We start from the raw sequence: 56,637 nt of genomic DNA on the forward strand, positions 1-56,637 counted from the left end.
GGGTCGTCCGCGGTCGCCGGAGCACCCAGTCGAGCGGGGCGCGGTAGAGATGCGTCAGCCACCGGTTGACGGGGTTGGACTGTTCCGCGGGGATGCGTCCCCGGATCAGATAGCCCATCAGGACCGGCACCAGGGTCACCGAAAGAATGGCCGCCGCCGCCATGGCGTAGCTCTTGGTGAAGGCCAGCGGCGCGAACAGCCGGCCCTCCTGGGCCTGCAGGCTGAACACCGGGATGAAGGACAGGGTGATGATCACCAGGCTGAGGAAGAGGGCCGGACCGACTTCCGCCGCAGCGTCCGTGATCACCTTCCAGCGGGTCTCTCCCGCGAGTGGTTCGTCGGGGTGCTCATGCTCCCATCGCTCGATATGCTTGTGGGCGTTCTCGATCATGACNNGACAGGGTGATGATCACCAGGCTGAGGAAGAGGGCCGGACCGACTTCCGCCGCAGCGTCCGTGATCACCTTCCAGCGGGTCTCTCCCGCGAGTGGTTCGTCGGGGTGCTCATGCTCCCATCGCTCGATATGCTTGTGGGCGTTCTCGATCATGACCACGGCCGCATCGACCATGGCTCCGATGGCGATGGCGATGCCGCCCAGCGACATGATGTTGGCGTTCACCCCCTGCAGGTTCATGACCAGGAAGGCGGCGAGCACGCCAAGCGGCAAGGTCAGGATGGCGACCAGGGCGGAGCGGGCGTGCCACAGGAACAGACCGCAGACGAGGGCGACGACGATGAACTCCTCGATCAGCTTGGTGCTGAGGTTGGCGATGGCGCGGTCGATGAGCTGCGAGCGATCATAGGTCGTCACCACCTCGACCCCGGGAGGCAATCCGGCCTTGAGGGTCTCGAGCCGCTCGGCGACGGCGGCGATGGTGGCCCGGGCGTCGCCGCCCGAGCGCAGGATGACCACCCCCCCGGCCACCTCGCCCTCGCCGTTCAGCTCGGCGATCCCGCGCCGCATCTCGGGCCCGACCTGAACCGAGGCGACGTCGCCCACGGTGACGGGCACGCCTCCAGCCGCCGTGCGGACCGGCACGGCGCGGAAGTCGTCGAGATTGGTCAGATAGCCGTTGGCCCTGACCATATATTCAGCTTCGGCCAGCTCGAGCACCGAACCGCCGGTCTCCGAGTTGGCGCGTCCGATGGCCTCGACCACGGCCTGGTGGGTGACGCCATAGGCGGCCAGTCGGACCGGGTCGAGCACCACCTGGTACTGGCGCACCATGCCGCCGATGCTGGCCACCTCGGCCACGCCCGGGACGGTTTTCAGCTCGTAGCGAAGGAACCAGTCCTGCAGGCTCCTCAACTGGGACAGGTCGTGGCGGCCGGAACGATCGACGAGGGCGTATTCATAGACCCAGCCGACGCCTGTGGCGTCCGGGCCCAGGGCGGGACGGGCGCTCTCCGGAAGGCGCGCCTGCACCTGGTTCAGATACTCCAGCACTCGCGACCGCGCCCAGTAGAGGTCGGTCCCTTCATCGAACAGGACGTAGACGAAGCTGTCGCCGAAGAAGGAGTAGCCGCGCACCGTGCGCGCCCCGGGCACCGACAGCATGGTGGTGGCGAGCGGATAGGTGACCTGGTTTTCGACGATCTGCGGGGCCTGCCCGGGATAGCTGGTCCGGATGATGACCTGAACGTCGGACAGATCCGGCAGGGCGTCGACCGGGGTCGTCCGCACCGCCCAGAGGCCCGCCGCCGCCAGGGCGACGGCGGCCATGAGCACAAGAAAGCGAGCGCGAACGGAGGCGCGAATGAGGGCGGCGATCATTGCGCGGCTCCCCCGTGGCCGGCGTGCCCGTTCGCCGCGGCCGGCGCAGGGGGCGTGGCGGATGAAGCCGGAGGCACAGCCGGGCGCTCGCCCGAGATCGGGCGGGCCGCCATCCCGGACAGGCTGGCTTCGGAATCGATCAGGAACTGACCGGAGGCCACGAGGCGTTCGCCCTCCGCCAGCCCGGCTACGATCTCGGTCATCCCGCCGGATTCCCGTCCGGTCCGAACCTCGGCCGGCTGGTAGCGCCCCTCGGGCAGGGCCAGCATGACGAGGGTTCTTTCGCCCGTTCGGATCACGGCCTCGGACGGAACCACCAGCACCTCTCCGCCGCCGCCGCCGAAGGTGATCTGCCCGTACATGCCGGGCCGCAGGCGTCCCGCGCGATTGGCCATCTCGATGCGCGCCGTGAGCGTGCGGCTGTCCCCGGAAACCTCGGGCAGCAGCGCCGTCAGACGTCCGCTGAACCGCTCGCCGGGGAAGGCCGACAGCGCCACCTCGACGGATTGGCCCAGGCGCAGCCGGCCCGCCTGGAGCTCGGGTATGGCGGCATTGAGCCAGACCGTCGACAGTCCGCTGATCTCGGCCAGGGTCATGCCCGGGGTGACGCTCATCCCGGCCCGAACGCCCAGGGTGCGGATGGCGCCGGCGGACGGGCTGGCGACGGTCACCGTGGTCCTCGGCCGTCCGGTCCGTTCGATCTGGACGATCAACGCCTCGGACATCCCGAGCAACAGGAGCCGCCGCCGGGCCGCCTCGATCAGGGCCGCGTCGCCCGTCCGCCGGACAGCCAGATACTCGCCCTGGGCCCCGGCCCACTCCGGGATGAGCAGGTCGACCAGGGGCGCGCCGGCGGCGATCACGTCGCCGGGCGCACGGCCGTAGACCCGCTGGACGAAGCCCCCGGCGCGGGCCTGGACGATGGCCACGTCGCGCTGGTTGTAGTCGATGACAGCGGAGGCGTTGAGATCGCCATCCAGCGACGCCCGGCGCGCCGTCGCCAGACGCATGCCGAGATTCTGGGCCAGGGAGGGATCGATGCGCACGCCGGGCGCGCCGTCCGCCTCGTCGGCGTATTTCGGGATCAGCTCCATGTTCATCGAGGAGCGGCCCGGACCCGGGTAGCGTTCATTGGGCAGCATCGGATCGTACCAGTAGAGAATCTCGCGCTCCGCGGATGCGGTCTGGCCGGCGGCGGCCCCATTCGCGCGCTCCAGCATGGGGCGGCCGATCAGGCCGGCCGCGAGGCCGACGCCGAGGACCAGGACAGCGCCCGCGACGAGCGCGACGCGAGGGTTGGAACCGGTCATTGGTCGTCGCTCCTGTAGGCGAGGGTGATGCGGACGGTGTCGCGAGCGACGGCGGCTTCGCGGTCGAGGGCTTCCAGACGCGCGTCGGCCAGGGCGGTGAAGGCGTTCAGGACATCCGCCAGGCCCGCCCGCCCGGCGGCGTAGCTGGCGGTTTCCAGATCGGCCTGCTGGCGGGCGGCCGGGACGATGACATCGCGCGACCGGACCCACTGGTCGCGGCGGGCGGCGAGATCGGCGAGGTCGGCGTCGAGGGAGGCGCGCAGTTCGCGCGCCGCGGCCTCGCGCTCCAGCCGGACGCCCAGGGCGTCGGCCGAGCGGGCGGCGATCAGCGGCTCCTGGCGCTGATTGGCGAAGAGCGGCAAACGGACGCTGGCGCCCACCGACAGCATGTCTCCGAACATCGGATCGCGGCGACCGTAGCTGACCTCGAAGGCCCAATCGGGCCGTCGCCCCGATCGGGCGAGGGCGACCTCGGCATCGGCGCGGCTTCCAGCCGCCCGCCAAGCCTGCAGGGTCGGAAGGCGCTCAAGACCCGCCCTCAGACCGGCCGGGTCGATCTCGAGGTCGGGAGCCGGCCCGCTCGCCGCCGGGTCCGCGTCGCCCGTCCAGCGCGTCAGTTCGGCGCGCGCCCTCGCCACATCGGCCATGAGCCTGCTGTGCCTGTCCTGCAGGGCGGCCTGCAGCAGGACGGGGGTCAGGGCGCCGGCCGGCCGGTCCGTTCCGGCGGCCACGCCCGTGGGGGCGGCCTCCCAGAGCGGCTCCAGCGCCGACAGCACCTCCTCGAGCGTCGCGAGCCGGCGCCCGGCGTAGTGCAGATCGAGCCAGGCCACGCCGGCGGCCACCCGCGCCTCGCGGCGCGCGATCGCGTCGGCGGCGGCGGCCACGTCGATGTCGGCCTCCGCCATGGCGCGTTCCGCCCGTCGCCGGGCGCGGCTGGGGACCTCCTGCATGAGGCCGATGCGGGCCATGGTCATTTCGTCGTCGCCGAACCGCCCGGCCATGGGGCCCGAGACCGGCAGGTTGTCGATTCCGAACCGGAGCTGTGGATCCGGGAGACGACCCGCGGCCGCCGAGGCCGCCGAGGCCGCCTCCACGCCGAGGGCGCTGGCCCGCAGCTGCGGAGCGGTGGTTGCGGCGAGCGCGAGGGCCTCGTCGAAAGTCATCGGCTCCGCCGCAGCGGGCATGCCAATGGCGGCGAACAAGCCGATGGCGGCCGCGGCGGCGGCCACCGTTCCCCTGGGGGCGATCCTGGCCAGCCGGAGTGATTTTCCGCGATCGGGATCGACCGCGGCGCTCGACATGTGACGGCCTGGAGCCGTCCGATAGCCGGAGTTCATGGGAATGTCCTCGAGCCCCGCGTCGATCACCTTGGTGCGACGCGGGATGCTAGTCGTTCGATCACCGCCCACGCGAGCGCGGGCCATGGTCAGCGAAGTCGGGCTATGCCGGAGTCTTGGGAGGGTCGCCCAGGGGCGTCGGCCGCTCCCCTGCACGGGTGTCGTCGGCGCTCAATGCGACCTGCTGGCGATGCGGCGCCGACGGCCGGGCCGTGACGCCCGCGTCGGACGGAAGAGGAACCGCGACTGCCGCGCAGGCAGCGAGGCCCAGGCAGTGGGGCCCGGAGTCATCGCAGGGCGCCGGACCTTCGGCTCCCGCCCGCATCATCATTTCGGCGCAATCCGGCATCCCGGCCATGGCGTCTGCGGTCACGCCCGGCCGCTGGGGCGCGGCGAACGCCGACGCCTGGCCGATGGAGCCGGCCAGGGCGAGGGCGAACAAAAGCGTGCGAACGATGCGCCACATGCCATCGACGTTCCGCTTCGCTCTCCGGCGTGTCAAGACGGCGACCGCTCCGCTCAAACCCCGGCTTGACATTCCGAACGAGAGGGGTCTGCGGCCGTGCCGCAAGCTCGCCGGGGCGAGCCTCCGGGCGCCGATGAAGTGGGAACGAACCAGGTTCCACTGTCCGCGTCTCATTCGCCTCTCCCTTGCGAGATGTTCATCCCGGACCCTCGGTGGTCCCGGCGCCGGAATCGGACCGGCGGCGGCGGGCCGGCCCCGCTGCGTCAGGTTCACGCAGCGCCGACGCCAGCAGCGGCGCCAGGGAGATGGCGTTGCTCGGATGCGGCACGCTGTCGGTGGACACCACCTGATCGGATATCCGGGCCAGTTCCTCGAAGGCGTTATCGGCGAACACAGCATGCACGACCACGCAGACCGGGGGCTTCAGGCCCTGCGCCTGCAGCCGTCGCGCAGCCTCGATCAGGGTCCGACCCGAGGAGGCGATGTCGTCGATCAGCACAGGCCGTCTGCCGGTCCAGGCGCCGAGATCGGGCAGAACGATCTCGACCTCGCGATCGCCCCGGCGGATCTTGCGCAACACGATGTGCGGGGCTCCCACCCTGGCGGCGACGGCCGCGACCCATTGTTCGCTCTCCTCATCCGGACCTATGATCAGGGCATCCGGAACCTCGGCCGCGATCCAGTCCGCCAGCACGGGCGCCGCATGCAGCGTCGCGGTCGGAATGGCGTACAGCGCCGCCAGATCCGGATAGCGGTGGAGATGAGGGTCCACCGTGATCAGTCGGTCGAACGCCCCGGAGAGCAGACGCGCGAACGGACGGGAGGTGATCGCTTCCCCGGGCTTGAACCGCCGGTCCTGGCGCATATAGGCGAGGTAGGGCGCGACCAGGCTCACCCGCGCCGCGCCGAGATCGCGCGCCGCCTCGGCGGCGAACAGCAGGCTCAGAAAGCCCGGGTCCGGGCGGGCCAGGCTGCAGACCAGATCAACCGTCCGCCCCGCCATATTCGAGAGGTGACGGACGTAGCTCTCCCCGTCCGGAAAGCGCCGGGTTTCGAGACGGCCCAATTCGAACCCGCCGGCCGTGGCGAGCCGTTCGGCGAAGGCCTCATTTCCAGGCAGCGGCACGATCAGTCGCACGAGAACCTCCGATGGACCGGCGGACGGCCGGCAGGCTCTCCGACAGACGCAGGCGCGCGTGAAATCTTACGGCGGCGCCGGACTGATCGCGAAAGCGGGTGTCGGCGAGCGCGGAAGGATGCGGCTCCGGCGGTCGGAACCGCATGTCCGACGACGCTCAGGTCGGCCCCCCCGGCGATGGTGAGGCCGGCGTGACCGCCGTCACCACGTTCCGGGCCGCGCCCGCGGCATAGGCTTCGATGTTGCCAAGGGTGGTCTCGATGATCCTGTCGACCGCCTCCTGGGTATTGTAGGCGATGTGGGGCGTGACCAGGACATTGGGCAGCCGAACCAGGGCGTGATCCGCCAGCAAGGCGCGCAGCCGGGCGGGGTCGACCTGGGCGTCCTGCCGGAAGATCTCCGCCTCATCGCCAAACGCCTGCTCCTCGGCGATGACGTCGAGGCCGGCGCCCGCGAGCCGGCCCGACGAGAGCGCGCGAAGAAGGGCGGCGGGATCGACGGCTCCGCCGCGCGCCGTGTTGATGAGCAGGGCGCCGGTCTTCATGAGTGCAAACTCCGGATCCGACAGGCGCAGGCCGGAGCCGCCCGGGGCGTGCAGCGAAATCACGTCCGAGGCGGCGAGAAGCTCCGGCAATGAAACAGCGTGGAAGTCGGGATCTTTTCGCGCTGCGGCGTCCGGAGACGGGTCGGACGCGAGCGTCCGCATGCCGAAGCCGCGCGCGATCTGGAGCACGCGGCGACCGATCCGGCCGGCGCCGATCACGCCGAGGGTCTTTCCCGTAAGCTCCACCCCGCGGAGGTCCCGCGCCCGGACATCGCCCCGGCGCACCCGCTCCGTCGCCTCCGGAATATGTCGGCACAAGGCCAGCAGCAGGGCGAAGGCGTGCTCGGCGACGGTATGATCGCCGTAGTCCGGCACATTGCAAACGGTGATCGCGGCCTCTCGGCAATAGGCGAGATCGACATGGTCGTATCCGGTCGATCGGGTGGCGATCAGCCGCAGCCGGGGCATGCGGGCCAGAACGGCGGCGCCGAGGTTCGAATGGACGAAGGGACTGATCACCTCCGCATCGGCGAAGCGGGCGACGTTGTCCGGGCGGAGTGGTTCCGGAGTGCAGGCCAGGGCATGGGGCCCGGCGAGGCGGGCGCAGGCGGCCGCCTCCCACTGCTCGGTTTCGAAAATCACGATCTTCATTTCGGACCCTCCCGGTCCTACCAGCGGCGCCTGAAGGCCAGCCAGGCGCTGAGGAACATAGCGCCGCTGATGGCGGCCAGGGCCAGCGCCTGGCGCCACAGTTCGGCCAGTCCCGCGCCCTTCAGGAACAGCCCTGATACAATCTCGACATAGTGGCGTTGGGGACTGGCCAGCGAGGCGGTTTGCAGCCACGGCGGCATGCTCTCGATGGGGGCGATGCTCCCGGACAGGAAGAGAAGCGGAAACAGGCCGAAGAAGCCCACGAGCATCGCCTGCTGCAGCGTCTGGGTGATGGCGCCCACAAAGGTGCCGAGCGAGACGGCGCTCAGCAGGTAGACGACCGTGAGACCGAGCAGGATGAACACGTCGCCCCGCATCGGCACGCCCATCAGCGTCATGATGACCAGGGCGGGAAACACCGCGCCGGTGCAGATCACCAGGGTCGGCGTGATCTTGGCGATGAACAATTCGTGGGCGCGGATCGGAGTAACCCGAAGTTGCTCGATCGTGCCTTCCTGCTTTTCCCGAACGATCGCGGCCGCCGGCAGGACCACGCCGAGCATCAGACCGGCCTGGGCCAGCATCGACAGGGCCATGAACCGGGTATTGGTCAGGTCCGGATTGTACCAGACCCGCACTTCCGGCCGGACGGCGGCCCGCCGATCCCCGGCCGGACGCCGGCTCTCCACGAAGCGGGCGCTCTGTTCGATCACATAGGCGCGCGCGCGCGCCGCGACATTGCCGTTGGATCCGTCGACCACGACCCCGAACGACGCCGGGCGTCCGGCGGCCAGCCGGGCGCCCATGCGCGGCGGTATTTCGACGACCACGTCGAGCGCGCCGCGCCGCAGCCGGTCTTCCGCCTCGCGCAGGCTGGTGAACTGATCGGCGAGCACGAAATTGTCGCCCGTGGTCAATTCCTCGATCAGGGCGCGGCTGACGGCGGAGCGGTCGTGATCGACCACGGCCAGCTTGAGATGCTGGACGTCGAAACCCAGGGCCATGGTGCACATGACCAGTTCGGCCGTGTAGAGAAAGATCACCACGAACAGCATCACCGGGTCGCGCAGAAACTGGGCGAATTCCTTGGTGATCAATCCCGCGAGACGGCCGGACAGCATCAGGCGATCCTCTTGCGGAACCGCCAGGTGGCGAGCGCGAACACCGTCGCGGTATAGGCTGCCAGCACGAGGACGTTGGGCCAGAGGTCCCCGAGCCCCGCGCCCCGCAGCACGACCCCGCGTGAGAACTCGAGAAAATACCGCGTGGGCAGGGCTGAGGCGTAGGCCTGAAACGCCGGCGGCATGGTGAAGAGCGGATAGACGAAGCCGGAAAACAGGAAGGCCGGCATCAGGGTCACGATCAGGGCCGTCAACATGGCGGCCAGCTGGGTGCGCACGAGGGTGGAGACGAGCAGTCCGATGGAAACCGTGCAAAGAACGTAGAGAAGCCCCACGGCGAGAAGCAGCCCCACGCTTCCCCGTACGGGCACCTCGAACCAGACTACCCCGCCAAAGACGACGAGGAGAAGTTCCGCATAGGCGATCACGGCGTAGGGCAGCAGTTTGCCGGCGATGAACTCGCTCCCGGTCAGGGGCGAGGCGTAGATCTGGGCGATGGTGCCCAGCTCCTTTTCGCGCGCCACGGCCAGCGCCGTGAGCAACGGCGGAAAGGCCATGAGGATCACCGCGAACAGGCCCGGTACGATGAAGTTGCGGCTGCGCAGTTGCGGATTGTACCAGACGCGCACCTCGGGCCTGAGAGGAAGGCGCACCTCCTCCGGATAGGCGTGGAGGATGGCCCGGCCATAGGCCGACAGGATCGCCGCCGTGCTGGCGTAGGTGCCGTCGACCACGAACTGCACGGGCGCGTCCTCGCCGCGTCCAAGGCGGCCGGAGAAGCCCGGCGGGATGAACAGGGCCGCCCGGGCCGTCCCGCGCATCAGGGCGTGTTCGGCCGATCGTTCGTCCTCCGGCGCCGCCTGGAGGATGAAATATCCCGAGTTGAGAAACCGGGCCTGCAGCTCCCGGCTGGCGGCGGTCCGGTCATGGTCCACCACGATCAGCGGCGCCCGGTCGACATCCAGCGATATGCCGTAGACGAACAGGAACAGCATCATCAGGGGCATGAGCAGCGCCACCCCCATGGTGAAGCGGTCGCGCGAGATCTCCAGCACCTCCTTGCGGGCGAAGGCCAGAACGCGCCGCGCCTTCACGCCGCCCTCCCCTGCCCGGTGCGTTCGCGCTCGATGAAGCCGAGAAAGACCGCCTCGACATCGGGCGTCACGAGTCCAAGCTCGTCGGCCAGCCTCGTCAGCGGGCCCAGGGCGATGAGCCGGCCGTCCATCATCAGCCCCAGACGATCGCAGAACGCGGCCTCCTCCATGTAGTGGGTGGTGACGACGATCCCCACGCCGTCGGCGGCCAGGGCCGCGATCAGGCGCCAGAACCGGAATCTGGACAGGGGGTCGACCCCGGAGGTCGGCTCGTCGAGGAAGAGCACCCTGGGCCGGTGAACGATGGCGCAGGCCAGCGCCAGCCGCTGGCGCGTGGCCCCGGACAGGTCCCGCACCGCGCCCTCCCCCGCGTCCTCGAGACTGGCGCGCGCACTGGCCCAGGCGATTCGGCCGCGCAGTTCGGATCGGGGCACGCCATAGGCGCGCGCGAAGAATGTCAGGTTCTCGCGCGCGCTCAGGTCGGGGTAGAGGGAGAACCGCTGGGACATGTAGCCGATGCGCGCGCGCACCGCCTCGCTCTGGCGCGCCACGTCGAACCCCGCCACCTCGGCGGTCCCCTCCCCGGGCGAGAGCAGCCCGCACAGGATGCGGATCAGGGTGGTCTTGCCGGCGCCGTTGGGGCCGAGCAGGCCGAGGATCTCCCCCTCGGCGACCGTGATCGTCACATCGTCCACAGCCTTGAAATCCCCGAACCGAACGCTGACGCCGCGCGAGACGATCACGTCATTCCGGATGCGCGGCGGCGGCGGCTGCGGGGGCGCGGCGGAGGCCGCGCCAGGCGGCGCGGGCGGGGGCGCCGAGGCGAAGGTGAACACGTCCTCCATGGTGGGAACGGCGGCCTCCGCCACGGCCGCCTCGATCGGCGCCAGCCTCGACCCGTCCCGGACCTGCGCTCGCACTTCCCGGCCCGCGCGGCGCTGGAAGCTGATCACGCCGACGTCGGTCTCGAGCGCCGCCTCGATCCGGTCCAGGGCCGGACCGGTGATCCTGTAGACCTGCCCGGCCACGTCGCGTCGCAACTCCTGCGGGGCTCCAAGCGCGAGGGGCTTTCCATCCCGCAGAAGCAGGACGCGGTCGCAGGCGTCGGCCTCGTCCATGTAGGAGGTCGCGAACACGATCGTCCGGCCCTCGGTTCGCGCCCGGTCGAGGATTCGCCACAGCTCCCGTCTCGACAGCGGGTCCACGCCCAGGCTGGGCTCGTCGAGGATGAGCAGCGGGGGCTCGTGCATGAGGTTGGCGCACAGGGCCAGCTTCTTGCGCATGCCCCCCGACAATTGTCCCTCGCGGCGGTGCTGAAAGCGGTCCAGCCCGGCCATGCGGAGCAGCTCGGCGCCGCGCACGGCCCGCTCCGGTCCGGTGACGTCGCGGATGTCCGCCGCGAAGGCCAGGTTTTCGGCGACGGTGAGGCGATCGTACAGGGAAAAGCCCTGCGACATGTAGCCGACCCGCGCCTGCACCCCGGCCGGATCGCGCCGGACGTCGCGCCCCAGAACCTGGCATGTCCCCGCGCTCGGGCGCAGGATGGCGGCCAGCATCTGCAGCAGGGTGGATTTGCCCGCTCCGTCGGGGCCGACCACGCCGAACACCTGCCCGGCGTGGACGTCGAGGTCGATGTTCTCCAGCACGCTACGGGCGCCGTATCGGCGCCCCAGTCCGTGGGCCTCGACGACAGCCTCGGCCATCCCCCTACTCCGGCACGGCGAGACGGTCGGGCCAGCCGGCGGAGGCGTCCCACAGAATCCATGCATCGGCCGGCATGCCGGGCTTGAGCAGCCCGTCCGGATTTTCAGCCTCCAGAGTGACCCCGTAGACGGTCCGGCCCCGTTCGTCCTGCATGTGAATGTCGCGGGGGGTGAACTGGGCCTGGGCGTCGACCCGGGCCACGCGCGCCGGGAAATCCCGGCCGGGAAAGGCGTCAACCCGCAGCCTGGCGGGAGCCCCCAGGCGGACCTTGCCCAGGTCCGGCTCCCGAACGAAGACACGCAGCCTCACCCGCGACAGGTTGGCCAGCACCACCACGGGCTGGCCGGCGACGATCACTTCGCCGGGCTCGGCGAGACGCTCCAGCACCGCCCCCGATATCGGCGAGGCGATATGGGTCCTGACCAGCTGCGAGCGGCCCAGGGCCAGGGTCTGGGACGCCGCCTCGGCCTGGGCGACGGCCTCGCCGCGACGCGCCTCAAGCAGGCTGATCTGATCCACGGCGGCCTGATGGGCGTTGCGGACAACGTCGAGGCGTTGGGCCGTGACATAGCCCTCACGCGCGAGCGCCTCATAGCGCGACAGATCCGCCCGGGTCGAAGCGGCGTGATGGCGGGCCAGATCGATCTGGCTGCTCACCTGGGCCACGGTCTGCCCGGCGGCGGCGCGCTGGGCGGCGGCGCGATTCATGAGCAGACGGGCGTCGGACGGGTCGATGGAGGCCAGCGGGGCTCCGGCCCGAACCGGGGCGCCTTCCAGGGCGTGGTTCTGCAGCAGACGGCCGGACAGCTCAAACGAGACGCGCACCTCGTCGACCTCGATCCGCCCGCTGCCGTAGATGACCTGCGCCGGCGCCGGAGCGGGCTGCAGCCGCCAGAAGGCGACGGCGGAGCCGGCGGCGACCAGAATGAGTCCGACGGCCACCAGCACCGTCAACCGTCGCCCCTGAATCCTCACATCCTGCCTCCGGACGCGCTCGCCTGTTTCGATGCGCTGATCCTGAAGACGCCGGGTGGAAGGATTGCTTACGCCCTCGGAAAGCCGCCCGCGACGGCGGCTGTGCGCAAAGGGCCAGCCGCGCTTCGAGCCGGGAGAGGAGATCCGGCGCCGAAGTCCCCCCAGGCTTCGTCGGACACGATCGCGCCAGCCGGGGGCCCCGCGGCGTGCGTCTCGATCCGGCCGCGCAGACAGGGCGCCAGTCCGCCCGGCCCCTTGGCCAAGACGCCGATTTTGCAGGTCGAGGCCCGCTGTTGAGAGCGAGGATAAACGGCATGCCACGACTGGATCCTTGATCGGACAATGACCTGATGGCCCAGGGTCTGACGCCGGCGACCGGCGGGTCTTACGACCGTCGGCCTTCCGCGTCGGTAATGGTCGGTCGGGTGAGGCGTCAGACGGCGGACGGTGTTCAGAACGGAAGGGGCCTCGCATGACCTCCAATTCCCCCGGGACCGGCCGGGTCTTCAGGCGGCGAGTTCTGGCTCATCTCCGCCTGGCCGGTGCTTCATCGCGCCCAACGCCAGGGCAGGCTGACGACGACCGGTCCCTGCAAATCCATCCGCCACCCGCAGTAGGCCGGCTTCGTGCTGATCATGATCGGCGTTCTGCTTCAGTGGCCGAGGCTGCTCACCCTGGCGATGTTTCCGGCGCTCGTTGTCCTGTACTGGCGCCTGGCCGTGGAGGAGGAGCGCGAAACCGCCGCCCGCTTCGGCCCGGCCTGGGCCGGATACCGGCGGGCGACGCCGGCGTTCCTCTCCCGACTCGGTCCCGTGTCCCGGCCCGCCCGGCCTGAAGTTTGATTTTCACCGGAGTTCTTCTTGATGCGCACCACCACCATCGACGTTTCCGGATTCCGCACCCCGCTGGATCCGCTCGTGATCGAGAAACACCTGCGGGGTCTGAAGGGCGTGCTGGACGCCGCCGCCAACTTCGGCTCGGCCACCGCCACGGTGCGCTACGACGAGGCCCGTCTCAGCCAGGCCGAACTGGAACAGGCGGTGCGGGACTGCGGCTTCCATTGCCGGGGCGTGGTCGTGCCCCGACACGTCTGCGTCCCGCATGAGGATGCCGTGGGCGCCCGCGCCGCGCACCCCCGCCATCCGGCGCCCCCTGCCGCTCCCGACGATCATGCGGCTCGCCCCGGGCACGGCGCCGCAGCCGGTCCCGACGACATGGCCGAGATGGGGCACGGCCCCGGCATGGACATGCAGGCCATGGCCCGGGACATGCGCAACCGCTTCCTGATCGCGCTCGGCTTCACCGTTCCGATCTTCTTCCTCGCCCCGATGGGCATGGACTTCATGCGCGTGGCGCCGCCGTTCGGCCTGCCGCTGAAGCCCCTGCTGTTCGTTCTGGCGAGCGCCGCCATCCTCTACCCCGGCTGGCCCTTCTACATCGCCGCCGTCCGGGCGCTGCGTCGCGGCGTGCTCAATATGGCGGTGCTGGTCCTGCTCAGCGTCGGCACCGGCTATCTGTTCAGCGTCGGAGCGACCTTCCTCTACGACGCGCCGGACTTCTACGAGGCTTCGGCCCTGCTGCTGGTCTTCATTCTCATGGGGCACTGGCTCGAGATGCGGGCGCGGGCCGGCGCCTCGGACGCCATTCGCAGGCTGATGGACCTGGCGCCGCCCACCGCCCGGGTGCTGCGCGACGGCGTCGAGGTCGAGGTCCCGACCTCCGCCGTTCTGGTCGGCGACCGGGTGGTGGTGCGGCCGGGCGGCCGCATCCCCGTGGACGGCGTCATCGAGGACGGCGGATCGGAGGTCGACGAATCCATGCTCACCGGCGAATCCCTGCCGGTGATGAAGGGGGTCGGCGATGCCGTGACCGGCGGCGCCATCAACAAGACCGGGGCCTTCCGCTACCGCGCCACCCGGGTGGGCGCCGACACCGCCCTGGCCCAGATCGTCAAGCTGGTGCAGGAGGCGCAGAACTCCAAGGCCCCCGCCCAACTGCTCGCCGACCGCGCCTCCCAGTGGCTGGTGCTGGCGGCCATCGTCATCGGCCTGCTCACCTTCGGAATCTGGTTCTGGATCCTGGGCCAGACCCTGCTGTTCGCCCTGACCCTGACCATCACCGTCTTCGTCATCGCCTGCCCCGATGCGCTGGGCCTGGCCACGCCCATGGCCATCATGGTGGGCACCGGGCTGGGAGCCCGGCACGGCGTGCTGATCAAAAACGCCGCCGCCCTCGAGGATGCGGTCAAGCTGGATGTGATCGTCTTCGACAAGACCGGCACCCTGACCCTCGGCGCGCCCAAGGTCGTCCAGGTCACCCCGGCCGCCGGGGTGGACGAGACCGACCTGCTGATCACGGCCGCGGCCCTCGAGCGAGGGTCGGAACACCATATCGCCAAGGCCGTGCTGGAACGGGCGAAGGAGCTCCCCGAAGTGGCGGCGACCGGCTTCGAATCCTTCGGCGGCAAGGGGCTGCGGGCGACCGTGGACGGGCGCACCGTGCTGTCCGGCAACCGTATGCTGATGGCCGACAACGGCGTCGAGCTCGGCGAGCTGGCCGCGGAATCCGAACGGCTGCAGGGCGCCGGGCGCACCGTCGTCCACATCGCCCGCGACGGCCGCGTCATCGGCCTGATCGCGGTGGCCGACGCCGTGCGGCCGACCGCCGGGGCCACCATCCGCCGGCTGCAGGGCCTCGGCGTCAAGGTGGCCATGATCACCGGCGACAACCTCGGCACGGCGCGGCGCATCGCGGACGAACTGGGCATCGACATCGTGCTGGCCGAGGTCCTGCCCGGGGACAAGGCGCTCAAGATCAAGGAGCTCCAGGGCCAAGGCCACAGGGTCGGCATGGTCGGCGACGGCGTCAACGACGCCCCGGCCCTGACCCAGGCCGATGTCGGTTTCGCCATCGGGGCCGGGACCGACGTGGCCATCGAGAGCGCCGACGTGGTGCTGATGCGCAGCGACCCCGCCGACGTGGTCAAGGCCATCGAACTGTCACGCGCCACCCTGCGCAAGATGCATCAAAACCTGTGGTGGGCCGTCGGCTACAACGTCATCGCCTTCCCGCTGGCCGCGGGCGTGCTCTATCCCTTCACCCTCAGCCCCGAGATCGCCGCCCTGTCGATGTCCGGCAGTTCGGTGCTGGTGGCGGTCAACGCGCTGATGCTCAAACGGCTGCGGCTCGGCGCCGGCATGGGCGCCCGGCAGCCCGCTACGTCAGGGGCGGCGCCGATCTAGCTTCGCCAGCAGCACGTTGTCCCTGGTGACCGGGGCCCGCTGAGCGCCGCAGCGGACAGAGCGGCTCCTCCAGCCGGAGATGCTCCAGCGGTTCGGCGGCGGACGGTGAGGTCGTCGGGGCGGAGCTGATGCGCCTCACCGCCCGGCGCCGGTTTGGCTTGACGGGGAACCTTCTGCGGAAAGAGCGGGCGGGGCATCCGACGACATCGGCTGGTGGAAACCGGGTGAAGCGGATGTCTATACGCATCGCCGCTCCGTATCCCTCAACAAAACAGGAGTCGAAGGGAATCTTTTTAGGCACTTGATTCAGCACAAATCTAGGCGTTGCTTACTCAGGAATCTTCCCTGACTTCATGCAGGGGACCAACCATGAGTTTACAGAGCCTCGTCACCGCTTCCAGCCGGGGAACACTGTCCACATACCCCCGGCTTACCGCCTCCGCGACGCCGGCGGCTGAAATTCGCCGCCTCGTCGAGCGCCGTCTGCGCGAGGATCGTCCGACGCATTTGCGCTACCTTGTCAAACGGCTGCGCTCGCCCGAAGACGCCGAGGACGTCCTGCAGGAATTCGCTCTCAAGGTGACCCTGGCGGCGGGCCGGCTGACCGACCCGGGCAAGGTGGACGCCTGGCTCGGGATCGCGCTGCGCAACGCCCTGTTCGATCGTTACCGCCGCAACGCGGCTCGAGCCCGGTTGACGAACGCCTTCGACGCCGAGCCCCGATATGACGAGGGGGACGGGCCGGACGACGACGTCCACCGCGCGCTGCACTGTCTCGCGCTGGCCCTCGCGGAGCTTCCGACGGAAACCGCTCGCCTGCTGCGCAAGGCGGAAATGGAAGATGTCCCTTTGGCGGCTATCGCCGGCGAGATGCGCCTCACCGCCAACAACGTCGGCGTGCGGGTGCACCGGGGCCGCGCCGCGCTGCGGCGGCAGATGCTGGCGCACTGCCAGGCCTGCCCGGAGCCGTGCGCCCTGGTGGCCGCGGCCACCGCCCGCGCGACGCGGGCCGGGACTTTGGAGCATCAGACTTCGACCTCGATCCGGTCGCCATGCGACGCCGCATAGTCCAGGGCGTAGTCCAGTTCGCCCGGCGTTTATGAATGAACCGTTGGCCAAGGCGTCGCCGGCCGCCACTTCCATGCCAAGGCGGACGTGCATCGGCCCGTGCTGGCGGGCAAGCTAGTCATCTTCGCGCGCATGCTGATCCTGGCGGCCGCAAATCGCGTCCACCTGGCCCCGGATCTCGCCAGCGCCCATCACACTCCCAAGGACTTCCGGCGCGGTCGGACGTCTGAAGCGCGACCTGTTGATGGAAACCCTGCTCGCTCTGGCGCTCCTCGTCGTGGTCGTGGTCGCGGTCATGGCGCCCTGGCTCCGGTCACGCCCATCACCATGGCGAAGTCGGCATGGCGGCTGGCGCGCGACTCCCTTGCCAGGCGACCAGTGTCGGGACCCTGCGCCCAACCGCCACCCGCCTGGCGCCGGTGGCGCTTCCGCACCAATCTGACTAGGCTGGGACGGCGATGGAATTCTGTGGGGGCGGCGTGCCGGATCGACTTCAAGAGCTTATCGAGCAGTGGCGCGACGATCCTTCGGCCACCTATCGGACGTGGTTCCTGTGGGATGAACGGCTGAAGAATTTCCGGTCCATCCGCCGGGGCATCGCTCAGGTCGTCGAGGAGATCGAGGCGGGCCGGTTCGGCGTCGCCTATCGTGGCTCGTCGCTGGAGACCATCGTCCATTCGGTCGCCGAACAACGCCAGATATTCAAGGGCGCCGACCACGCGTTCCTGTGGAAGCCCAAGCTCCGGATTCCCGACATCTACGAGAACCCACCGAACCAGCGCGCCTTTGGCCGTCTGCTGCATCACTGCAGCTGCTGTTCAACCGGCGCCGAGATCCTGTCCGGCATCCGCACGATCGATCAGCTCAAGATCAAGGGCCTTGGGCCGGCCGTGGCCAACCTGATCTACTTCCTGCATCCCACGCACGCCCCGCCGTTCAACACCGCCATCGTCAATGGCTACAACGCAATCACCGGGTCGAAAGTGAAGCTGGGCAGCTGGGAGCACTATCTGGCCATGCGAGAGGGAATTCTGGAACTCAACGCCCGCTATCGCGACCTGCTGTCAAACGACCTGGGCGCCATCGCGGGCTTCCTCTTCGACATCGGGTCAGGACGATACCCCGCCCCGCCCCTGGAAAGCGAAGATATCTCTGACCGCGACTGGGATCGGCGGCTGGCTGAAGCCCGGGCTGAAGCGGTGAAGTTCGAGAAGACCGCGCTGCAGCAACGCGACACTGATCGCACCCACACCGAAATCCAGGCATGGATCCGGGATCTGGGGCGAGCGCTCGGCTATCGCGTATGGATCGCCGCCAATGACCGCAGCCGGCCTTATGCCGGGGCACGTCTCGGTGACGGCTGTCTGGACCAGCTGCCGGCGGCGCTGGCGAACGGCGCGGGTGCAGAGTCGATCCGCCTCATCGACGTCCTCTGGCTGGAGGCCGGCGCGGATCGCGTGACAGCCGCCTTTGAGGTCGAACACTCCACCACGATTTATTCCGGCGTCGTGCGCATGCTGGACCTCGCCCTGTCTGGCGAGCTCCATACGTCCGCAGGCCTGTTCCTGGTGGCGCCAGACAGCCGCGAGGGCGACGTCCGCGCCCAGCTGCGGCGGCCCGCCTTCAGCCGGATCGCGGACCTTGACGTGCGTTACCTTCCCTATGGGGAGCTGGAACGGCACCGGGCTTCAATCGCCCGCTTCGGGACCGACCTTCGGGCTCTGACAGAAATCTCCCACCGCCTGATCTGATGGCGGGCCGGGCGCCGGGCGGTCAATCGATCCGGGGGCGCGTTACTCACGCCGGACAGCGCGCTGCGATGCCCGAGCCGCCTTCAGATCCCGCGCCAGCCGAATCCAGAGCAGGATGAACCCCGAAACGACGATGCTCAGGGTCAAGGCCGTGGTGATGATGATCAGGGGGTGATTGAAGTCCTCGCCGTCGTTCCAGTCCATGACGTGGAGCCGCCAGAAGAAATCGAAAATCCGCCAGACGCCCGAGCGGCGCGTCACCACCTCGCCGGTGGCGGGCGACAGGTAGAAGGAGGTCTTTTCCCGATCGGCGAAGTCGACGCGCCACAGCGGTCCGGTCCGGCCCGTCTCCTGGGGCGCGGTGTTCAGGAGCACGGCGCCCGAGACCCTCGCCTCGCCTCGATAGGCGCCCTTGGCGAAGGCCGAAGCCTCGGCGGCCGACATCGGCCCGAACGGTCGGCCGGTCGCGGCGGACACGATGACGGGTTCGCCCGTCGCCGGCTTCAGTGTCCAGGCGGGTCCCCGCGGCGTCGCGTGCAGCTCCGCCTGAACGGGGGCGACGCCCGCGCGCCGCGCGATCTCGTCGAGCGCCGGAAGCGCGCCGAGCTCCAGCGGACCCGGCTTGAGTTCGACCGCGCGATGTTCGCCGCGCACCGTCTCGATCGGCATGGCCGTCATCACCAGACCGCCGCCGACCCAGAACAGCACCTGAAGGCCGACGACCAGCGCGATCCATTTGTGCAGTTGGGTGGAGAGCTTGAGAACCTTCATGCCCCGCGCCTCGCCTGGCCGTGACGCGCGAAGACGCGCGTGCTGCCGCCCTTGAGGATCAGCAGGGTCTCATAGGCCTCCCGTTGCCCGTCGGGCGTCTCCATGCCGGGAGACCCCAGCGGCATCCCGGGAACGGCGAGACCTACGGCCTCCGGACGTTCGGCAAGAAGCCGGCGCACATCCTCGGCCGGCACATGGCCCTCAAGGACATATCCGCCAATCAGGGCCGTATGGCAGGACGCCAAGGACTCGGGAACGCCTTGGGTGCGGCGGACCGAGCCGGGGTCGGCCACCTCGGTTATCCGCGCCTGAAACCCCGCCCCTGTCATGTGTTCGACCCATGCGCCGCAGCAGCCGCAGGTGGGCGATTTGTAGACGACGAGGTCGGACGAAGGACGCGGGGTTTGAGCGCAGGCCGCGGCTGCCAAGGCGCTGACGCCGAGGATCAGAAGGGAGCGGCGCGAGAACGACGTCATCATTGGCTCATTACTCTGGTGATCGGGAGGCCGGGCAACCCGTTTCCGCGTCTTCAGGTCGCCCGGCGCAAGGGCCGAGCCGAAGAGTGATAGATGGCGAACCTCCACTCGTCGCCCCGCTTGCGCAGGACGCTTGTGGCGACGCCGCGACGCTCGATCGGTTCGCGCGCCGTGTCCCTGAAGGTGATGTGATAGGTGTAGGTCTCGCTCACGAATGCGGTATCGCCGTCGATCTCCACTGTCATCTGGTGGTTGCGAAACTCGAAACCCGCCAGATCGGTAAACTCGGGTCCAAGATGGTGCTCGAGGTAATAGGCGAACGTCCCCTCGACGCCGCCGTTCTCGAAAATTGCCGAGTCCTCCCAGAACAGAGCCGGGGTCTGTGACACGTCCATCCGGGTAATGGCGTCCCTGTAGGCGGCGACGACGGTTCGGACCTGCGCCTCGTCAGCGGTTTGCGCATGGCCGGGGGCGTGTGCCGAGCCTGGGGTGTGGGCCGAGCCGGGGGTGTGGGCCGAGCCGGGGGTGTGGGCCGAGCCGGGGGTGTGGGCCGAGCCGGGGGCGTGAGAGTGGGGCGCCTGGGTCTGGGCCTGGGCGGAGGTGGCGAGGACGGCGGCGAGCGCCGATCCGGCGAGTGCTGAACGAAACGACATGGATCAAGCTCCTGGTTAGCCGCGGCCGCGAAAGCGTCCTGGTCCGGCAAAAGTGGATGGAAAACTATGTGGCGGGCGACGCGTGTCCTTGAGGCCCTCAGAACATCAGATGTCTCACGCCGTGGGTCAGCATCCCGCCCAGCAGGCCGTTGACGATCACGGCGGCGGCGGTAAGCGTCAACAGGCCGACGTAGATCAGCTCACGCCCGCGTCCCGGTCGGCGGACCCAATGTTCCTTCGCCCACCAGCTCAACAGGCCCAGAACGGCGATCGAGGTGCCGAGCCACCGGTGATAAGCGTGGGTCGCGTCGTCCTTGCCGGGGAGGCCCATGGCGAACCACCCCAGCGCCACCGCGGCGAGCGCAGAGATCGCGGCCAGGGCGATAATGACGCGGGTGCCCTGGGTCAGGACCGGCCGGCGGAGCGTCAGCGCGGCGATCTCGAGAAGGGCGGCGACGAGGAACAGCGCGATGGGGAAATGCACCGCGGCCGGATGCATGGCCCCGAGCCAGCGATACAGGCGCTGGGGCATGGGCTTGGGAGCCTCGTCCGCCATCATGGCTCCGTGGTCCATGTCCTGGGCCATGCCCGGCATGGCCATCACGCCGCCTTCCGGAACGGCGGCCGTCGGCGTGGCGACCTGGGCGCGAGCCGCCGCGGCCTTCTCGTGGGCCTCATGCGCGAACGCCGGCGCGCTGACTGACAGCGCCAGCGCCAGGGCGAGCCCCGGCAGAAATTTGCGCATCGCCATTGTTCTCTCCCATCCTGTGCCTTCTGCTAACTACGCATCCGGGAAGCCGTCCCCTCGTTTGAGGGATTCCGCCCGTTTCGGCGTAGTAGGGATTAGGGGCGCTAGGAGAGTGTTCGATGACGCGTAATCTTGATGATCTTCTGAATCGATCGGCGGCCGTGTCCGCCGGTCGGTCGCTCGACGGGCTCGAGCCGCTCGTCTGGCGCCGGGTCGACGCGCTTCGCGGCGAAAGGCTGACCAAACAACTGCGCCTTGGCGCCGTCGCCATGGCCCTGGTCACCGGCCTGACCGTGGGCGGCGTCGGCGCGGTCGCCGCTCCCCGACCGCGTGGGGATATGGCCATCTTCACGGTCGATGCTGGTCTGTCGCCCCTGGTGCGTCTGGAAGCCGGCCGGTGATGCGCGGCTGGCGGGCGATCGCACTGACCGCCGTGCTGGCGGCTGTCGCCAGCGGCGCGGGCACCTGGATCAGCGCCAGCTGGGTGCTCAGCCGGCGCGAACCGCCGTCCCTGCACGACATCGTCCACCATGACTTGAAGCTCTCGCCTGATCAGCTGACCCGTATCGAGGCCGTCGAAGCCCGGTTCGCCGCCCGCCGGCCCGCGCTCGAAGCCGACATCCGCGCGGCGAATCTGGAACTGGCGCGCGCCATCCAACAGAGTGATGGCGACGGACCCCAGGTCCAGGCCGCGGTGGACCACTTTCACGTCGCGATGGGCGCCCTGCAGAAGGAGACCATCACCCACGTCTTCGAGATGCGGTCCGTGCTGACGCCGGCCCAGGCGGAGGTCTTCGACGACCGCATCGTCGCGGCTCTCGCGCCCAACGAAGACTAGCGGTCCGGGTGGAGAGTTCAGCGGACCTGTCAGCCCGCGCCGCCGGGGGCGACCGGGCGGCCTTCAGCGAGTTGATGCGGCAGACGAAGACGACGCTGTTCCGCTTCATCCGGCGCTATGTCGGCGACGAGCAAGAGGCATGGGATCTGTTGCAGGAGACCTATGCGGCGGCCTGGATCAACATCCGCCGTTACGATCCGACGCGCCCCTTCGAGGCCTGGATCCGGACCATCGCGCTCAACAAATGCCGGGACTGGAGCCGCCGCGGTCTTGTCCGACGGCTCATCCGGGGCGGCGTCGATCTCTCGTCGCCGGAAGCCATGTCCGTGCCGGACGGGGCCGAATCGGCGGATGAACGGATGGAGGCCCACGACCGGCTCGCCCGGCTGAACGAGGCGATGAGCCGTTTGCCCCCTCACCTCAAGGCGCCGCTCCTGCTCACCACGATTGAGGGACGCAGTCAGGCGGAAACGGCCGGACTGCTTGGCGTCTCTACAAAGACGGTAGAGACCCGCGTGGCGCGCGCCCGTCGCAAGCTGTCTGAGGCCCTGGGCGGCACAGCCGCCTTTCGGGCCGTTCCGGACTGAAGGCTTCGGGCCGTTCGTCTATGCTCGCTGATCACTGCATTCCTACGGGAGCCAAGGCCGGTCGATCCACATCGGGCGAGGGCTGCGGCTCGCGCCCGCGTACTCCATTATGAAGGCGTCGCTCACTCTCGCTCGACGGCCGCCCATTTCTTCAGGAGCTTGCCACATGAGACTCTCGATCCTCGCCGCCGCTGCGGCGTTCACCCTGGGCGCCTGTCAGCCGGCCGCCGAACCTCAGCCAGTCGAGGCCCAGCCGGCGCCGGACGCCTCGGCAGCGACGCCGATGGACGCCGCCCCGGTGGTTGCGCCCGAGCCGACACCGCAGCCGCAGGCCGCCGCGCCGGCGCCCGCCACGGCCCCGCGGGCCTCGACACCGCAAGCCCCGGCGGCCCGGCCCGCGCCGGCTCCCGCTCCGACGCCGCCGCCCGCCGATCCGATGGCCGGCCATGACATGTCGAAGATGGACGGCATGACCATGCCGCCCAAACAATAGTTCGCGTAATCATCAGGAGCTTTCTCATGAACCGTTCAATCTTCGCCAGCCTCGCCGCCGTGGCGGCGCTGGCTCCCGTCTCACTCGCCCACGCCCAGAGTCATTCGCACGCCGGCGTGGCAGCCCAGGAACACGCCGCCGTGCAGGCGCCTGCCAACGGCGTCGTCACCGCGCCGGCGGACAACGCCATGCTGGCCGCCGCCCCGACGGCGTTTTCGGCGACATTTCCGCACGCCATGACCTTGACGTCGCTCAGGCTGACGGGCGCCGCGGGCCAGCCGGTCGATGTGGTGGTGTCATCCGAGGCGCCGCCGGCCACAACCGTCACCGCGCCTCTGCCCGCGCTTGCGCCGGGATCCTATTCCGCCGCCTGGGCCGCGAAGGGCGCCGACGGCCATCAGATGAACGGCGTCGTCCGTTTCATGGTTCACTGAGGAGTCGGCCTCCCGCCCCCTTGGGGGGCCGACGCCTGATGTGGAGGAACGCCGCGCAACCTGCTGCGCGGCGTTTTTCGTCGTGGATGGGCTTCCGTCGCCTCCCGGTCCGGGCGCCGGAGGTCACCCTCCGCCGTGAGCATTGTCGGCTCTGGGCGGTCGCAACCCGGCGCGATCACTCGCTCCAAGGCGGCCTCGCCGCTCCGGGGAGATGGGTCGCCAGGCTCGCCAAGGTCCGGACCACGACGTGGGCGTCCCCTGAACCGCGTCCGACAGCTTCGCCAGCCTCCGGATCGTACAGAATTGTGAAACAGCCCAGCGCCATGGCCGGGCGAATGTCCCATACCAGACTGTCGCCGACGACGCAGACCTCTGCCGGTTCGACGGCCAGGGCGGCGAACATTCGCCTGAACGCTGCGGGATCGGGCTTCCCCACGCCGACCTCGCCTTCAATCTGGATATGGTGGAAATGCGAAGCCAGGCCGAAACGCTCGATCTTGGCGCGCTGCAGGGGACCGGCGCCGTTGGTGAGAAGCGCCAGCCGGTATCCGGCATCCCGCAGATGGACCAACACGGCGTCCGCCCCGGGTTCGAGCCGCATCTGCCGGTCGCGATGAAGGCTGAAGGCGTCGGCGAGGCGTTCGGCGATTTCCGGAGAGGGCGTCGCACATCCGTCGCGCCGCAGGGCCTCAAAGGCCTTGGCCGCGATGATGCGCCTGGCCTGCCTCGGGGCTCCGCGGCCGATGGCGTGGCTTTCCGGATCGCTCCAGAAAGCCCGCCCCGCCTCCGTCAGGGCCCGCGCCGCATGGTCCGGAGCCAGGTCGCCAAGCTCGGTCTGGTACAACTGACAGACCCTACGCCACGCCAGGTCCGGGCGGCGATAGGCTGAGATCAAGGTGTCATCCAGATCGATAGCGACGGCCCGGATTCGCCGAGTCGCTGTCATTGGACTCCACCCGGCCGGACACCAGCGTGCGCAAGACACTGGCTATAGTGGCGCACTGACCCACGCGAGGGCATCCTCATGCCCCCCCGCTGGTTGACTGCGCGGGCCCGGCGCCAAGATGAACCCGCCAGCCTTCGCTAGAACCAGGCCCGAATGCCGACGACCAGCCGGGTGTCTTCCGCGCTTCGCCCGTCAGCTTCCAGAAAGTCCGCCGTATTGCCGAAGCTCTTGGTCCATTCCACGCCGACGTAGGGCGCGAACTCCTTGCGGAATTCGTACCGCAGCCGGGCCCCAACCTGGAGCGAGGACAGGCCAGATCCGATACGGAGCTCGGGGATGTCCTCCGCCGACAGCACCACCTCGGCCCGGGGCTGGACGATCCAGCGATTGGTGATGCGCTGATCGTATTCGGCCTCTCCCCGCGCTGTCAGTTCGCCCTTGTTGGACAGGAAGACAGCTCCATCGACCTCGAACCAGTAGGGCGCCAGCCCCTGAATGCCGACGACGAGATCTGTCCGGTCGCCTTCGGGCCGGTAGGTCTGCCGCAGGCCGGTCTGGAAGTCGAAGAAGGGTCGGAACGCCCGGCTGTAGAGGGCCTGGATCTCGGCCTCCTCGACCTCGCCGCCAAAAGCGCCCTCCCCTTCCGACTTCCACCAGAAGCGATTGATGTCGCCGCCGCTCCAGCCCTGGGCATTCCAGGCGTAGCCTTCCTCGTCGTCCCCGAAGGTCGCTTCCAGCTGGTCGAGGATGACCGCCGTCGTGCGGACGTTTCCATGCTCGACTCGGAGCTGGGCGCGGGCCGCCGCCATTTCAGCGGGGTCGAACAGCAGGTCGGCGGCGTTGGTCGGCCCGCGTGTCGCGCCCGCCGGAGCGGGAGCTTCCGGCGGACGTCCCGGATTGTCCGCGCTGGTCGGGACGTCGGGCGGCATGGCCATTCCGGACATGTCGTAGCCCGCCGGCGTCTGGCCCATGGTCGACATGTCATGACCCGCCGGCATTGCTGGAGCGGGAGTCTGGCCCATCGTCGACATATCGTGACCTGCGGGCATCGCCGGCGCGGGCTGGGTTTGACCCATCGTTGACATGTCGTGCCCCGCCGGCATCGCCGGAGCGGGCGGGGTCTGGCCCATGGTCGACATGTCATGGCCAACATGCGGGGACGCGGCGGCCGGAGCCGGCTGCGTCTGGCCCATCGTCGACATGTCATGGCCGGCGTGAGGGGACGCAGCGGCCGGAGCCGGTTGGGTCTGGCCCATAGCCGACATGTCGTGCCCCGCCGGCATCGCCGGAGCGGGCGGGGTCTGGCCCATGGTCGACATGTCATGGCCAGCATGCGGGGACGCGGCGGCCGGAGCCGGCTGTGTCTGGCCCATCGTCGACATGTCATGGCCGGCGTGAGGGGACGCAGCGGCCGGAGCCGGTTGGGTCTGGCCCATAGCGGACATGTCGTGCCCGGCACGAGCGGACGCCGCGGCCGGAGCAGGCGTCTGGCCCATGGTCGACATGTCGTGTCCCGCCGGCAGCGCCGGAGCCTGCAGACGGACGGGCACCGCGCCCGTCGGGCACGTCGGCGCTCCGGGCATGCCTGTCCGGGATGCGTCGGCGGTGGGCGAGCCGCGCGCGACGCAACCCTCCGGAAGCGCCTGGCGAACCGGCGCGGGCATGGCATGTCCAGCGTGGCTCTGCGCCAGCGCCGGTGTCCCCGCCGCCGCGGAAGCCGCCGCGAGGATCAGGGGAAGGATGGCGGCCGACGTCTTCACGATGCGGCTCCTTCCATCGGACGGACCGTGACGACGTTGAACATCCCGGCATGCATGTGCAGCAACAGGTGACAGTGGAAGGCCCAGTCGCCCGGATTGTCCGCGGTCAGGTCGAAGCTGACCTTGCCGCCCGGCGGAACGTTGACGGTGTGCTTGAGCGGCTGGTGACCGGCCGGGCCGCCGGTGACCAGCTCGAAGAAATGGCCGTGCAGGTGGATCGGGTGCGCCATCATGGAATCGTTCACCAGGGTCACGCGCACCCGCTCGTCCCGCTCGAACCGGATCGGCTCGACCAACTCGCTGAATTTGCGGCCGTCGAAACCCCACATGAACCGCTCCATGTTTCCGGTCAGGTGAATCTCCATCGTCCGGGATGGGGCGCGCTGATCCTTGTTGGGCGCGAGCGACACCAGGTCTGTGTAGACGAGGACGCGATGCGGCACGTCCTGAAGCCCGATCGGCCGCTCGCCCATGCGATTGGCCGGCGCCATCGCGATGGCGTCGACGCCCACCCCCACCGCCATGTCGGGCGGGGCGTTCTCCGGATCGCGCATGTTCATGCCGGACATGGAGCCGTGGTCCATACCGGACATCGTCCCGGCGGGGGCCTGGGGGGCCATGGCGCCGTGATCCATGCCCGCCATGGCCGCGCCGGGCGCGCCCGTCATAGCCCCGTGGTCCATTCCGGCCATCGCTCCGCCCGACTGGGCTCCCATGGCCCCGTGATCCATTCCGCTCATGCCCCCCATGTCTCCCATGCCCATGTCCTTCATGGTCAGGTTGGGAACCTCGCGAAGCGGCGGAACCTCGGCCGTCATGCCGAGGCGGGGCGCCAGGGTGGCGCGGCCCATGCCCGAGCGGTCGATGGCTTCCGACACGATGGTGTAGGCGCGGTCCTCGGTCGGCCGAACGATGACGTCATAGGTTTCGGCGGCGGCGATCTGGAACTCGTCGATCTCGATCGGGCGCACGTTCTCGCCGTCGGCCTGGACCACCGTCATGGGGAGGCCGGGGATGCGGACGTTGAAGATCGACATGGCCGAGGCGTTGATTATGCGCAGCCGCACCCGCTCCCCGGGCCGGAACAGGCCGGTCCAGTTCTCCTGGGGCCCATGGCCGTTGATCAGATAGGTGTAGGTCGAGCCGTTGACGTCGAGGATGTCGCGCGGATCCATCCGCATCTCGCCCCACATCCGGCGCTCCTCCAGGCTCATCCGGTCGCTGCCGTCCAGCAGGCCGGCCAGGGTGGTGCGCTGACGGTTGAAATAGCCGGGACTCTTCTTGAGCTTCTCGAAGATTTCGTGCGGATGCATGAAGCTCCAGTCCGACAGCACCAGCACGTGCTCGCGGTCGTAGCCGACCGGATCCGCCCCGGCCGGATCGATGACCAAGGGTCCGTAGTGGCCGAGCGCCTCCTGCAAACCCGAGTGGCTGTGGTACCAGAAGGTGCCCGACTGCCGGACCGGGAACTCGTAGACGAAGGTCTCGCGCGGGCGGATGCCCGGGAAGCTGACGCCGGGGACGCCGTCCATCTGGAACGGCAGCAGAATGCCGTGCCAGTGGATCGAGGTGTCCTCGTCGAGCTGGTTCGTCACGGCCAGTCGGACGTTCTGGCCTTCGCGTAGCCGCAGGACCGGAGCCGGAAGCACGCCGTTGATCGTCGTCGCCATGGCGGTGCGCCCGTTCACGGTGAACGGCGTCTGGCCGACCGTCAGATCGATGTTCGGGCCGGTGAGGGTCGGCAGGTCCGCCCGCAGCCCCGGAGACCCCGTCTGGGCCCAGGCGGGCATCAAGCCCTGCAAGGCCGCAAGACCGCCTCCGGCGACGGCGCCGCGCAGCAGCGCTCGACGATCCAGCTTCATGGGATACTCCTGAAAGTCATGGTCGCGCCTCCTGAGGCGCGATCTAAAAGGTTTTACGCAAGCGGCGCGGCCCGCCCTCGCGACACGCTGCCGCAGAGCCGACCGCGCCGGCGGCCCTCGCGGCCGCCCGCCGGATTACCGCCGCGCCAGAAGGGCCTTCATCTGGGCGATTTCCCGCGCCTGGGAGCTGACGATCTCCTCGCACAGACCGAGCACCTCGGGATCTTTCAACTCCGCTTCGTTGCACATCAGGATGGCGCCGGAGTGGTGGGGTATCATCGAACGCAGGAATTCCGCATCCCCGACCGCCGCCTGGGTCCGCATGCCCCAGAAGCTGACCGCGAACACCAGGGCGGCCGCCCCGCCGATCAGTAGATTGGTCCGCTTCGACGGATACATCGACCGCATGAACACCAGCATGAGGATGGCCATGGGAGAGACCATCATCAGGGTCATGTAGACGTTGTTGAGATTGAAGTAGAAGTGATCGAGGGATGCGATCATCGTGTACATCACCAGGTACATGATGATGAAATCAAGGACGAGCTCGATCGCGAATGATCGATAGCTGCCCTTCATGGCCTGCATGTGATTCATGCCCGTCATCTTTTCCATGTCCCTGCCCCTCTTTCAGTCAAACACGCTCCGCCCGTGAGAGCCGCGTCAGGACCCGCCGACCGGGTGGGCCGCGAGCCAGGCGCGCATCTCGGCGATGTCGGCGGTCTGCATCTCGATCGTCTTCTGCGCCATGCGCCGGATGCCGGCGTCCTGGCTTTCGCGGAGCGCCACCTGGGACATCTCGAGCGCGCCCTGGTGGTGAGCGATCATCTTGCTGGCCCACATCCGGTCCGTGTTGGCCCCGGTCGCCGACATCATGGCGTCCTTCATCTTCGTTTCGGCCGGCGCGAAGGGAGGTTCCCCGCCCCCGCCCGGCGCGGCCGCGCCGGCGGCGGCCCCGACCCGCGTCTCGAGCCAGCGCCGCAGCTCGGCGATGTCCGTGGTCTGCATTTCGACGGTTTTCTGGGCCATTCGGCGAATGTCGGCGTCCTGGGTGTCCCGCAGCACGATCTGGGACATGTCGAGCGCGCCCTGGTGATGCGGGATCATCTTGCGCGCCCAGGTTTCGCCCGCATCGGCTCCCGTTGCCGCCATCATGGCCTCGTGCATCCTGGTTTCGGCGGCGGAGAACGGCGTCTGCGCCATCGCCATGGGCTCCGAAGCGTGCGCGGACTCTTCGGCCTTGGACGTTGCGGGCGGCTCCGCCGCGGGGCTGCACGCCGTCAGGACGAGCGCGGAACAGCCGGCGAGCAGGAGGGACGGGCGGATGACGATCGGGTTGAACATCGGGGATCTCCGCTTGGGACGGTCGCCAGCCGGATCGCCAGGCGGCCAGACAATGAGGTGCGCCCGGCGACGCTGCATCCGGGCGGGCGTTGCGCTCGCCCGGACGACTGTCCCCACCGGACATCGAAGCCAGCGTAATCCGGACCCGCCGCCACGGTTCCACCACGATTAAATATGCCCGAACACCGTCGGATCATGCGAGGGATCAACCGCCGGGATGCGTAATGGGCTGACGGCTGTCATGGTTTTCCCCGGCGGTCTCGAGCGCGCCAGTCGATGGTCAAAGCCTGACCGCCCGAAGCCGCAGCGCATTGCCGATGACGCTGACGGATGACAGGGCCATGGCCAAGGCCGCCAGGGCCGGCGACAACAGCAGGCCGAAAACCGGATAGAGCAGGCCCGCCGCGATCGGGATGCCGAGCGTATTGTAGCCGAACGCGAACACGAGGTTCTGACGGATATTGCCCATCACCGCCTTAGACAGTTTGCGCGCCCGGACGATGCCCTGCAGGTCGCCCCCCAGCAGGGTGACGCCGGCGCTCTCGATCGCCACATCCGACCCCGCGCCCATGGCCACACCGACGTCGGCGGCGGCCAGGGCCGGGGCGTCGTTGACCCCGTCGCCGGCCATGGCCACGACCCGGCCCTCGGCGCGCAGACGCTCGACGACGGCGGCCTTGTCCTGGGGCAGGACCTCGGCCTGGACGTCGTCGATGCCGAGCCGGCGCGCCACGGCCTCGGCCGTGGTGCGGTTGTCACCCGTCATCATCACAAGGCGCAGCCCCGCCGCCTTCAGATCGCGGATGGCCTGGGCGGTCGTCGCCTTGACCGGATCGGCGATGCCGAGGACGCCGGCCGCGGCCCCGTCCACGGCCACAAAGATGGCGGTGGCGCCGTCCCGGCGAAGCGCCTCGGCCTCGGCCTCGAGCGGCGCGACGTCGACCCCGATTTCCCTGAGGTAGCGGCCGTTGCCGAGGGCCACGCGGCGGCCATCGACCATCCCGGTGACGCCCCGTCCGACCGGACTGTCGAACTCCGACGCCTCCGAGAGGACGAGGTTCCTGTCGCTGGCAGCGCGGACGACGGCGTCGGCCAGGGGGTGCTCGCTGCCCCGCTCAAGGCTGGCGGACAACCTCAGAAGCTCGACCTCGTCGAAACCGGCCGCGGGCCGGATCGCCGTGACCGATGGCCGTCCCTCGGTCAGGGTGCCGGTCTTGTCGAGCACCAGGGTGTCGACCTTCTCGAAGCGCTCCAGCGCCTCGGCGTTCTTGATCAGCACCCCGGCCTGGGCCCCGCGTCCCACCCCGACCATGATGGAGATGGGCGTGGCCAGGCCCAGGGCGCAGGGACAGGCGATGATCAGCACCGACACCGCGGCCACGAGGGCGTACGACAGGCGCGGCTCGGGTCCGGCCAGGCCCCAGACGACGGCCGCGAGAACCGCGATCGCGATCACCGCCGGGACAAACCAGCCCGACACCTGGTCGGCCAGCCGCTGGATGGGCGCGCGGCTGCGCTGGGCCTGGGCGACCATCTGGACGATCCGGGCCAGCAGGGTGTCGGCGCCCACCTTGTCGGCCCGCATCACGAACGAGCCGGTCTTGTTGAGCGAACCGGCGACGACCTTGTCGCCGACCTCCTTGGTCACCGGCATGGATTCTCCCGTGACCAGAGATTCGTCGATGGTCACGCGACCGTCCAGGATTTCGCCGTCGACCGCCACCTTTTCGCCGGGCCGGACGCGCAACCGGTCTCCGACGGCGACCAGGTCGAGCGTCACATCCTCGTCGCCGCCGTCGTCACGCACGCGGCGCGCGGTCTTCGGCGTCAGATCCAGCAGCGCCCGGATAGCGCCGGACGTCTGTTCCCGCGCGCGCAACTCCAGGATCTGGCCCACCAGAACGAGGACGGTGATCACCGCCGCCGCCTCGAAATAGACCGGCGCGCTGCCGTCCATTCGCCGGACCGCCGCCGGGAACAGGCCCGGAGCCAGAACCGCGACCACGCTGTAGACCCACGCCGCGCCAACGCCGATAGCGATCAGCGTGAACATGTTGAGGCTGCGGTTGCGGATCGAGGCCCAGCCCCGCTGGAAGAAGGGCCATCCGGCCCACAGCACCACCGGCGTCGCCAAGGCGAACTGGATCCAGTTCGAGGTCTGTCCCGGTATCCGCATCATCAGGCCGGTCAGATGCCCGCCCATCTCCAGAGCGAAGACCGGCAGGGTCAGCACCAGGCTGACCCAGAAGCGGCGGGTGAAGTCGATCAGTTCGTGATTGACCGGCGCCTCGGCGGTCACCGTCTCCGGTTCCAGCGCCATACCGCAGATCGGGCAGGAGCCGGGGCCGTCCTGGCGCACCTCCGGATGCATCGGGCAGGTGTAGATCGCGCCCGGGACGACGGGCGCAGGCTGCGGCTTCTCGCCAAGGTATCGGTCCGGCTCAGCGACGAATTTGGTCCGGCAGCCCGCCGAGCAGAAGAAATAGTCCCGGCCTTCGTGAGCGGTGCGATGCGCCGCGGTCGCCGGATCGACGGTCATGCCGCAGACCGGGTCGACGGCCTTCGCGCCGCTGTCGGCCGTGTGGGTCGAACAACCGGCGTGACCGTCCGGATGGGAATGCGAGGGCGTGGACATGGCGGGCTCCTGAATCGGCTGGACGCCAAATATACCCCATTGGGGTATCGCGCAAGATACCATCATAGGGTATAGGGAATGACTGGAACGAGGAATTGGATGCAGACCCTGACCAAGCCCAAGGTGATAAACCGTCTCAACCGGATCGAGGGACAGGTGCGCGGCATCGCCCGGATGGTCGAGGATGACCGATACTGCGTGGACGTGCTGACCCAGCTGCAGGCGGTGCGGGCCGCCCTGCTGCGTGTCGAGAGCGAGGTCCTCAAGGATCACCTCGACCACTGCGTCATGGGCGCGTTGACCGGCGACGACCCGGCCGAGCGCAAGGCCAAGGCGAACGAACTGATCGAGCTGCTCGGCCGCGCCTCGCGCTAGTGCGACAGGGTGTCAGACACCCCGTCGGAAGGGTTCGGCGAGTTGCCGGAGATATCCTCTGGGGTAGTCGGGCCGACCGGACACGCCGATCTGGCCCGTCCGAGGCGTGTCGGCCCCCGACCGGAACGTTCCCAGCAGATGGTCCCACAGGCTGGTGAACAGGCCGAAATTGACGTCACCCTCGGTCTGCGACGCCAGATGATGGTGTCGGTGGGCCGGGGCGACCGCCCATATGTAGATCAGCGGTCCGATCTTCATATCGACGTTGGAGTGCTGAAGGATCAGTTGGATCGCCACGGCGAAGGCCAGAAGCCAGGCGACGTCCGAGGGCATGCCGAGGAGCACCAGCGGCGCAACACCGGCCGTCAATTCTATCGCCTGATGGAGGGGATGTTTCAGCAGGCCGTTGAAACCATACATCCGTTCGACGGAATGATGCACGGCGTGCAACGACCAGAGCGCCGGGATGCGATGGCTGGCGTAGTGCGCCAGGGTGATGCCGAAGTCCGCCGCCAGGACGGCGACCGCGAGCTGTCCCCATAGCGGCCAGCCGGACGGCCAGACGTCGAGACCCGGGATCACGCCGGACACAAGGGGCATGGCCAGGACCGAGATGACAATCGACGCCTCATTCACCGCCGCATGGATCAAATCGCGGCCGGCGTCCCCGTGGGGTTGATTCCAGACGGGTTCGTAGGGCGCCAGACGCTCGGCGGCGAACGAGACCGCCAGCGCCAGCCCGAGCAGGATCGGCAGACTCCACGGGGGCGCCCCCCGCTCGGCCAAGGTCACCGCGGCCCCAAGGAAGCCCGCGAAGAACACCGGCGCATAACCGAGACGGACGAGAAACCGGGCGAGAGGCATCGGAGGGCTCCAGGGACGCCCCAGGATGACGCGGCCGGCGGGCGGCTTATTGAACGAACCGATTGTCCGCAGAACGCACGACGCTCGACGCCTGCAAGGGCGTCACGCCGAACATGCGTTTCGTGATGCGGTTCAGATGCGCCTGGTCGGCGAAGCCGCCGGCGATCGCCGCCTCCACCAGGCCCGCGCCCGACGCCATCTCATGCCCGGCCCTCTGAAGCTTTCGCCATAGCAGCCATTGCGACAGCGGAGCCTGCATCTGCGCCTGGGCCAGAACCCGGAGGCGCGCGGGCGACAGGCCGACCGCCCGGGCCGCCCGGGCGACGGCGCCGGGCGCCGGGTCTTCGGACGCCTTGAGGAGCGCCCCTTCAAGGCGTGGATCCAGCTTCACTTCCTTGACGCCGAGCCCTTCTCTGAGGCCCGCCACGATGCGGTCCGGCTGGGCCTCAGTGCTCAACAGGGCCGTCACGGAGGGCGGAGCGACGGCCGCGACGGCCGGCGCGATCAGCGCCAGAAGGCTCGAGGCCAACGGCGTGTGCGTCTCCAGGTACAACAGCAGGACCGACCCGCCCTCGTCGGTCATCCGATGGCGAACCCGCGGGCCGATGACGATCGCCTGACCGCTCAAGGTGCGATGGTCTTCCAGAACCACGCGGACCGAGCCCGTGCGGGCCACGGCCAGCTGTATCGCGACATGGGCGTGAGCGGCGTGCGCTTCATGCGGGCCCGCATAGGCGGCCCATCCGTCGCCCATGGCGAAAACTGCGCTCGATGAAGGCGAAGCCATAGTGTCGCGGCGTCCGCGCCGGTCCCATCACCGACGGCAGTCGTCATCGCGCCTTCCGGGGAGACCCGCAAGCCTCTCACCATGTGTCCGGCGCGAAGGGTTGGAGAGGACCATCGGCGCCTAACAGGGGACCCCCGGCACGGCTGGATTGAAGCCTGACGCGGCGGGACGAGGGATGTACGCATCCGATGCGTAAGCCAATTAGGCGGACTGTCCAATGCCGCTCGCCTTGGGGGGCCATCTTTCATGACGTCCGTTTCGCCGACCCACGAAGGCTACCCGGCCGATCTGAGGGGCTTGACCAGTCTGCGGGCCTTCCTGGCCGTGGGCGTGGTGCTATTCCACTACCAGCTCCAATGGGATCCGGCCCTGGGTTACAGCCCGATCATCGAGCGCAGCCGGCTGGCGGTCGACGCCTTCTTCATGTTGTCGGGCTTCATTCTGGCCCACGTCTACGGCCCCGCTTTCGCCGCTGGAACGTTTAGCTACAGGCGTTTCCTCGTGGCGCGGCTGGCGCGCCTCTATCCCCTCCATCTGGCGATTTTGGGCGGGGTCTCGATCATGGTGCTCGGGGCTTCGGTTTTCGGCATTTCGTTCGATCCTTCGACCTATACGACAGAGGGCTTCGTCAAGACCCTGTTCCTGGTTCAGGCGTGGTTTCCGAGCGAGATCGGCTTCAACTGGAGCGGCCCGTCCTGGTCGCTCTCGGCGGAATGGTTCGCCTATCTCCTGTTCCCGGCCTACGCCACTCTTGCCGTTCGGATGCGACAGCGTCCCTGGCTCCTGCTCGCCTTCGGCATCGTCAGCTATGTCGTCATCGACGCGGCCTACGTCTCGATTTTCGGCAAGGTGCTTCCTCGGGCCGAAGACGACATGGGCATCTTGCGCATCGCGCCGGCCTTTCTGATCGGCATGGCGCTCTATGCCCTGGGCCATCGCTGGCGCTGGAGCCGGCCCGTCGCCATCGCCGCCGCCCTGTTCACCACCACGCTCCTGCTCGGCGCCATGCAGTTGTCGCTGGACGACCGCATCATCGTCGCCCTCTCAGCCCCCGTGATCCTGACCTGGTCCCTGCTTGCACGCGCGGACTGCGAGGGGCTTCTCGCCGCCCCTGCCCTGGTCTTCGCCGGCGAAGCCTCCTTCGCCCTATATCTCGTGCACATGCCGGTGATCGTAGCCTGGAAGGGCGTCGTCGCTGAACTCCGCGGCATCGACAGCGCCTTCCGGATCACACCGATCGAACTGACAGGGCTGTTTGTCGCCACGGCGTTGATCGCGGCCGCCCTGCATCTGCTCGTCGAGAAACCCGGCCGCGCCTGGATTCGACGCCGGTTCGAAAGTCCTCGGACCAACCCCTGACGCGGGCGAGGCCCCGGGTCGGTTCAGCCCGGCGCAACTCCGAAAAAGAAGATTCCCATCGGTGGAAGGGCGATGAGGCTTTCAACCAGGATCCATAAGGGTCCGGGCGTTATTCGGTTGGAATCTGACCCATCATCGGAAAGCGCATTCTTCATCGAACGCCTCGCTTAAAGCACCGCCCCCTCCGACTCGGCCGACAAATCCGAACTCTTGACGGGCCGGGCGCCCGCGCCGTTTGCTTTGGATCAAAGCGCCGTTCGCCAGCGCCGGTAGAAGGGAATCGAAGACTGTCTTCGGGAGGACCGGCCACATGAACAAATCCCTTGCTCTCGTGAGCGCCTTGGCGCTGGCCGTCAGCGTTTCAGCCTGCGCGACCACCGCGCCCCCGACGGCCGAACAACGGGCGTCGTGCGAACAAATGCTCCGCACAATGGGCGAAGGCGCGACCCACAGCCACAGCGCTGAAAAGAGCGGCGGCGTGAGCCCGATGGGAATGACCCACGCCCAGTGCCGACGCATGCTCGGTCGGTAGCGCCGGGTCCGCGAGTCCTGACTGCTCGATGACGTCCGCAAAGGGCAAAGACTACGGCCCAGCACCTTGAGAGTAGCCGGCCGCGCCGCGGAATGACCTGCTTCGTTCGGCGGCCACCGGCGCAACCATTCGTCCTTTGCTGGCCCGGCGCTGTCCCGGGATCAACGGGCTGCCGACCGACATTGGGCTGTTCACGGCCGCGCCGGTAACCCTCGGCGCGGCCGTGCTGGCGGATCCGGGCGTCTCGATCCTCCTGAGAGCTCTGGTTGGCGCAGCCACGACGGCGCGCTACAGGGCGTTTGCCTTCCATGACCCGCGCTGAGCAGGGCCGGCCCTCGCAATAAGAAGGACTGCGGTACGCTTGGTCTCCAATAGAGGCGATCCGCGGTAAAACATGGATCATGCTGCGAAGCTTGGCGATCACGCCGCCCCGGCAGCAGAACCGAAATCGCCGCTGCAGGCTGCAAAGCCCTGCGCCTCTCGATTTGCCGAGGGATCGCAAGCGTCAGCCGTTTCGCCAGAGCGACCGGACGCCAGTCGGCTGGCGCTGGACCACCTCATCATCGTGGACCTGTCGGGAGCAAACGCGCCGTCGTCTGCAACGCGTGATCAGCACCAAAGACAGTTTGCAGTCTATCTGCGAATGATAGTGAGATTGACTCGCAAGAATGCCTGTGGTCAGACCGCCGCTGTCATTCGCCTTGCTTTCGAAGTGCTTCATGTCCCCTCGCCTCCTCGCCACCGTCGCCCTCCTGCCGCTGCTGCTAGCCGCCCTTCCCGCCAGGGCCCAGGAGGCCGCGACCCGGGACGCCACGACCCTGGACGAAGTGGTCGTCACCGCTTCCCGCATCGAGCAGCCGCGCTCGGCCCTGGCGGCCACGGTGGAGATCATCGACGCCGAGGCCATCGTCCAGCAGACAGCGCTGGCCGCCTCGGCCGTCGATACGGTGGCGGCCCTGGTGCCCTCCTTCTCGCCGACGCGGCAGAAACTGTCGGGCTTCGGCGAGACCCTGCGCGGGCGCTCGCCGCTGTATCTGGTGGACGGGGTGCCGCAGTCGACGCCGCTGCGCGACGACAGTCGCGACGGCTACACCGTCGATCCCTTCTTCATCGATCGGGTCGAGGTCATCTTCGGGTCCAACGCCATCCAGGGCATCGGCGCCACGGGCGGGGTGGTCAACTATGTCACCGCCCGCAAGCCGTCCGAGGACGAAGGCCTGACCGGGCGGATGATGGCCCAGGTCACCACCGACGACGAACTCCAGGGCGACGGCGTCGGCGCCAAGATCGCCGCCATCGGCGGGCGTGATTTCGGCGTCTTCGACCTCAGCCTGGGCGCGGCGTTCGAGACGCGCGGGGCCTATTACGACGCCGACGGCCGCCGCATCGGCTTCGACGGCGCCCAGGGCGAGGTCCAGGACTCGCAGGCCCTGTCGTTCTTCGCCCGCGGCGGCTGGGATCTCGGCGACGACCGCCGGCTGGAGGGCTGGGTCAATCGCTTCGATCTGGAAGGCGACGGCGACTATGTCACGGTGGCGGGCAACCGGGCGACGGCGGTTCCGACCACCGCCGTGCGTGGACAGGCGCCGGGCGAACAGCCCTCCAACACGGTGACCTCGGCCGCCATCAGCTATACCGACCGCGACCTGTTCGGCGGCGTGATGCGGGCCCAAATCTTCGCTCATGACTATCAGGGCGTCTTCGGCGGCGGCAACTTCCCCGACTTCCAGGACCCCCGGATCGCCCCGTCCGGGACGCTGTTCGACCAGTCCGCCAATAACTCCGAAAAGCTGGGCTTCAAGGTCGATTGGCAGGGCGAAATTTCCGGCCTGGCAGGGCTGAAGACCTTGATCGGCGTCGACGGACTGCGTGACCAGACCTATCAGGAACTGGTGCTCACCGGACGCAACTGGGTGCCCGAGACCGTCTACGAGAGCCTGTCGCCCTTCCTGCAACTGAACCAGTCGCTGCTGGACGGCCGGCTGAGCCTGTCCGCCGGGGTCCGTCATGAATCGGCGAAGTTGAAGGTCGACGACTTCCAGACCCTCTACGCCTACGGACCGCAGACGGTGGCGGGCGGCGAGCCGGGCTTTGAGGAGACCCTGTTCAACCTCGGCGCCGCCTTCGAGGTCGCGCCCGGCCTTCTGGCCTACGCCTCATTCGCCCAAGGCTTCACCATGCCGGACGTCGGGCGCGTGTTGCGGGGCATCAACCGTCCCAATCAGGACGTCGACACCTTCCTGAACGTCGAACCGGTGGTGTCGGACAACACCGAGGTCGGCATCGAGTACCGCGGCGCCCGGCTCGAGTTGTCCGCCGCCGTGTTCCGGTCGGAGGCCGAGCGCGGCTCCCTGCTGAACCGCCTGCCCTCGGGCATCTTCGAGGTCCAGCGCCGGGCCACGCGCATCGACGGCCTGGAGCTGAAAGGGCTGTGGCGGGCCACGGACGCCTTCACCGTCGGCGGCAGCTACGCGGCGCTTGAGGGCCGCACCGCCAGCGCAGAAGACGGTCCCATCGACCGCGACCTGAACGGCGCCAATATCTCGCCCGACCGGCTGCTGCTGTGGGGCGAATATGAAAGCGGTCCCGTCGCCCTGCGCCTTCAGGCCCAAACCTTCCTCGAGCGCGACTTCGACGGCGAGCCCGCCGCCAACGGCTTCGAAGGCTATGCGGTGCTGGACGCCGTGGCCCGCTACGAGGCCGGCTTCGGCACGGTGTCGGTGGGCGTTCAGAACCTGCTGGACGAGCAGTACATCTCCTATTTCTCGGACACCCAGGGACCGACCGACAACCTACGCTATTTCGCCGGACGCGGCCGCACGGCGACCGTGACGCTGACGCGGAGCTTCTGACCGTATGATGGGCGCGATCCGCACGCTGCACGCCTGGGCCGGGACCGCGCTGGCGGTGCTGGCCGTGGTGTTCGGCCTGACCGGGTCGTTGCTGGTGTTCGAGGACGACTGGATCCGCGCCACCGTTCCCGCCGCCCGCGCCGAGGTCGATCTCGACCCCGCCCGTCTGGGCGCGGTGCTGAATCGGCTGGAAGCGACCGAACCCGGACTGACCTCGGTGGTTCTGCCGGGCGGAGCGGTCGGGGCGCACCGGCTCTATCTGGCCGACGAGGGCTTCGGCTACGCCGACGCCGACGGCGCCGTGGTGGATCGCTGGCGGGGCGCGGCGCGGGCCGAGACCTGGATCTTCGATCTGCACCACGAACTGCTGGCCGGCCACACCGGCAAGCTGGTCGCCGGCGGCGCCGGCCTGGCCCTGGTGCTGATGATCCTCACCGGCCTGATCGTCTGGATTCCGGCCTGGCGCGCCTCGGGCTGGCGGGTCTGGCCCCGCTCGGGCGCCCGGCGCGAACTGATCGGCAGCCACCGCAACCTCGGCCTGATCTTCGCCCTGCCGTTGCTGGTCTTCAGCCTGACCGGCGCGGCCATCGTCTTTCACGGCACGACCCAGGCGCTGCTGGGCGGCGCACCGACCCCGCCGGCGCCGGTCGTCGGGACGGGTGACGTCGACTGGGTCCGCGCCCTGACGGCGGCGCAGGCCCGCTTCCCCGAAGCGACCCTGCGCATGGCCGGCCGTCCCGCCGCGCCGGGCAAGCCGGCCACGATCCGGTTGAGGCAGCCGGGGGAATGGCATCCCAACGGCCGCACCACGGCGACTATCGATCCGGCCACCAGTCAGGTGGTCGCAACCTCGGACGCCAACGCCCTGCCGACCGGCATCCGGACCTACAACGCCTTCTATCCGCTGCACGCCAGTTCGGTCGGCGGCTGGCTCTACGACTGGGTGACGGCGCTCAGCGGCCTGGCCATGGCCGGGCTGGGCGTCGTCGGAGCCTGGGCCTTCCTGACGAAGCCGCGGAGCCGGTCGCCGCGGTCCGCATCGACCCGCTGACGAGCGCGCCGCCTCATGCCGATGCCGCCTCGCCGCTCGCACGCCCTCGCCCACTGACCGACCCGAACAGCCGCGGCATATGCCAAACGCCGAGGAACGGCGGGCCTTCCTCGGCGTTCCGCGTGCGGTTCGCGAGCAACCGCGAGCCGTTCCTGCTGGGCCCCGCCGTGAGACGTCGCGGCGGGGCTTTCCGTCTGAGGCCGCACCCAGGCTGAATGCACGACCACCGAAGGCCAAAACGTTCGCCTCGCAATCCTCGTGTGCCCCCCTCAAGACGAAACCGACTCCGCGGCAGCCAGGATCTGTCGCCAGGGAGGCGCGGAACGTTATTCGCCGGTGACGAGGACGATCTCATCCGGGGACATTCCCGGCCGAACGCTCATGCCGCGATAGCTGACCTCGACATCCGAGGAGCCGGGATAGTCGGGCGCCGGCGTCAGCCCGACCTCGCGGCAAAACTGGTCCCACTGATCGAAACCCACCATGACGCACTGCAGGTCGTCGCCGTGATAGGCGTCCATCGCATGATCAACCTCGTCCCTGATCGTCATCTGGACTCTCCCCGAAAATCGCATGCCTGCTGACCGACAACGTCGGCGAGGAGAGAACGCTCCCCTGAGGTCGCCACGGCAATCATCGTGCGCGATCGAGCTAGACTAGATTGGCCAGACCCTGCGCATCTTTCGCCCGTCACCACCGTCTCCTGGATAGGCGCCGCTAGTGCGACCGCCGCAAATGATCCGGAGCATCGTCCAGAGTTTCGCCCAAAACAGCCGGAGGCCGGCGGCCAAATCCTTGCTCGAGACGAAGGCGATGGCTGCGCGGCCCCACGCCATCAACCTAACCGCAACAGGCCTTCCCATCCACCTGTATCGGCGGACACGGGACATCCGCGTAGGAACAGAAGACGCAGCAGTCGCCGTATCTGGGCTTCAGCATCCGACCGCAGCCCAGGCAGTCGTAGAAATACAGGCAGGCGTCGGTCGGCATGGTCTCGGTCGCCTGATGGCCGCAATGCGGACAGACCAGCGTGGACCGCAATTCCACCTTCACGGTCACAGGCCGGCCGCCAGCCGCGGCAGGGCCCAAGGCTCTATGAAGGGCTGCCAAGCCAAGGACAGCAGCACCAGAACCGTCGCGACCACAAGGAGACCGGCCGCCACACGCGACGGCCGCCGGCAGGACGCCTCGCGCCTGCACATGCGGAGGCGGCGCCAGTGCAGCACCCATCCCGCCATCAGGACGACGATCGCAAGGCCGGTCAGCCAGCCCCGCATACCGGCGATCAGGGCCGCACCGGCGAAGGATAGACCCGCGAGCGAAAGGGCCAACGGGAGAACGCAGCAGGCCGCCCAGGCGAAAACAGACGCCGCGGCGCCAACGGCGGCCGTCGCGCTGACAGCCATTTCCGGTCGTCCCGCCCGGCGTGTTTCTGGCAAGTCCACGGTTTCTCCTCGGTCGATCGACCGGTAGGATGCAACCCGTAGCGACTACGGGATCAAGCAAAAATGTCGGGACGCGGTTTGACGATCGGACGGCTGGCGGAGAGCGCCGGCGTGAACCTGGAAACGGTGCGCTACTACGAGCGCATCGGGCTGATGCCCGAGCCCGGCCGAACGCCGGGCGGTCATCGCAGCTACGAGCCCGAACACCGGCAGCGGCTCCGGTTCATCCGCCGCTCTCGGGAACTGGGGTTCGGGCTCGACGCCATCCGGCGCTTGATCGCCCTCAGTGAACCCGGGGTCGAAACCTGCCGCGAGGTCCGCGACATGGCGCAGGATCATATCACCAGCGTCGATGCGAAGATCGCGGATTTGCAGCGGCTGCGGCGGGTCTTGAGGCAGGCCGTCGCCGACTGCAGCGACGGAGTGGCGGTCCGCTGTCCGGTCATCGAAGAGTTGGGAAGCTGAGTCCAGCCGCCCGGGTCGCGCAGCCGGGCTCGGTCCTTGGCAATCGGAGCTTCTCGCGCCTTCCCTGCAGCGACGGACCACTCCGCCCAACCGCCTCTGAGAAAGCGGAGCCGCGGCGCCCGATCGTCTGCAAATCGTGGCGCGCGCCTCTTGATCCTCTGGCGGCTTGAGATCGCATGCTGCTATTGAGACCCAGTCTTAAGAAGGGGATTTCCGTCATGCCGGCGACGCTTCGCCTCGTCCTCGTCCTCGTCCTCGTCCTGCTGGTGGGCGCCGCGCTCCCTCTGCGGGCCGCGGCCCAGGAAACGACCCCAGGGGCGGAGACCGCTTGGCGGCTGCTGGACTACATCGCCGTCGATTACCCCGGCGCCGTCTCCGACGGCCGGGTGATCAGCGAAGCGGAATACGCCGAGATGCGCGAGTTCTCGACCTCGGTGCGCGCCCGCATCGCCGCCCTGCCGGCGCATGAGGCCCAGCCCCGGCTCCTCGCCGCGTCGTCCGTCCTGATCTCGGCGGTCGAAGCCCGCGAAACGCCGGTAACGGTTGCTCAACAGGCGCGGAGCCTAGCCGACGCCCTTCTCGCCGCCTATCCGACGCCGCTGGCGCCACAGACCATCCCCGATCTGCCGCGCGGCGCGGCGCTCTACGCTGAGCAGTGCGCCGTCTGCCATGGCGCGACCGGCCGCGGCGACGGCCCCGCCTCAGCCGGGCTCGAGCCGCCGGCGATCGCCTTCACCGATCGGGACCGCGCCCGCGAGCGCAGCCTGTTCGGTCTCTATCAGGTGATCGGCCAGGGCCTGGACGGCACCGCCATGGCGAGCTTCGCCCATCTCTCCGCCGAGGACCGCTGGGCGCTCGCCTTCTACGTCGGCGGCTTCGCCTACGCCGGGGAAGCGCCCCGTGCGGGCGAGCGCGCCTGGCGAGCCGATCCCAAGCTGCGAGCCGCCGTGCCGGACCTCGAGGCCCTGACCCAGGTCACGCCGGCGGCGCTGGCGGCCCGCCTCGGGGAGCCTCGGGCGAACGAGGTGGTCGCCTACCTGCGCAGCCATCCGGAAGCCCTCGCGGTCGGGAGCACGGACGGGCTCGATCTGGCACGCCACAAGCTCGCCGAGAGTCTGGCGGCCTATCGCGCCGGCGACGCGCGAAAGGCCGAGGAGCTGGCCCTTTCGGCCTATCTCGACGGCTTCGAGCCCGTGGAGCCGCTGCTGCGGGCCCGGGACGGCAAGTTGATGGCCCGGATCGAGGCGGCGATGGGCGAGCTTCGCGCCAATCTCAATCGCCGGGCCCCGGCCGACGCGGTGGCCGGACAGGTCGCGGCCCTGAGCGGGCTGTTCGACGAGGCTGGGCGGGCCCTCGCGCCCTCCCAGGCCTCGGCCCTGTCGACCTTCCTCGGCGCCTTCACCATTCTGCTGCGCGAGGGGCTGGAGGCTCTGCTGATCGTGATCGCGATGATCGCCTTCCTGCGCAAGGCCGAGCGCCAGGACGTGCTGCCCTACGTCCATGGCGGCTGGATCGCCGCGCTCGTCGCGGGCGGCGCGACCTGGGCGGCGGCGACCTGGCTGATCGCCATCAGCGGCGCCAGCCGCGAACTCACCGAGGGCGTCGGCTCGCTGGTTTCGGCCATCGTGCTGTTGTCCGTGGGGGTGTGGATGCACGGCAAGGCCCAGGCCGGCGCCTGGCAGGCCTATATCCGCGACAAGCTGTCGGCGGCGTTGTCGAAGCGGTCGGCCTGGTTCCTGTTCCTGCTCGCCTTCATCGTCGTCTATCGCGAGGTGTTCGAGACCATCCTCTTCTATGCCGCCCTGTGGAGCCAGGGGACCCAGGGCGCCCTGCTCGGGGGCGCCGCGCTGGCGATCGTCTGCCTGGCCCTGATCGCCTGGGGGCTGCTGATCTTCAGCAAGCGACTGCCGATCTCGCAGTTCTTCGCCTACAGCGCCCTGCTGATCGCGGCCCTGGCGGTGATCCTCGCGGGCAAGGGCGTGGCCGGGCTGCAGGAGGCGGGGGTCATGGACGTCCATCCGCTCGCCGCCCTGCCCCGCGTGGAAATCCTCGGCCTCTTCCCGACCTGGGAGGGCCTCGTGGCCCAGGTGATCGCGCTGACGGCCGTCGTTGTCGGCTTCTGGTGGGCGGATCGGAAGAGCCGGGCGGAGGCAGACATTTAGGCCGGGGGCGGGCCCCCAGCGACGGACGAAATCTTCGCTTGATCCTCTAGCGACTAGAGGATGCAGCATGACGCCTGAACTTGGAGGCTACATGACCCGTTCTGCATCCCCGGCCGAATTCACCCCGGCCCTCGGGCACCGCAGCCTGACCGGGCTGTATGACGCCGCGATCGCGCTGATGACGCGCGAGACGGTCTGGCGGACGGCGCTCGTGGCGCAGCTCGCGCCGCGCGACGGCGAGATTATCGTCGACGTCGGCTGCGGCACCGGCACGCTCGCGACCCTGATCAAGGCCGCGGCCCCCGGGGTCGACATGATCGGCATCGACCCCGATCCGGAGGTGCTGGACCGGGCGCGAGCCAAGGCCCTCGGCCGCGGAGCCGACGTGGACTTCCTCCAGGGCTTCGCGGGCGACGTCTCGGACCTGATCGGCCGGGAACGGGCGGACAATGTCGTGTCCAGCCTCGTGTTTCACCAGGTGCCGATCGACGGCAAGCGCGCCGGGCTGGCGTCGATCCACGCCGCCCTGCGGCCAGGCGGGGAACTGCACATCGCCGACTATGGCTGGCAGCGCACGCCGTCGATGCGGCTCCTCTTCCGCCAGGTCCAGGCCCTCGACGGGGTCGAGAACACCCGGCTGAACGCCGCCGGCGGCCTGCCCGACCTGATCGCGGAGGCCGGGTTCGAGGGCGTCGAGGAGCGGGCGGTGATCGCGACCGCCACGGGTTCGATCTCCCTTTATCGGGCCGGGAAGCCGCTCGGCCGCTCTACCCAGCCGATCCAGGAGATCGGGCATGTCTGACCGAAACCTCGCTCCTGCAGCGCCCGCCTTCCGGCAGTCTGGCGGACGATCGGTCAGACTGGCCGCCGTGGTCCTTGCGATCGGGGTGGCCGGGGTCGATCAGCTTGCCAAGGCGTGGGCTCGCACCCTGACCGCCCCGGTCGAGATCGCGCCCTTCCTGAACCTCGACCTCAGCTTCAACCGCGGCGTCACCTTCGGCCTCCTCTCGGCCGACGGCGAAACCGGACGCTGGCTGCTGGTGGCGCTCACCGGCGCCGTCGCCGCGGCGGTCCTGACCGCCGCCTGGCGCACGCGGCGCCCTGCGCTGGCCCTCGCGCTCGGCGCCGTCGCCGGCGGCGCGCTCGGCAACATCGCCGACCGCATCCGCCAAGGCGCGGTGACGGACTTCATCGACTTGCACCTGGGCGACTGGCGCTGGCCGACGTTCAACCTTGCGGACGCGGCGATCGTGTGCGGCGTGGCGGCGTTGCTGTGGATTTCCGTCAGAACGGGTGAAACAAGGTCATGACCCGGGAGAAAACACTCATCGCACTCTGGTCAGCGGCGGCGGTCGTGCTGACCGCCGTGGCGGTGACTGTCGCCTGGCTGGCGGTTCCGCCGCACTGGTTCGGGGTCCCCGCCGATCCAGGCGTCGCCGACCGTCTCGCCTACGCCCTCAAGGTCGATCTCCTGATCCTGCTGTGGCTGGCTGGCTGCGTCCGCGTCGTGGCTTCCATCCGGTTTCGATCCGACGCCGATCGGCCCGGCTCGGCCTACGCCGCCCCGAGCCCACGCCTCTCCGTGGCCGCCGCGGTGCTGCAGAACTCGCTCGAACAGACGGTCCTGGCCATCGGCAGCCACCTCGTCCTGGCGACGGTGCTGCGGGGAGACGAACTCATCATCCTGCCGGTCCTGGTGGGCATCTACCTCATCGGCCGCGTCGCCTTCGCCGTCGGCTACCCGCGCGGGGCGGCCGCGCGCGCCTTCGGTATGGCGCTGACCGGCGGTTCTCTCATCGCGGCGCTCGGGATCGCGGCGGTGCTCATTTGCCTTGGTCGGTAGGACCCACCAAAGGCGATAGGGTGACCGTCGCCGTGAAATCGGCCAAGAATCAACCGCAACCCGGTCCTGCCTTACCGCCTCACAACGCTTCCAGGAGATTTCGGATGGCTCAAGTTTCAACCTCTCGCCGCGCCGTTCTGATCGGCCTGCCCTTCGCCGCCCTGGCCGGCGCCGCGCAAGCGGCGCCGGACAAGCGGATGACCGCCTACAAGACGCCCTGGTGCGGCTGCTGCGGCGGCTGGATCGCCCACGTGCGCGAGGCCGGCTGGACCGTCGAGGTCATCGAACGCGAGGACCTCGCCTCGATCCGGGCCCGGCACGGCATCCCCGACCGATGGGCGAGCTGCCACACCGCCGTCGTGGGCGCCTACGCCATCGAGGGCCATGTTCCGGCCGGCGATGTCGACCGGCTGCTGCGCGAACGTCCCGCCGCCCGCGCCCTGAGCGCCCCCGGCATGCCGGCGGGTTCGCCGGGCATGGAGGCCGCCGGGCGCGAGCCCTATACGACCGTGCTGATCCTCAATGACGGCTCAACCCGCGTGTTCGGCCGACACAACGGCGCCTGACGCCCTGGGCGCGGCGACCGCCGCATGATCTCCGGCGGCCCGATTGGTAAGCGAGGGGTTGAGCCAGGTCTGGACCGGGCGATCGAACCCGTAGCGGAACACAGCGGCGGCGACGAAGGCGCCGACGAAGCCGACGGACCACAGCGCCCAGCGCGCGCCGGACGGCAGGGCGTCCTGCCCCAGGGCGTCGAGCAGGCCGAACCAGACGATGCGGCTCACCTCATTGGTGAGGAACATCGAAAACGACATCAGGGCGAGATGCTCGACCAGGCGCGAGGGCCGGAGCACGGGGACGGCGCCGGCGGCCCAGATGATCCCCGTCATCAGGCCCAGGGACAGCAGGCTGAAGGCGCCGACCGCCTGGAAGCCGACGAGCGCGACGGCGGCGGCCAGCCCGATCGCCCCCGCGAGGCGCGGTGCGACGTACACCCGTGACCCGTAGTAGGCCGCAGCGACCCCGAGCAGGAAGAGCGGCAGCGCGCGCAGGATGCCGTATCGCATCGGCAGGCGGTAGATCGGATCGCCGAGCCACAGCGAGGCGGCGAGATCGGCGGCCACGACAAGGACCACCGCGCCGATCACCACCAGAACCGGCGGCCAGCGCCAGAGGGCGCGGCAGATCCACGGCAGGAGGAGATAGCAGCCGATCAGGGCCGACAGCGTCCAGGTCGGGGCGTTCCACCCCTGCCCGCCCGGAACCCCATAGGCCTGGACCAGCAACACCTGCGCCGGCAGTTGCGACCAGTCGAACCATCGCGGATTGCTGGGCGCGACGCCCGCCAGCGCGGCGGCGCCGACGATGACCACGAGAATGAGGCTGACGACCAAGTGGGCCGGAATGACGCGCAGCAGGCGCTGGCGCGCATAGGCGCGCAGCGAGACCTGCCCGGCGGCGAGGCGGTCGCCGTAGATGCGCGCCAGGACATAGCCGGAGTCGATGATGAAGAAGTCGGTGAGCAGATAGCCGCGGTCGAACACCGGATGGAGCTGCGGCAGCGCAACCGGCGAGGCCTCGCGGAAATGGTAGAGGATGATCAGCGCCCCGACGATGAACCGGAGCGCGTCCAGCCAGCCGCCGCGCGCGATACGCGGCGGGGATCGATCCATCGTCTCAGGAGCGGCGCGGCGCATGGCAGGATCGTAGCCCCAAGGCGCCCAAGGAAAGGTTAGCGCCTGCCGCTCGTGGCCGCGGGGAACGTCAGTCCTCCGCCTTGTTCACTACGACCGACTGGGCGGCGCTCACATGTCGATGAGGGGGTATGACGATATCGGCCCGGGCGGAGAACAGGGCGGCCGACCCGAAGAGCCACAGCACGCCTATGGCGCCGGCGATCATCCGTCCCCCGCGGTCCCGGGGTCCCAGTGCATAACAGGCGACGCCGACGCCGCCCAGGATCACCGCATAACCCAGATGCAGGGGCACGTTGTGAGACCCGGACAGGATGAAGGCGAGGCAGAAGACGACGCCGGTCGCGACGAGGCTTCCGACCCCTGCGACGACCAGATCCAGGGTCAGGTTCCGCTTGGGCGGGGGCCTCGGCCGCGACCGCCTGGTCTTGGCGCGGCCTTCCTTCCAGCGAAGGTCGCGGCTCCGGACGCTGAACCGCTTGCCGGCCACGGCGTCAGGGCCTGACGCCGGCGGGCGGGGCGTCCTCGTGGCGGGCCAGCAGTATCCTCATCCGGATGATCTCGGCCTCCTGGGCGGCGATGATCTCGCGGGCGAGGTTTTGGACGTCCGCGGCCTCGCCGTGTTCGACGGCGATCTTCGCCATGGCTATGGCGCCCTCGTGACGCGCGATCATGCCCCGAAGGAAGTCGATGTCGGCATCGCCGGTATAGGCGATGGCCATGCCCCGGTGCATCCGATCATTCGCTTCACGGTAGGCCCGCGTCGAAGGAGCCTCCCCCGGCGTCGCGCCCTGAGCGTCGTGAGCACCGGCATCCCGGGCCGAGGACGGGGGCGCCGCGTCCGCCGCAGGTCGCGACCGCCCCGACAGCATGCCGTAGGCGAAGGCCGACAGTGCAAGGAACACGGCGATGACGGAAACCCATCCGATGCGCTTCATGCGGCTGTTCCCTTCGGGTCGGGCGCCGTCGTGGCGGCCGCGCCAGTCGACGGAACGGCCCTGCGAGTCGGGTCGCGGTAGCCGAGGAGCCGGAGGGCGTTGAACACGACCAGAACGGTCGAGCCCTCGTGCATCGCCACCGCCGGCCCGATGCCCAGTCCGAAGATGGTGGCGGGCACAAGGAAGGCGACCACCCCCAGGCTGACGACCAGGTTCTGCAGGATGATGCCGCGGGTTCTGCGGCTCAGACCGACCGCGAACGGCAGTTGCGAGAGATCGTCGGACATCAGGGCGACGTCGGCGGTCTCCAGCGCGACGTCCGATCCGGCGGCCCCCATGGCGATGCCCACGGTCGCGGTGGCCATGGCGGGGGCGTCGTTCACGCCGTCCCCGACCATGGCGATCTTGCCCTCGGCGCGCAGCCGTTTGATGGCGTCGACCTTGTCCTCGGGCATCAGATCGCCCCAGGCCTCGGTAAGGCCCACCTGGCTGGCGATGGCCTGAGCCGCCTTCTGATGGTCTCCCGAGATCATGATCATCCGCGACACGCCCAGCGCGCGCAGGGCGTCCAGCGCGGTGCGAGCCGCAGCCCGTGGCGTGTCCAGCAGGCCGATCACGCCGAGGTCCCGTTCGCCCAAGCGCACGACCATCAGGGTGCGGCCCTCCAGCCGCAGGCGCGTGACGGCCGCCTCCGCCTCGGCGCTGAGCGGGCCGACGCCGTCCACGCCGAACATCTCCGGCTTGCCGATCCAGACCGGCGCGCCTTCGAACCGGGCGCTGACGCCTTTCCCGGTCAGGCTTTTAAGCTCCGACGCCGCGGCGATCACCGCGCCCTTGAGACGCTCGAGCCCGTCGCGCGCGATCGCCTCCGCCAGAGGGTGGTCGCTCAGCCGCTCGACGGCGACGGCGGTCGTCAGGAGGTCGATCTCCTGCGCGCCGCCCACCGGAACGATGTCGGTAATCCGGGGCCGTCCTTCCGTCAGTGTGCCGGTCTTGTCGAACGCGATGGCGCTGAGCGAGCCCAGGTTCTCCAGGGGGGCGCCGCCCTTGATCAGGACGCCGGCCCGGGCCGCGCGGGCGACGCCAGAAAGGACGGCGCTGGGCGTGGCGATGGCGAGGGCGCAGGGGCTGGCCGCCACCAGAACCGCCATGGCCCGGTAGAAGCTGTCGCGGAAGGGCTCGTCGACGACGACCCAGGCGAAGAGCAGAATGAAGGCGAGGCCCAGGACCGCGGGCACGAAGATCCGTTCGAAGCGGTCCGTAAATCGCTGCGTGGGAGACTTCTGGGTTTCCGCCTCGCTGACCATGCGGACGACCTTGGCCAGGGTCGTGTCGGTGGACTTGCGCGTCGTCTCGATCTCGATCGCGCCCGCGCCGTTGATGGTGCCCGCGAAGACGATGGAGGCAGAGCCGATCTGAGCGGGTCGCGCCCGGGCGGTTTCGGCGTCGACGACCGGTTGCTTGTCGACCGGCATGCTCTCGCCGGTGACGGGCGCCTGGTTGATGCTTGTCGCACCGACCACGACAAACCCGTCGGCCGGGAGCCGTTCGTTCGGACGCACGACCACCGTATCGCCGACCTCGACCTCTTCGACCGGAACTTCGAGAACCTGATCGCCGCGGCGAACATGGGCCGTGCGCGGCGCCAGGTCCGCCAGGGCTTCGATCGCCCGTTTGGCGCGGCCCATGGCGTAGTGTTCGAGGGCGTGGCCGATGCTGAACAGGAACAGGAGCAGCGCGCCCTCCGCCCAGGCCCCGAGCGCCGCCGCGCCGGCGGCCGCCACGAGCATCAGCGTATCGATCTCGAACCGCTTGTTGCGGAGGTTTTCAAAGGCCTCGCGGACTGTGAAGAACCCGCCGAAGCCATAGGCGACCACATAGAGGGTGAGAGGCAGCCATGCGGGGACGCCGGGAGCGAGCTTTTCGAGGCCGAAGCCCAAGGTCAGGGCAGCGCCGCTCGCCAGGGCGAAAATCACTTCGGTGTTCGGCCCGAATACGCCGCCATGCGCATGCGGGTCGGCGCCCGCCTTTTCGCTCGTATGGTCGTGGCCGTCTCCGGCTTGATGATCGGCTTCGGGCGTACTCATCGGATCGCCTCCTGATTGTCGTCAGTGCGAGCGGCGTCTCGCAGAATTTCGAGGCCGCCCTTGATGGCGACGACCGCCACCAGCGCGCCCACGACCAGGTCGGGCCATGCTCGTCCCAACCACAGGACCAGGGCGCCAGCGACCAGAATGCCCCCATTGGCGATGGCGTCGTTAAGGCTGAAGGTCTCGGCGGCGCGCATGTTCACGTCGTCGGTCTTCACCTTCCGGAGCAGGAGCAGGCACCAGAGGTTCACGGCCGCCGCCACGAGCGCCATCGTCATCATGGCGGGACCGAGCGGTTCGGCGCCCGTCAGCCATCGACGGACCACATCGGCCAGGACGCCCGCCGCGAACAGCAACAGCAGCACACCTGAAAGACGGGCCGCGCCGGTTTTCCAGGCCGGGGCGCGCCCTACCGCGAGGAAGCTGATCAGATAGACGGCGCTGTCCGAGGCATTGTCCGCCGCATTGGCGAGAAGGGCGCTGGAATCCGCCAGCCAGCCCGCGACGCCCAGCCCGACGAACAGGGCGGCGTTCAGCACCAGGACCCAGAGCAGGATCCGCCGTTGATCGTCCTCGGGCGTCCGAACGCTCACATCAGGTCTCCCTCGCCGGCTCTGCCTAGACCGGCTCGACCGCCGCGTCCGGCCAGCGCAGGACCTCGACCGCCTCAAGCGTGACCGGTCCGAGGTGTTCCAGGTCCGACAGGGTTGCCAGAAAGCCCCGGAGCCTGGACTCGTGATCGAGCAGTTCGATGATCAGGGCCTGGTCATCGTCCAGCACATGGCGGCGATGGAGATGCGGCGTGTGGCCGAAGCCGACCAGGGCCCGCAGTACGGTCGCCCCGGCGACGCCGGCCGCCCGCGCGCGTTCGGTGACGATCTCGAAGACCTTGCGATCCCCGAAATAGGCGGCCTCGTCGGTGTAGAGTCTCATCAGTTTGATGGGGTCTGGCATGGCTGCCTCCGGGATGGGGGGGATCCCCGCCGCCGATACGACGGCGGGGACTTGGGACTATTCCGCCGGGACCGGCTCGGCGGCCGGCGCGTCGGTGGGCTTGGAACGCCGCCCTTCGGTGAGGCCCAAGACCAGCCGGCTCATCGCCGGCAGGACCAGGAGCGTCAGCAGGGTCGCGGTGATCAGGCCGCCGATCACCACCATGGCCAGGGGCTTCTGCACCTCCGCCCCAGTGCCATGGGCCAGCGCCATAGGCACGAAGCCGATGGCCGGGACCAGGCCGGTCATGATCACCGGCCTCACCCGCTCCATGCAGCCCTCGATTATGGACCGGGAGAGCTCCATCCCGTCATCGAGCCGTTGCCGGATCGAGGACATCACCACCAGGCCGTTCAGCACCGCCACGCCGGCCAGGCAGATGAAGCCCACCGCCGCCGAAACCGAGAAGGAGATGCCGGTGAGGGCCAGGGCGAAGACCCCGCCCGCCAGCCCCAGGGGCACGGTCAGGAAGACCGCCACGGCCCGCCCGAACGTGCCCACGGCCAGGAACAGCACCGCGAAGATGGCCAGGAAGCAGATCGGCACAACCAGCGACAAACGGTCCGAGGCCGCCTTGAGGTTCTGGAACTGGCCGCCCCATTCGATCCAGGCTCCCGCCGGCAGGGCGACGGCTTCGACCTTGGGCGTGGCCTCGTTCACGAACGAGCCGACATCGCGGCCCCGGACGTTGGCCTGGACCACGACCCGCCGCTTGCCGTTCTCGCGGCTGATCTGGTTCAGCCCCTCGGCGAAGCGGAACGAAGCGACCTGGCGCAAGGGGACGGACGCCCGGGTGCGGCCTTCCTGTTCCGGCAGCATCACCGGGATGGCGCCGAGTGCGTCCATGTCGTTCCGGCTGGCGCCGGGCACGCGCACCACCACATCGAAGCGGCGATCGCCCTCGAACAACTGCCCGGCCTCGCGACCGCCCATGGCGGCGGCGACCGTATCGGCGACCTCCTCCACGGTCAGGCCGAACCGCGCGATGGCGGCCCGGTCAAAGGTCACGTCCAGGGACGGCGCCCCATCGGTCTGTTCGACCTTGACGTCGGCCGCGCCCGGGGTGGCGTTCAGCTGCGCCGCGATCTGATTGGCCGTCGCGGTCAGCTGGTCGAGGTCGTCGCCGTAGATCTTGATGGCCACGTCACCCCGCACGCCGGCGATCAGTTCGTTGAAGCGCAGTTCGATCGGCTGGCTGAGCTCATAACCCTGACCGACCTGGGCGTTGGCCGCAGCCTCCACCCGCTCGATGACATCCTCCTTGGTGTTCACCCCTTCAGGCCACTGGTCCTGCGGCTTGAGGATGATGAAGCCGTCGGAGATGTTGGGCGGCATCGGATCGGTGGCCACCTCGGCGGTGCCGGTCTTGGAGAACATCAACTCGACCTCGGGCAAGGCGGTGATGGCGGTCTCGACGCCGCGCTGCATGCGAACCGATTGCTCGACCGCGGTCGAAGGCACCCGCTGGGACGCCAGCGCCAGATTGCGTTCGTCCAGTGTCGGGATGAACTCCTGTCCCAGCATACTGAAGATCACCCCGGCTACGGCGAACAGGGCCAGGCCGCCGCCGACGAAGGGCCAGGGACGGGCGACAGCCTGATGAAGGACAGGCTCGTACTTCGCCTTGATCCAGCGAATAACGAAGACGTCTTTCTCGGAGACCTTGTTGCGCATCACCAGCGCCACCATCGCGGGGACGAAGGTGATCGACAGGATGAAGGCGGCGACCAGGGCCAGCATCAGGGTGATGGCCATGGGCGAGAAGGTCTTGCCCTCGACCCCCTGGAAGGTCAGCAGCGGCGCGAAGGCCAGGAGGATGATGGCCTGACCATAGACGGTCGGTTTGATCATCTCCTGGGTGGCGATGGTGGTTTCCTCCAGACGCTCGCGCAGGGTGAGCAGGCGGCCTTCATGGTGCTGCCGCTCGGACAGCCGTCTCAGGCAGTTCTCGATGATGATGACGGAGCCGTCGACGATCAGACCGAAGTCCAGCGCCCCCAAACTCATCAGGTTTCCCGACACCCCCAGGTAATTCATGCCGATGGCGGTCATGAAGAAGGAGATCGGGATGATGGCCACCGCGATCAGGGCGGCGCGGACGTTGCCGAGCAGCAGGAACAGGGCGACGGCGACCAGGATCGCCCCCTCGATGAGGTTGCGCTGGACGGTCGAGATGGTGGCGTTGACCAGCTTGGAGCGATCCAGCACCGGGGTGACCTTGATCCCCGGCGGCAGCGATCGAACGGTCGTCTCCAGCTGTTCGCCGACCGCGCGGGCAACGGTGCGGCTGTTCTCGCCGATCAGCATCAGGGTCGTGCCGATGACGACCTCGCGACCGTTCATCGTCGCTCCGCCGGTGCGTAAATCTCCCCCGAGACTGACGGTGGCGACATCGCGAACCGCGACGGGCACGCCGCCGCGGGTGGCGACGATAGCTTCCTCGATCTGGCTCAGACTGCGGATGCGGGCGTCGGCCCGCACCAGATAGGCCTCGCCGCCGCGCTCGACGAAGTTGGCGCCGACCGAAAGGTTTGCAGCCTCCAGCCCCTGCGCCAGCTCACTGTATGAGACGCCGTACTGGGCCAGACGCGTGGGGTCGGGTTCGACCACATACTGTTTTTCGAAGCCGCCGATGGTGTCGACGCCGGCGACGCCATTCACCGTGCGCAGTTGCGGCGCGATGATCCAGTCCTGCACGGTCCTGAGGTAGGCGGCGCGGGAGACGTCGTCCGTCAGGCGATCGCCTTCAGGGGTGAGGAACGACCCGTCAGACTGCCAGCCCGGCTGACCGTTGCGCACCGTCGCGCCGCGGCCGCCCGGATTGGTGTAGTCGATGGCGTACATGAACACTTCGCCCAGGCCCGTCGTGACGGGCCCGATCTGGGGCTGGACGCCCTCGGGCAGGCTCTCCTGGGCCTGAACGAGGCGTTCGCTGACCTGCTGGCGCGCGAAATAGAGGTCGACGTTCTCCTCGAAGATCACGGTGACCTGTGAGAAGCCGTTGCGCGACAGGGATCGCGTCGATTGCAGGCCGGGGATGCCGGCCATGGCGGTCTCGACCGGGAAGGTGACGCGTTTCTCGATCTCGACCGGCGAGAGCGAGGCGTCGGAGGTGTTGATCTGCACCTGGTTGTTGGTGATGTCCGGCACGGCGTCGATCGGCAGCCGGGTCAACTGCCACGCGCCGTAGGTGGAGACGATCAGCACGAGCGCGATGATCATCCATCGCGCCCGCACCGACAGGGCCATGAGGTTGGCGATCATGGTCTAGTGCTCCACTTCGCCTGCGCCCAGCGCGGCCTTCAACAGAAAGGCGTTGCGGGCCGCGATCGTCTGGCCGGCGCGCAGGCCGGAGGTGATCTGGGCGCGTCCCGCGCTGCGCTGGCCGACGATGACGGGCGCGGCCGTGAACCCCGTGGCCGTTCTGACGAACACCACGTCGCGGCCCTCGACCGTCTGGATGGCTTCCTCGGGCACCGAGATTCCGCCCGAGGTCTGCGCATCCCGCGTATAGATTCGCGCCGAGATCGCTTGGCCGGGCCGCAGCCCGCCGACGCCCGAAAGGCTCAGGATGACGGTGGCGGCGCGGCTCTCCGCATCGACCCCCGGGGTGATCGAACGGACCGTAGCTTGGACCTCGCCTTCGGGCAGGCTGATGCTGGCACGGTCGCCGGATGCGATCCGGCCCGCATCCTCGGCCGAGACCGAGGCCTCGATCTCGATCTGGCTGGCGTTGGCGACGCGGAACAGTTCGGTCCCCGCCGTGACGAAAGCGCCGAGGGTTGCGTCCGCCGCCGTCACCCGACCGCTGATCGGGCTGACCACACCGGTGCTCCGGCCGTCGCTGGAGACGCGGGCCGCCGCCGCCGCGGACGCGGTCCGCCGCGATTCCGCCTGGGCCTCGGCCAGGACGGTCTGGGCCGCTTCCAGATCCTGGCGCGCGGTGATCTGGGCGTCGAACAGCCGCTGTTCGCGCGCCAGCGCCTGACGGGCCGCGGTGAGACGCGCCTGGGCCGCCGACCGTTCGGCGGCGATGGTCGAAGCCTCGCGGCTTTCGATCAGGGCCACGGTCTGGCCGGCGCGAACGCTATCACCCAGCCGCAGGGACACGCGGCTGATCACGCCGTCGGCGCGGGCCGCGAGGATGGCTTCGCCCTGGGGGGTTCCGACCACCGTACCCTGGGCCACAATCTCGGCGCTGAGCGAGCCGCTGCCCACGGGAGCCAGGATGATCCCGGCCGCCTGGATGCGGGCCGCGTCCATCTCCAAGGCCTCGCCGGCGCCATGCGCCTCTTCTTCCTCGGCCTGCGCCTCGGGCGCAGCCTCGGGACCTCGTGTCATGCTCCACACCGCGTAACCGCCGCCCAGGATAATCACGGTGGCCGCTGCACCCGCGAGGAGGCGTTGCTGATTGGTCAGTTTCTTCATGGGATGGACCCTTCGGTTGCGGTGGCGCGGGTCAGGGCGGCGACGGCTTGCGCGCGCTCCAGCTCGGCGGTGATCATGTCGGCCTGCAGGGTGTTCAGCGCCTCTTCGGCGTCGAGCACGTCCAGCAGGGTGAAGCGGCCGGCCGAGAAGCCTTCACGCGCGATGCGCACGGCCTCCAGCGCCTCGGGTTCAGCCTGGGTTTCCAGGAAGGCGAGCCGCGCCTCGGCCGTCCGCAGAGCGGCCTGGGCGTCGCGCGTGCGCCGGATCGCCCCGGCCAGAGCGGCGTTTCGGCGGGCTTCGGCTCCGGCCCGCTCGGCGTTTGCTGCGGCGACATTGCCCTGGTTGCGGTCGAAGACGCCGATCGGCATGGAGGCGCCGACCACCATCGCCGTGTCGTCTGTGCCGCGGAACTGACGGGCGCCGACGCTGACCGTCACATCAGGGCGCGACAGGGTTCGTTCACGGTCCACGACCGCGATCGAGGTCGCGACTTCCGCCTCGGCCAGACGCACATCCAGCGCGTTCGCCGGGTCGAGGACGGCCTCGGGCGCGGGCCCGGCCTCGGACGCCACGGGCTCGGGCAGGTCGTCGCTTCCTCCCCAGAGGGCGGCGAGCGCCCGCTGAGCTTCTGCATATTCAGCTTCGGCGGCTCGAACCCGACCGACCGCTTCCAGGGCGACTGTACGGGCCCTCAGCGCTCGAAGCGGCGGTTCGCGGCCGGCATCGACCAATTCGGTCGCGATGGTCTGCAGGTTGTCAGCGCGCAAGAACTGTTCGCGGGCGAGTTCAACCCGCCGGCTGTCGGCCCAGGCTTCGGCGTAGGCGTCACGCACCTGCTGTTGCAGGTCCGCGCGCGCGACCGCCAGACGCAACCGGGCGGCGTCGACTTCGGCCCGGGCGGCGCGCTCGCGCGCCGGCCGCTTGCCGCCGAGCTCGAACCGCTGCCCCAAACTGAGAGTGCTTTCGGCGTCGTCGAGGCCCGAGAAGGCGCCGGTGCCGGCGAAATTCTCGATCTCCAGCCCAAGCTCCGGATTCG

General features: G+C 69.1%; 52 protein-coding genes and 1 pseudogene (2 of these 53 only partly in view). 19 read left to right on the forward strand and 34 right to left on the reverse strand.

All coding sequences use genetic code 11. The features are described from left to right. The 10 genes and pseudogenes from B3E43_RS16185 to B3E43_RS04395 form a co-directional block, all read right to left on the reverse strand. Positions 1-1,775, reverse strand: a pseudogene (locus B3E43_RS16185) (efflux RND transporter permease subunit); it reaches 1,532 nt to the left of the window's first position. Beyond that, the gene (locus B3E43_RS04355) at positions 1,772-3,085 is read right to left on the reverse strand and encodes an efflux RND transporter periplasmic adaptor subunit (RefSeq protein WP_292026962.1); all 1,314 of its coding nucleotides are present in this window, start codon (positions 3,083-3,085) and stop codon (positions 1,772-1,774) included. Before B3E43_RS04355 ends, B3E43_RS16185 begins: the two are co-directional and overlap by 4 nt. After that, the gene (locus B3E43_RS04360) at positions 3,082-4,422 is read right to left on the reverse strand and encodes a TolC family protein (protein WP_292026964.1); all 1,341 of its coding nucleotides are present in this window, start codon (positions 4,420-4,422) and stop codon (positions 3,082-3,084) included. The genes B3E43_RS04355 and B3E43_RS04360 overlap by 4 nt, the downstream gene beginning before the upstream one ends. A gap of 103 nt (positions 4,423-4,525) precedes the next feature. Continuing rightward, positions 4,526-4,888, reverse strand: a complete 363-nt coding sequence (locus tag B3E43_RS04365) for a hypothetical protein (protein WP_292026966.1) — start codon at positions 4,886-4,888, stop codon at positions 4,526-4,528. A gap of 196 nt (positions 4,889-5,084) precedes the next feature. Further along, positions 5,085-6,026, reverse strand: coding sequence for a ribose-phosphate pyrophosphokinase (locus B3E43_RS04370; RefSeq protein WP_292026967.1), 942 nt, complete (start codon positions 6,024-6,026; stop codon positions 5,085-5,087). A gap of 157 nt (positions 6,027-6,183) precedes the next feature. Then, a complete protein-coding gene (locus B3E43_RS04375) occupies positions 6,184-7,221 on the reverse strand; it encodes a hydroxyacid dehydrogenase (protein WP_292026968.1) in 1,038 nt (345 codons plus the stop codon). 17 nt (positions 7,222-7,238) lie between these two features. Further along, positions 7,239-8,342 (reverse strand): ABC transporter permease, encoded by a 1,104-nt coding sequence (locus tag B3E43_RS04380; protein ID WP_292026969.1) that lies wholly within the window; start codon positions 8,340-8,342, stop codon positions 7,239-7,241. Further along, a complete protein-coding gene (locus tag B3E43_RS04385) occupies positions 8,342-9,436 on the reverse strand; it encodes an ABC transporter permease (protein WP_292026971.1) in 1,095 nt (364 codons plus the stop codon). The genes B3E43_RS04380 and B3E43_RS04385 overlap by 1 nt, the downstream gene beginning before the upstream one ends. Further along, on the reverse strand, positions 9,433-11,139 hold the full coding sequence (locus B3E43_RS04390; RefSeq protein WP_292026973.1) for an ATP-binding cassette domain-containing protein: 1,707 nt from the start codon (positions 11,137-11,139) through the stop codon (positions 9,433-9,435). Before B3E43_RS04390 ends, B3E43_RS04385 begins: the two co-directional genes overlap by 4 nt. 4 nt (positions 11,140-11,143) lie before the next feature. Next, positions 11,144-12,115 carry an HlyD family secretion protein gene (locus B3E43_RS04395; RefSeq protein WP_292026974.1) on the reverse strand — a complete coding sequence of 324 codons (972 nt, stop codon included), beginning with the start codon at positions 12,113-12,115 and terminating at the stop codon, positions 11,144-11,146. 626 nt (positions 12,116-12,741) lie between these two features. Between B3E43_RS04395 and B3E43_RS04400 the strand changes: the two genes are divergently transcribed. From B3E43_RS04400 to B3E43_RS04415, 4 genes are all read left to right on the forward strand, one after another. After that, positions 12,742-12,957 (forward strand): methyltransferase family protein, encoded by a 216-nt coding sequence (locus B3E43_RS04400; protein WP_292026975.1) that lies wholly within the window; start codon positions 12,742-12,744, stop codon positions 12,955-12,957. 21 nt (positions 12,958-12,978) lie between these two features. Next, positions 12,979-15,357, forward strand: coding sequence for a heavy metal translocating P-type ATPase (locus tag B3E43_RS04405; protein ID WP_292026977.1), 2,379 nt, complete (start codon positions 12,979-12,981; stop codon positions 15,355-15,357). Between the two features lie 369 nt (positions 15,358-15,726). Further along, positions 15,727-16,425, forward strand: a complete 699-nt coding sequence (locus tag B3E43_RS04410) for an RNA polymerase sigma factor (RefSeq protein ID WP_292026979.1) — start codon at positions 15,727-15,729, stop codon at positions 16,423-16,425. Between the two features lie 458 nt (positions 16,426-16,883). Then, positions 16,884-18,176: a type II restriction endonuclease gene (locus B3E43_RS04415; RefSeq protein ID WP_292026981.1), complete on the forward strand. Its 1,293-nt coding sequence runs from the start codon at positions 16,884-16,886 to the stop codon at positions 18,174-18,176. A gap of 42 nt (positions 18,177-18,218) precedes the next feature. On the opposite strand, the gene B3E43_RS04420 is transcribed toward B3E43_RS04415, so the two are convergent. The 4 genes from B3E43_RS04420 to B3E43_RS04435 form a co-directional block, all read right to left on the reverse strand. Next, entirely contained in the window at positions 18,219-18,947 is a 729-nt protein-coding gene (locus B3E43_RS04420; protein WP_292026983.1) for a PepSY domain-containing protein, read from the reverse strand. Further along, positions 18,944-19,423 (reverse strand): DUF411 domain-containing protein, encoded by a 480-nt coding sequence (locus tag B3E43_RS04425; protein ID WP_292026985.1) that lies wholly within the window; start codon positions 19,421-19,423, stop codon positions 18,944-18,946. The genes B3E43_RS04420 and B3E43_RS04425 overlap by 4 nt, the downstream gene beginning before the upstream one ends. A 53-nt stretch (positions 19,424-19,476) precedes the next feature. After that, a complete protein-coding gene (locus tag B3E43_RS04430) occupies positions 19,477-20,076 on the reverse strand; it encodes a YybH family protein (RefSeq protein ID WP_292026987.1) in 600 nt (199 codons plus the stop codon). Between the two features lie 97 nt (positions 20,077-20,173). Further along, positions 20,174-20,821, reverse strand: a complete 648-nt coding sequence (locus B3E43_RS04435; RefSeq protein ID WP_292026989.1) for a DUF2231 domain-containing protein — start codon at positions 20,819-20,821, stop codon at positions 20,174-20,176. A gap of 122 nt (positions 20,822-20,943) precedes the next feature. On the opposite strand from B3E43_RS04435, the gene B3E43_RS04440 reads away from it, so the two are divergent. The 5 genes from B3E43_RS04440 (at position 20,944) to B3E43_RS04460 (ending at position 23,176) form a co-directional block, all read left to right on the forward strand. Next, positions 20,944-21,225 carry a hypothetical protein gene (locus tag B3E43_RS04440; RefSeq protein ID WP_292026990.1) on the forward strand — a complete coding sequence of 94 codons (282 nt, stop codon included), beginning with the start codon at positions 20,944-20,946 and terminating at the stop codon, positions 21,223-21,225. Beyond that, positions 21,225-21,662: a Spy/CpxP family protein refolding chaperone gene (locus B3E43_RS04445; RefSeq protein ID WP_414631341.1), complete on the forward strand. Its 438-nt coding sequence runs from the start codon at positions 21,225-21,227 to the stop codon at positions 21,660-21,662. Before B3E43_RS04440 ends, B3E43_RS04445 begins: the two co-directional genes overlap by 1 nt. Positions 21,663-21,670: 8 nt before the next feature. Then, entirely contained in the window at positions 21,671-22,249 is a 579-nt protein-coding gene (locus tag B3E43_RS04450; RefSeq protein WP_292026994.1) for an RNA polymerase sigma factor, read from the forward strand. Between the two features lie 166 nt (positions 22,250-22,415). Further along, complete coding sequence (locus B3E43_RS04455; RefSeq protein WP_154725686.1) at positions 22,416-22,742, forward strand: hypothetical protein; 327 nt, start codon at positions 22,416-22,418, stop codon at positions 22,740-22,742. 26 nt (positions 22,743-22,768) lie between these two features. Continuing rightward, complete coding sequence (locus B3E43_RS04460) at positions 22,769-23,176, forward strand: copper resistance CopC family protein (RefSeq protein WP_292026998.1); 408 nt, start codon at positions 22,769-22,771, stop codon at positions 23,174-23,176. Between the two features lie 175 nt (positions 23,177-23,351). Here the strand turns inward: B3E43_RS04460 and B3E43_RS04465 are convergent, their stop codons facing one another. The 6 genes from B3E43_RS04465 to B3E43_RS04490 all read right to left on the reverse strand — a co-directional run bounded on the left by B3E43_RS04465 (position 23,352) and on the right by B3E43_RS04490 (position 31,723). Then, on the reverse strand, positions 23,352-24,122 hold the full coding sequence (locus tag B3E43_RS04465) for an HAD family hydrolase (RefSeq protein WP_292027001.1): 771 nt from the start codon (positions 24,120-24,122) through the stop codon (positions 23,352-23,354). A gap of 137 nt (positions 24,123-24,259) precedes the next feature. Next, the gene (locus B3E43_RS04470) at positions 24,260-25,093 is read right to left on the reverse strand and encodes a copper resistance protein B (protein ID WP_292027003.1); all 834 of its coding nucleotides are present in this window, start codon (positions 25,091-25,093) and stop codon (positions 24,260-24,262) included. Between the two features lie 785 nt (positions 25,094-25,878). Beyond that, on the reverse strand, positions 25,879-27,744 hold the full coding sequence (locus B3E43_RS04475; RefSeq protein WP_292027005.1) for a copper resistance system multicopper oxidase: 1,866 nt from the start codon (positions 27,742-27,744) through the stop codon (positions 25,879-25,881). Between the two features lie 135 nt (positions 27,745-27,879). Then, positions 27,880-28,359: a DUF305 domain-containing protein gene (locus B3E43_RS04480; protein ID WP_292027006.1), complete on the reverse strand. Its 480-nt coding sequence runs from the start codon at positions 28,357-28,359 to the stop codon at positions 27,880-27,882. A 48-nt stretch (positions 28,360-28,407) separates the two neighbouring features. Beyond that, on the reverse strand, positions 28,408-29,088 hold the full coding sequence (locus B3E43_RS04485) for a DUF305 domain-containing protein (RefSeq protein ID WP_292027008.1): 681 nt from the start codon (positions 29,086-29,088) through the stop codon (positions 28,408-28,410). Positions 29,089-29,368: 280 nt separating this feature from the next. Beyond that, positions 29,369-31,723, reverse strand: coding sequence for a heavy metal translocating P-type ATPase (locus B3E43_RS04490; RefSeq protein ID WP_292027010.1), 2,355 nt, complete (start codon positions 31,721-31,723; stop codon positions 29,369-29,371). A gap of 99 nt (positions 31,724-31,822) precedes the next feature. Here B3E43_RS04490 and B3E43_RS04495 point away from each other — a divergent pair, with 99 nt between their 5' ends. Then, entirely contained in the window at positions 31,823-32,098 is a 276-nt protein-coding gene (locus tag B3E43_RS04495) for a metal-sensitive transcriptional regulator (protein WP_292027012.1), read from the forward strand. A gap of 12 nt (positions 32,099-32,110) precedes the next feature. On the opposite strand, the gene B3E43_RS04500 is transcribed toward B3E43_RS04495, so the two are convergent. Together B3E43_RS04500 and B3E43_RS04505 are read right to left on the reverse strand one after the other, a co-directional pair. Then, positions 32,111-32,962 carry a sterol desaturase family protein gene (locus B3E43_RS04500; protein ID WP_292027014.1) on the reverse strand — a complete coding sequence of 284 codons (852 nt, stop codon included), beginning with the start codon at positions 32,960-32,962 and terminating at the stop codon, positions 32,111-32,113. Between the two features lie 46 nt (positions 32,963-33,008). Next, the gene (locus tag B3E43_RS04505) at positions 33,009-33,716 is read right to left on the reverse strand and encodes an AraC family transcriptional regulator (RefSeq protein WP_292027017.1); all 708 of its coding nucleotides are present in this window, start codon (positions 33,714-33,716) and stop codon (positions 33,009-33,011) included. 279 nt (positions 33,717-33,995) lie between these two features. Here B3E43_RS04505 and B3E43_RS04510 point away from each other — a divergent pair, with 279 nt between their 5' ends. The 3 genes from B3E43_RS04510 to B3E43_RS04520 all read left to right on the forward strand — a co-directional run bounded on the left by B3E43_RS04510 (position 33,996) and on the right by B3E43_RS04520 (position 39,543). Next, complete coding sequence (locus tag B3E43_RS04510; RefSeq protein ID WP_292027019.1) at positions 33,996-35,108, forward strand: acyltransferase family protein; 1,113 nt, start codon at positions 33,996-33,998, stop codon at positions 35,106-35,108. A gap of 1,251 nt (positions 35,109-36,359) precedes the next feature. After that, the gene (locus B3E43_RS04515; protein WP_292027021.1) at positions 36,360-38,492 is read left to right on the forward strand and encodes a TonB-dependent receptor; all 2,133 of its coding nucleotides are present in this window, start codon (positions 36,360-36,362) and stop codon (positions 38,490-38,492) included. Between the two features lie 4 nt (positions 38,493-38,496). Beyond that, positions 38,497-39,543 carry a PepSY-associated TM helix domain-containing protein gene (locus tag B3E43_RS04520; protein WP_292027023.1) on the forward strand — a complete coding sequence of 349 codons (1,047 nt, stop codon included), beginning with the start codon at positions 38,497-38,499 and terminating at the stop codon, positions 39,541-39,543. A 326-nt stretch (positions 39,544-39,869) separates the two neighbouring features. Here the strand turns inward: B3E43_RS04520 and B3E43_RS04525 are convergent, their stop codons facing one another. The 3 genes from B3E43_RS04525 to B3E43_RS04535 form a co-directional block, all read right to left on the reverse strand. Further along, complete coding sequence (locus tag B3E43_RS04525) at positions 39,870-40,094, reverse strand: hypothetical protein (protein ID WP_292027027.1); 225 nt, start codon at positions 40,092-40,094, stop codon at positions 39,870-39,872. A 289-nt stretch (positions 40,095-40,383) separates the two neighbouring features. Continuing rightward, entirely contained in the window at positions 40,384-40,590 is a 207-nt protein-coding gene (locus B3E43_RS04530) for a GDCCVxC domain-containing (seleno)protein (protein ID WP_292027028.1), read from the reverse strand. Between the two features lie 8 nt (positions 40,591-40,598). Next, a complete protein-coding gene (locus tag B3E43_RS04535) occupies positions 40,599-40,949 on the reverse strand; it encodes an MFS transporter permease (protein ID WP_292027031.1) in 351 nt (116 codons plus the stop codon). A 102-nt stretch (positions 40,950-41,051) separates the two neighbouring features. Here B3E43_RS04535 and B3E43_RS04540 point away from each other — a divergent pair, with 102 nt between their 5' ends. The 6 genes from B3E43_RS04540 to B3E43_RS04565 all read left to right on the forward strand — a co-directional run bounded on the left by B3E43_RS04540 (position 41,052) and on the right by B3E43_RS04565 (position 46,024). Continuing rightward, complete coding sequence (locus B3E43_RS04540; RefSeq protein ID WP_292027032.1) at positions 41,052-41,453, forward strand: MerR family transcriptional regulator; 402 nt, start codon at positions 41,052-41,054, stop codon at positions 41,451-41,453. 218 nt (positions 41,454-41,671) lie between these two features. Further along, positions 41,672-43,615, forward strand: a complete 1,944-nt coding sequence (locus B3E43_RS04545) for an FTR1 family protein (protein WP_292027034.1) — start codon at positions 41,672-41,674, stop codon at positions 43,613-43,615. Positions 43,616-43,706: 91 nt separating this feature from the next. Beyond that, positions 43,707-44,417, forward strand: coding sequence for a class I SAM-dependent methyltransferase (locus B3E43_RS04550; RefSeq protein ID WP_292027037.1), 711 nt, complete (start codon positions 43,707-43,709; stop codon positions 44,415-44,417). Beyond that, complete coding sequence (gene lspA / locus B3E43_RS04555) at positions 44,410-44,925, forward strand: signal peptidase II (protein ID WP_292027039.1); 516 nt, start codon at positions 44,410-44,412, stop codon at positions 44,923-44,925. Before B3E43_RS04550 ends, lspA begins: the two co-directional genes overlap by 8 nt. Further along, complete coding sequence (locus tag B3E43_RS04560) at positions 44,922-45,458, forward strand: MAPEG family protein (RefSeq protein WP_292027041.1); 537 nt, start codon at positions 44,922-44,924, stop codon at positions 45,456-45,458. Before lspA ends, B3E43_RS04560 begins: the two co-directional genes overlap by 4 nt. A gap of 104 nt (positions 45,459-45,562) precedes the next feature. Further along, entirely contained in the window at positions 45,563-46,024 is a 462-nt protein-coding gene (locus B3E43_RS04565; RefSeq protein WP_292027043.1) for a DUF411 domain-containing protein, read from the forward strand. Here B3E43_RS04565 and B3E43_RS04570 read toward each other — a convergent pair. From B3E43_RS04570 to B3E43_RS04610, 9 genes are all read right to left on the reverse strand, one after another. Next, entirely contained in the window at positions 45,989-47,155 is a 1,167-nt protein-coding gene (locus tag B3E43_RS04570) for an acyltransferase family protein (protein ID WP_292027045.1), read from the reverse strand. The two genes, B3E43_RS04565 and B3E43_RS04570, sit on opposite strands and share 36 nt — an antisense overlap. A gap of 67 nt (positions 47,156-47,222) precedes the next feature. Next, positions 47,223-47,642 (reverse strand): hypothetical protein, encoded by a 420-nt coding sequence (locus tag B3E43_RS04575; protein WP_292027047.1) that lies wholly within the window; start codon positions 47,640-47,642, stop codon positions 47,223-47,225. Positions 47,643-47,646: 4 nt separating this feature from the next. Then, positions 47,647-48,090, reverse strand: coding sequence for a CopM family metallochaperone (gene copM / locus B3E43_RS04580; protein WP_292027049.1), 444 nt, complete (start codon positions 48,088-48,090; stop codon positions 47,647-47,649). Next, positions 48,087-50,177: a heavy metal translocating P-type ATPase gene (locus B3E43_RS04585; RefSeq protein WP_292027052.1), complete on the reverse strand. Its 2,091-nt coding sequence runs from the start codon at positions 50,175-50,177 to the stop codon at positions 48,087-48,089. The genes copM and B3E43_RS04585 overlap by 4 nt, the downstream gene beginning before the upstream one ends. Next, positions 50,174-50,773: a cation transporter gene (locus B3E43_RS04590; RefSeq protein ID WP_292027054.1), complete on the reverse strand. Its 600-nt coding sequence runs from the start codon at positions 50,771-50,773 to the stop codon at positions 50,174-50,176. Before B3E43_RS04590 ends, B3E43_RS04585 begins: the two co-directional genes overlap by 4 nt. 25 nt (positions 50,774-50,798) lie before the next feature. Beyond that, a complete protein-coding gene (locus B3E43_RS04595; RefSeq protein WP_292027056.1) occupies positions 50,799-51,134 on the reverse strand; it encodes a DUF190 domain-containing protein in 336 nt (111 codons plus the stop codon). A gap of 57 nt (positions 51,135-51,191) precedes the next feature. Then, the gene (locus B3E43_RS04600) at positions 51,192-54,437 is read right to left on the reverse strand and encodes an efflux RND transporter permease subunit (RefSeq protein ID WP_292027058.1); all 3,246 of its coding nucleotides are present in this window, start codon (positions 54,435-54,437) and stop codon (positions 51,192-51,194) included. A 3-nt stretch (positions 54,438-54,440) separates the two neighbouring features. Then, on the reverse strand, positions 54,441-55,601 hold the full coding sequence (locus B3E43_RS04605; protein WP_292027059.1) for an efflux RND transporter periplasmic adaptor subunit: 1,161 nt from the start codon (positions 55,599-55,601) through the stop codon (positions 54,441-54,443). Then, positions 55,598-56,637, reverse strand: the 3' portion of a protein-coding gene (locus B3E43_RS04610; protein ID WP_292027061.1) for a TolC family protein. 220 nt of this gene lie beyond the right edge of the window; 1,040 of the gene's 1,260 nt are visible here — the last part of the coding sequence; the start codon falls outside the window, past its right edge; it ends in the stop codon at positions 55,598-55,600. The genes B3E43_RS04605 and B3E43_RS04610 overlap by 4 nt, the downstream gene beginning before the upstream one ends.

The organism is Brevundimonas sp. UBA2416, assembly GCF_002343105.1.
In the GTDB taxonomy this organism is placed as follows: Bacteria; Pseudomonadota; Alphaproteobacteria; order Caulobacterales; family Caulobacteraceae; genus Brevundimonas.

Coding starts and splice junctions, on each gene's coding strand:
- B3E43_RS04585 (WP_292027052.1), bottom strand. CDS start 50,177: ATGAGTACGCCCGAAGCCGATCATCAAGCCGGAGACGGCCACGACCAT.
- B3E43_RS04480 (WP_292027006.1), bottom strand. CDS start 28,359: ATGGAAAAGATGACGGGCATGAATCACATGCAGGCCATGAAGGGCAGC.
- lspA (WP_292027039.1), top strand. CDS start 44,410: ATGTCTGACCGAAACCTCGCTCCTGCAGCGCCCGCCTTCCGGCAGTCT.
- B3E43_RS04535 (WP_292027031.1), bottom strand. CDS start 40,949: ATGGCTGTCAGCGCGACGGCCGCCGTTGGCGCCGCGGCGTCTGTTTTC.
- B3E43_RS04470 (WP_292027003.1), bottom strand. CDS start 25,093: ATGGGCCAGACGCCGGCGGGCTACGACATGTCCGGAATGGCCATGCCG.
- B3E43_RS04560 (WP_292027041.1), top strand. CDS start 44,922: ATGACCCGGGAGAAAACACTCATCGCACTCTGGTCAGCGGCGGCGGTC.
- B3E43_RS04490 (WP_292027010.1), bottom strand. CDS start 31,723: ATGTCCACGCCCTCGCATTCCCATCCGGACGGTCACGCCGGTTGTTCG.
- B3E43_RS04595 (WP_292027056.1), bottom strand. CDS start 51,134: ATGCCAGACCCCATCAAACTGATGAGACTCTACACCGACGAGGCCGCC.
- B3E43_RS04485 (WP_292027008.1), bottom strand. CDS start 29,088: ATGTTCAACCCGATCGTCATCCGCCCGTCCCTCCTGCTCGCCGGCTGT.
- B3E43_RS04360 (WP_292026964.1), bottom strand. CDS start 4,422: ATGAACTCCGGCTATCGGACGGCTCCAGGCCGTCACATGTCGAGCGCC.
- B3E43_RS04460 (WP_292026998.1), top strand. CDS start 22,769: ATGAACCGTTCAATCTTCGCCAGCCTCGCCGCCGTGGCGGCGCTGGCT.
- B3E43_RS04355 (WP_292026962.1), bottom strand. CDS start 3,085: ATGACCGGTTCCAACCCTCGCGTCGCGCTCGTCGCGGGCGCTGTCCTG.
- B3E43_RS04500 (WP_292027014.1), bottom strand. CDS start 32,962: ATGCCTCTCGCCCGGTTTCTCGTCCGTCTCGGTTATGCGCCGGTGTTC.
- B3E43_RS04380 (WP_292026969.1), bottom strand. CDS start 8,342: ATGCTGTCCGGCCGTCTCGCGGGATTGATCACCAAGGAATTCGCCCAG.
- B3E43_RS04475 (WP_292027005.1), bottom strand. CDS start 27,744: ATGAAGCTGGATCGTCGAGCGCTGCTGCGCGGCGCCGTCGCCGGAGGC.
- B3E43_RS04495 (WP_292027012.1), top strand. CDS start 31,823: ATGCAGACCCTGACCAAGCCCAAGGTGATAAACCGTCTCAACCGGATC.
- B3E43_RS04465 (WP_292027001.1), bottom strand. CDS start 24,122: ATGACAGCGACTCGGCGAATCCGGGCCGTCGCTATCGATCTGGATGAC.
- B3E43_RS04600 (WP_292027058.1), bottom strand. CDS start 54,437: ATGATCGCCAACCTCATGGCCCTGTCGGTGCGGGCGCGATGGATGATC.
- B3E43_RS04525 (WP_292027027.1), bottom strand. CDS start 40,094: ATGACGATCAGGGACGAGGTTGATCATGCGATGGACGCCTATCACGGC.
- B3E43_RS04410 (WP_292026979.1), top strand. CDS start 15,727: ATGAGTTTACAGAGCCTCGTCACCGCTTCCAGCCGGGGAACACTGTCC.
- B3E43_RS04445 (WP_414631341.1), top strand. CDS start 21,225: ATGCGCGGCTGGCGGGCGATCGCACTGACCGCCGTGCTGGCGGCTGTC.
- B3E43_RS04605 (WP_292027059.1), bottom strand. CDS start 55,601: ATGAAGAAACTGACCAATCAGCAACGCCTCCTCGCGGGTGCAGCGGCC.
- B3E43_RS04365 (WP_292026966.1), bottom strand. CDS start 4,888: ATGTGGCGCATCGTTCGCACGCTTTTGTTCGCCCTCGCCCTGGCCGGC.
- B3E43_RS04390 (WP_292026973.1), bottom strand. CDS start 11,139: ATGGCCGAGGCTGTCGTCGAGGCCCACGGACTGGGGCGCCGATACGGC.
- B3E43_RS04455 (WP_154725686.1), top strand. CDS start 22,416: ATGAGACTCTCGATCCTCGCCGCCGCTGCGGCGTTCACCCTGGGCGCC.
- B3E43_RS04520 (WP_292027023.1), top strand. CDS start 38,497: ATGATGGGCGCGATCCGCACGCTGCACGCCTGGGCCGGGACCGCGCTG.
- B3E43_RS04505 (WP_292027017.1), bottom strand. CDS start 33,716: ATGGGCGACGGATGGGCCGCCTATGCGGGCCCGCATGAAGCGCACGCC.
- B3E43_RS04420 (WP_292026983.1), bottom strand. CDS start 18,947: ATGAAGGTTCTCAAGCTCTCCACCCAACTGCACAAATGGATCGCGCTG.
- B3E43_RS04540 (WP_292027032.1), top strand. CDS start 41,052: ATGTCGGGACGCGGTTTGACGATCGGACGGCTGGCGGAGAGCGCCGGC.
- B3E43_RS04515 (WP_292027021.1), top strand. CDS start 36,360: ATGTCCCCTCGCCTCCTCGCCACCGTCGCCCTCCTGCCGCTGCTGCTA.
- copM (WP_292027049.1), bottom strand. CDS start 48,090: ATGAAGCGCATCGGATGGGTTTCCGTCATCGCCGTGTTCCTTGCACTG.
- B3E43_RS04415 (WP_292026981.1), top strand. CDS start 16,884: ATGGAATTCTGTGGGGGCGGCGTGCCGGATCGACTTCAAGAGCTTATC.
- B3E43_RS04430 (WP_292026987.1), bottom strand. CDS start 20,076: ATGTCGTTTCGTTCAGCACTCGCCGGATCGGCGCTCGCCGCCGTCCTC.
- B3E43_RS04435 (WP_292026989.1), bottom strand. CDS start 20,821: ATGCGCAAATTTCTGCCGGGGCTCGCCCTGGCGCTGGCGCTGTCAGTC.
- B3E43_RS04565 (WP_292027043.1), top strand. CDS start 45,563: ATGGCTCAAGTTTCAACCTCTCGCCGCGCCGTTCTGATCGGCCTGCCC.
- B3E43_RS04440 (WP_292026990.1), top strand. CDS start 20,944: ATGACGCGTAATCTTGATGATCTTCTGAATCGATCGGCGGCCGTGTCC.
- B3E43_RS04510 (WP_292027019.1), top strand. CDS start 33,996: ATGACGTCCGTTTCGCCGACCCACGAAGGCTACCCGGCCGATCTGAGG.
- B3E43_RS04375 (WP_292026968.1), bottom strand. CDS start 7,221: ATGAAGATCGTGATTTTCGAAACCGAGCAGTGGGAGGCGGCCGCCTGC.
- B3E43_RS04405 (WP_292026977.1), top strand. CDS start 12,979: ATGCGCACCACCACCATCGACGTTTCCGGATTCCGCACCCCGCTGGAT.
- B3E43_RS04545 (WP_292027034.1), top strand. CDS start 41,672: ATGCCGGCGACGCTTCGCCTCGTCCTCGTCCTCGTCCTCGTCCTGCTG.
- B3E43_RS04570 (WP_292027045.1), bottom strand. CDS start 47,155: ATGCGCCGCGCCGCTCCTGAGACGATGGATCGATCCCCGCCGCGTATC.
- B3E43_RS04550 (WP_292027037.1), top strand. CDS start 43,707: ATGACCCGTTCTGCATCCCCGGCCGAATTCACCCCGGCCCTCGGGCAC.
- B3E43_RS04425 (WP_292026985.1), bottom strand. CDS start 19,423: ATGACGTCGTTCTCGCGCCGCTCCCTTCTGATCCTCGGCGTCAGCGCC.